The sequence below is a fragment of the Mesoplasma syrphidae genome (genome assembly GCF_002843565.1).
GTDB lineage: Bacteria > Bacillota_I > Bacilli_A > Mycoplasmatales > Mycoplasmataceae > Tullyiplasma > Tullyiplasma syrphidae.
Window position 1 is genome coordinate 692058 of record NZ_CP025257.1, and the last position, 57671, is coordinate 749728.

Sequence of the window (57671 nt, forward strand, 5' to 3'; positions counted from 1 at the left end):
TATACGTTCACTTATTGTTATTTATATAGTCAACTTTAAGATGTAAAAAAGTAAATACTGAGTCTAATTGTTCATTATTATCTTTAGCATATTTTGCCGACTTTTCCTTTGTTGTCGATGAGACTTCTCCAACTGTAAAACAGTCTTCAATCTTACTAAAAACTTCCTGATTCATTAGTTGAAAATATTTTTCAATATTGGGACCATCTGTATAAAATTTACGCCCATCGCCTAATTGGTCATCTTCAAAAATTAATGGCTTATCATACAAGTTACATACATCTAATCTAAATCCCTTGATTCCTTTATCTTTTCAAAAGTTTAAAATCTTAATTAGTTCTTGTCTTAATTCCAAATTTTGTCAATTCAAATCCGGTTGCTCCTTAGCAAATAAATGCAAGTAATATTTATTTAGCTTTGGCACAAATTCTCAAGCTGATCCGCCCATTTTACTTTTTCAGTTAGTAGGTGGTTTCCCATTCACAGGATCTTTAAAGATGTAATAGCTCATATACTTATCATCTCCTTGCAAAGCTTTTTGAAATCACTTGTGTTGATCTGAAGTATGATTAAAAACTATGTCTGTAATAATTGAGATATCAAGCATTTTGGCTTTTTCAATTAATAATTCTAGATCTTTTAAGGAACCAAAATCAGAGTTGACTTGACAATAATTCGCTACATCATATCCGCTATCTTTAAATGGCGATTCATAAAAAGGTGAAAGTCAAATTCTCGTAACACCTAATTCTTTTAAATAAGATAGCTTTTTAATAACTCCTTGAAGATTTCCCCTGCCTGTTTTTAAACCATCATTAAAAGTCGGAATAAAGACTTCATATATTAGTTCGTTTTTCACATTCTCTCCTTATTTTTTAAATTAATTATTTTAGTAATTCCGCTGCTTTCATTTCAATGTTAAATTTTTTAAAATAGCTAACTTTTGAAAACAACATTGTTAATGATATCGATAATGCTGTAGTGATAAGCATTGAAATCATAAATCATGTATACCCTGTTCCAATTCATGTATTAACACCAGCAATTTGTGACTCAGCTTGAACATTTAGAATTCCTAGTCAGGCTCCATTACCTGAGTTATAAGCACTTGTTCCTGAAATAACAGCAATTTCTAATCCAACTCCAGTCGCAATTGAAGCTGCTACAAATGGATACATATGTTTTAAATTTACTCCATACATTGCTGGCTCTGTTACACCTAAGTAAGCAGAAACAATTGAGGGAATTCCTACATCTTTGGTTCTTGGATCTTTACGATTAACTAAAATTCAACCAATAACAGCTCCTCCCTGTGCGATTGCTTGTGCACAAGTTCCAATAAACAAGAAGTTTCCACCATTTTGGGCAGTATCCTGAATAAAAATTGCATTAAATAAATGATGCACTCCAGTCAGAACAATTGGTGCATAAGCAAATCCTACAATGAATCCAGAGAAATATTTAGCAATTGGATTTGTAAATGATCATGAAACAGCATAGCCAATTGCTGAAGCAATTACAAATCCAACAGGCCCAACAATAAACATTGCAATCATAAATGTTGGAATAATTGTTACTAGCGGCACTGAAATCTGACTGATATACCCTGGAGAAATTCGTTTAATTCATTTATTTATATGAGCCCCAACAATTCCAATTGCAAATGCTGGAATAACTTGCGCTGTATATTGAATTTTTCAAGGATATTTCATAAATCCTCAGTCGAATGCTGCATCTTTGCCTTGCTTTTGAAGTTCTTTGATAATGTCCCATATTCAAATTGGGGAATCTTTACCTGTTCCTCCAATAACCTCATAAGTATTAATTAGGGGTGGTACCATCAAGCAAAGTCCCACTACTATTCCCAGAACTTGATCAGCTTCCATTTTTCTAAAAATGCTTCAGCAAATATGAACAGGCAATCATCAGAAACATACTTGAGCGGGAATTCATAAAAAGTCATTTAAACCAACTCAAAATTGCCCCTGCTCAACAATTTTTCAGCCATTAAAATCAGCTTCCAAGACATTTCTAAATCCTAAGATGATTCCTCCAGCAACAAGAACAGGGACAATTGGAATAAATACTTCACCTAGAAAATTTAATCCTCTAACAAAAAGATTTCCTTTTTCATTAGCAGCTATTGCTTTGCTTTCTTCTTTAGAAACACTTTTGATTCCTGTTACTTTTACAAATTCTTTAAAGTATTTTTCAACATCAGTTCCAATAATAATTTGAAATTGGCCTGAGGATTTGAAAGTGCCCTTTACGCTAGGCATTTTTTCAACATCACTTTTTTTAATTAAAGCCTCATCTTTGATCACTAATCGTAGTCTAGTTAAACAATGTGCGGCAGAAATTACATTGTCAGAACCACCTAAAAGCTCCAACATTTCTTGAGATCAAGCTATTAAGTCAACTTTAACTGCTTTACTCTTACTTATTTTGTCTTTTTTTTGCATACATTCCTTTCTATTGGAAACGTTTCCAATATAAATAATTATACAAAAAAAATGAAACCATTAAATAATTTCAAAGTTTTTTTTATAAATAAATTTAATATCCAATATTTTTTTAGCAATCTGGCAACCAATTAAAAAGTAATCAACAAAAATTAAATATTCTGCTTTGACTAGCTCACTAGTTCTGCCAACTTTTCCAATATCAGATAAAATGGAAATATTTCTTACACCCTTTTTTGTTAAATAATCATTAACGGTTAACGCTATAGTATGTGTCGCACAAACGTATATGTCAGCAAAATTATTTTTTAAGTGATCTTCAAATTCTTTTTGAATTACCTCAATAGTATTTTTAGATACCACCAATGAAGAAACACTATTATTTTTTGTATTTTCTAAAAATCCTTTTTTACGCATTTTTCCTGTTGTTGTATCTGCATCAGGCAATCCTATATACAATATATTTTGCTTTGAATATTTTTGATCTATTTTTGAAGCTAAATTTTTAAACATTACGTAATCTTCAATTTCATAAGTATCTACATTTTTTATTTTTTTATTGTATGTAACAAGTTTAGTAGTTTTTATAATTGATATTCTTTCTTCTAGTTCTTTAGTAGTGTCTTTTGGCAATAATAAAATTACCGCATACGGGTTTCTTGAGATTAAATAGTTCAAATCTGTTTCATATTGTTTACTATCATCTGATGATATAAATACAAAGAAACTAATATCTTTTTGCTCAAAATAGCTTTTAACACCATTAACTATTTCCATATTTGCTGTTTCATCATTATTAAAGGGCAACATTAAATACACATCTTTGACTTTCTTCTTAATCGAAGAGGCAGCGAAGTTTGGAACATAATCAATTTTCTTTAAAACATCGCCAATTCTTTTTTTTGAAGATTCCGAAATATTGTAGTTATTAAAATATCTAGATACGGTTCCTACTCCCAAGCCAGAAAGCTTAGCAATTTCATGATATGTAATTTTAGTTTTATTCATATTCAACCTCACTTTATAACTATTTATAATTATAATCAACATTTTAAAAATGTTTGTATTTTATATAAAATGACTTTTTATAGAGACCAGATTTTAAAAATAAACTAATTTAACTAATCTTGAATTATGATAATTGATTATGTTTATATTTCAGGTTTTTTGTAATATATTTTGAGTCACTTAATTAACAAATATTATCAAATTCACTTTCAGATTTTTGCTAAAATATTAGCACTTTTTAAAAATTTCAATAAATTTGTTATTGCATTTTTTATTAGCAATATCCAACTTTCTTTATTATAATAATTAAAAATTTTCAATTTTGAGATAAAAAAACAGATGATGAACATCTGTTTTTAGAATAGTAATTATTTGGTAGCCACAACTTTTTTTGTTTCTTTTATAATATATGCTGCGTCAACTACCAGTTTACCTTTTTTAATATCGTTATTTTTTCAGAAACCTAAAATAGTTGCCATAACTACAATTCCAATTACAACTGACATAATGTAAAATACAATACCCATTGCAATCCCTAAGTTACCTTCAAAAAGAAATGATCTTAATAAAGGAAATACTACAACTCCTCCATGAGGTGCTCCAAGTCCAATATTAAATGCTCCCACTAAAACTCCTGTTATAGTTCCACCAATTAAAGCAGATACTGAAATTCTTTTTGGGTCAGAAACCATAAATGGAATTGCTCCTTCAGTAATGAAAAAAGCTCCCATTAATCAGTTGGCCTTAGCTGCATCACGTTCTTTTGCTGTTCATGTTTTTTTGAATAACACAGTACATAAGGCAATTCCTAATGGTGGAATCATTCCACCTGCCATTGCAGCAGCCATAAATACTGATGCTTGATTATATTCAATTCCATTTTGAACTAGTGGAATATATATTCCGCTAGTAGCTGTTGCTCCAACAGTTAATGTCCCTGTAACATAAGCAATTTTATTGATCGGTCCTCCCATATCAATACACATCATCATTCCTAACAATGCTGCTACTAAAACAATTAAGTTTTTATTAGCTAATCATTTTAATCCTTCTTGTAGTCCAAACATTGTATATCCTAAAGGAATGCTCAAAGCAAACATTGCAACTGCAACTCCAATTAGTGATAAAACTGGAACAAACACAATGTCTCTAACTCCTGCAAATGATTTTGGCATTTTTGCCATTCCTTTTGATAAACCAAAGACAATAAAAGCAGCTACATAAGCTCCAACCATTGCTCCAATAAATCCTGATGTTGTTGGAATATTTCCAGGTAAAACTCTTGACCATAAGGCAGATCAAGCATTTTGTGAATCATATTTTCCTCACAAGAATCCACCAGTCCCATCAGCAATTAATCCAGCAATAATTCCTGGCATTAATCCTTGAGGGCCAACTATTGAATAAGCAATATATCCTCCAAGAATTGGTACCATCATCATCATTGCTGTTTTACCAATACCTGATAACATTCCCGCAAATTCGTTAGTTACACCTAATCCACCTCCAGATGCTCCTGTCAATGAATCAATTAAAAATCCAAGTCCTAAGATAATTCCTCCAGCAACAACGAATGGTAGCATACGAGAAACTCCTCCCAAAAGGTTTCCTTTAATATCTTTAAACTTTTTAAGTGAAAATTCACCAGTATCGTCATCACTTGCTGATCCGCCTTTTGCTTCAACAGCCTTAGCTTCAAAGTTAGTAATTAAATCTTTACCATTATAAATGGCATCCTTTGTCGATGTATCTATAACTTTTTTTCCAGTAAATCTTCCCAATCCTTGTAAAGCTTTGTCATGGGCTAAGATAATAACTTTGGCATTATTAACTTCATCTTGAGTTAATTTATCTTCAGTTCCACGACGTCCTTGAGTTTCAATTTTAACTGTCATTCCCAGTTCTTGAGCATACTCAGTTAACTTTTCAGCTGACATATAAGTATGGGCAATACCTGTTGGACATGCTGTAATTCCGACAACATCATAATAACCATTGTCCGACTTTGCATCAGCTTTCGCTGTTTCTTCAACATTAAAATTTTTAATAAATGTGCTAAATGTTTTAGCGTTTCTAAAGTTTTTTTGCAGTTCGGCCTTCATTAAGAAAGTTGATAGTTGAGATAGAGCTGCTAAATGTTCTCCCCCGCCTTCATCATTTGTTGCAATCATAAATATTAAGTCAACTGGTTTATTATCTAAACTTCCTCACTCAATAGGATTTTTTAATGACATAAATGCAATTGTTGGTTCTTTAACCACCTCAGTAATTGCATGGGGTAATCCAATTCCATCTCCAATTCCTGTTGAGTCTTCTTTTTCGCGTTTCAAAATCAACTTTTTAAATTCTGCTTCATTGCTAATAATTTTCTGTTCAGCTAATTGCTGAGTTAGAAAGTTAATAACTTCTTCTTTAGAATTTAGATCTTGTTTAAAAAACGCTGCTTTAGCTTTAAATAGATTTTTAAGTTCCATTGTTTCCTCTTTCTATAGTTTTTCTACACTAATTTCTTTAACGAGTTTTTCAATATCGCTACGTTCTGCTAGCCATTGAGTAAAAGCAGTTGCCGCTCCGCTTGCTGCTCCATACTGTAATGTTGTTTTTAAATCAAATTGTTTATACAAGCCATATGTAAATCCAGCAATCATACTGTCTCCAGACCCAACTGAATTTACTAGAGTTCCTTTTGCAACTCCAACTTTATAAATATCACCATTTTCATCAAAGAAAATACTTCCTTGAGAACCTTGGCTCACAAGCACGTTTCGAGCTCCTAATTTTTTTAATTTATCGACCATAATTTTAGTTTCTTCAAAAGAATACTCTTTAAAGGGTAAGTCCAATATTTCACAAATTTCTTCAATATTTGGTTTGATTAAATATGGTCGAGACTTTAATCCCTCTAGCATTTGTTCTTTTGAAGTATCTAGGATAAATACCGCTTGCTTTTCGGCAGCTATTTCACCAATTTCTTGATATATAGTTGTTGGTGTGCCTTTTGGAATACTTCCAGCAGCTACAACGATATCTCCAGCATCCAGATTTGATGCTAAATATGTTTTTATTTTTGTTAGTAATTCTAAATCAACTTCAATCCCACGTCCATTGATTTCTGTTTCTTGCTTAAGGTTTAAATTTTTAATCTTAAAATTGGTTCTTGTATCGCCATTGTAAAAGAAAAAATGTGTTTTAACATGCAACTCATTAAACTTATCAATAAAATGATGCTGATTTGCTTTTCCCATCAACCCTGTTGATAAAACATTTGCTTTTAAATTGTTCAAAATAATTGACACGTTTATTCCCTTACCACCAATAACAACATAATCCTTATTATAATAATTAGTTTCACCGATATTAAATCCACTGGTCTCAATTATGTGATCTAAGGCCGGATTTAAAGTTATCGTATATATCATGTGTCTCTCCTAACTAATTAATTCAAGTTCATCTGCGGTTGCAAATTTATAAAACGATTTTGAGTTATACTTACTTGAATCTGCCATACCATAAGCCTTTTGTGAGTGCTTAATAATCTCAACTTTGATTTGGGCATGTTCTGAACTTGTTGTAAAAATATCTTGATTTTTGTCAACTGCATTAACTCCCAAAAAACTTTTATCAAAAAAGTAATTTTTTAAAGCCTCAATTGCTTCGTATCCTAAAATAGCGCCTGTAATACTTGTAAATTTTCCACCAAGCAAATAAACATTTGTATGACCATTTTTGGCGAGTTCCTGAACGTTATAAATTGAATTTGTTACAATTGTTAAATTCAGCTTTGGATCTAATAGTTTAGATATATAAAAAGTACTTGAACCAGTATCTAAAAAAATTGATTCGTTTGCTTTAATCATCTTAACAGCTTTTTGAGCTAAGCGCTTTTTTTCTTCAATATTGTATTCAACTTTATTTTCAAATTTATCTTCAACTACCACGTTATTGCTAATTATTTTAGCTCCTCCACGTAGTTTAAGAATTAAGCCGCGCGCTTCCAAATCCGCTAAGTCTCTTCTTAAAGTTGTCATTGGAATATTTAAATCCAATGACAACTTTTCTAAAGACTGAATTTCTGAATTGGATAACTTTTCTAAAATCATTTCATAGCGTTGTTCTTTAATCATGCTTCCTCCTCATTTTTAATTATATTCCAAAATAAACCATTTTAAACCATTTTAGACCATAATTAGAAAAAATATTATATTTTCAACTTTTTCTGGAAAATATTATTGTAAACGGTTCATTAATTATTTTACCTCTTTTTTATTTAGAGACATTTAAGAATAAACATTATGCCATAAATGTTATAAAATGAGAATATTATAATAATTATATTAAGGAGTATATATGATCAAAAATTTTATAGGGTATCATCATTTAAAGGCAGAAACAAAAGTTAAGGATTATAAAAATACGGATAAATTTACATTTTTAATTTTAGAGCAAACATGTTTTTTTGCTGAATCAGCTGGCCAAATAGGAGATTCCGGTATTTTAATTATTAATGGTTTGGAGTATCCTGTACTAGGATTGGTACTAGATAATGATGAAGTTATACACAAAATAGCTTTGGTTAAAGACATTGAAATAAATGTTCCAGTTGTTGCTAAGATTGATGCAGCAAAAAGAAAATTAGTAAGTGCTAACCATTCAGCTGCACATCTTTTATTTGATACTCTTAGAGAGCAATTCCCCTCAAGCATTGGAAAGGGTTATTTTAATGATGAAAATGGATTGAGAATTGATATGTGAATTGAAGAAGAAATGACATCTAATATAATCGAAGCTATTCAAAATATTGTCGCTAATAAAATAGCCTCGAACTCTTCTAAAGAAGAAATTATTACTGATGCGCAAATTGTTCAAAGTGAATATAATTTGGATATTTCTTTTGGAAATAAGGAGCTTAAAGGTGAACTACGAATTGTTAAGTTTGGCGACGTATCAATTCAGCTTTGCAGTGGAACTCATGTCGATAATACTAGCGATATTCCTGACTTTTATATTTACAATTTCGAAAGCAAAGGAAACAATGTTTATCGTTTTTATGCTAAAACATCGCTTGAGCAAATTGAACAAGCAATTAAACAAACTTTAGAACAAGAACAGGAAGAAATTAAAGCTTTGACGGACAAATACGAAATGACAAAATCAAAAATGTCTAATTTGGAAATTGAAAGTCTAATAAGCGCTATTGCTACAAAAGAATTATCTAAAGCAACTTTTTTTCAATGAAAAACTAATTTAATTTTGCTGAAAAGCAAAATTAAAGAGCACTACATTCAGTTTGAGAAAATTAAAAGAGATAATTACATTCAAAAGTATAGTGAAGCAGCATTTGTAAATATTGATAATATTAATTATTTGGAAATTAAAGATGATACCATGGAAATTAAAGATATGAATTTTGTTGCTGATTGATTAATGAAAAGCAATTCAAATGCTTTAATAGAATTGGTTAATTTAAATTCTAAAATTTACTTATGTAAATCAAATAGCTCCAAAAGTGCAATTGAGACTATGAAAAATCATGCTTCCTTAAGTATTAAAGGCGGAGGCAATGAAAAAACTGCACAAGGAAAAATTACTTAAAAAAATAAGTTAAAGCTGTTTTTTATTTTTGTTAGGCTTCCAAAATATTGACACTAAAGTTTTTGGCTTACAAATATGAATCCATTCTGATATATAAAAGTTGTGTGGTATTTTGCTTTTTCAAACATTTGCCTTGCGATAAGTTTTTTTTACATTACAAGTTTTTAGGTATTACCATTTTATGTGAAATTACAAATGATGATCAATATTTTTCATCAATCTAAATATTTTTTATAACTAAATATTGAGCAAAAAACTTGGCTAAAATATGAGTCAAGTTTTTTTACTTCTTATAATTTTATCAAAATTGACTTATCTGGAATGTCCAAATTTTTTTGACAGTTTTTTATCGCTTGGATAAATTTTTGCTTATGCGATTGTGGGATTACTAGCGCCAAAGCTTTTATTTTTTCTTCAACTTCTGTTTTAGATTCAAAAATCAGTGGAGTGAAATGAGCAATTTTGTTGCGTAACTCACGTATCATTTCTAAATTTTCTTTTGTCTCATATTCAAGATTGGCATGCGTTTTAATAATTATTTGATTAATTTCGTTTAAACTTGTTTTAGTATTTTTTTCTAAAAAGTTCTCCAATGTGTAGTCATCGTCAAGCTTATTATCAATAACTCTTGCTTTAAGCATATCTTCAACCAACCCAATGTAATGATATAGATCATATCGTAAACGAAGATCATAGCGAATTGCTGATGCAACACAACTATAATTAAAATTATTTAATTGTCTAGCAATGTAATGATAATATTCCTTGCCCTTCAAATAAGCATATTTCTCATATTCATACTTTTCTTGATCGTTTTTAAAAATTATTTCGCACATGCTAATCTCCTACTTTTGTTTATAAATAAAACTACAAGCTATTGCTTGTAGTTCCAAAATCAATTTACAGTCATTTTATTTTTTTATTAAACTATTGATGTGTAAATTTAAATTCAAGTTCATTTCCAATATTGGTTCAACTTCTCGCATTAGACAATGACCACTTTGGGTTAATATATGAACCAACATATCATACAAGTCTTATTTTCCCTTCATCATATCAATCTGGGTAATATCCTAACGCTGAGTATTCTCTATAATCTAAAACTGCAAGTCCATCTGCTCATTCGTGAGTAGCAATTCGTTTTAACGAATCTTCAACTCAATCAGATGGTCATAATGGATAAATAAGTGATAGACCTTTATTTTCAGTGTAATCACGCTTTGCAAATGCACTTCAAGGATAGAAAACATCTCCACCTCAAGTTACTTGAGATGATTTTTTGCCTCCTTGGAAATTATTTGAAACTTTTATTGATACATTTTTGTCAATAATAGATGGAACATCGAAATCTGTTTTAATTTCATAATATTTATATGAGAATGATGGGCTTCCAACAGCAGTTGAACTATTATAAAAAAATTCATTAGCTCCTGTTTTATTTAATTTATACTTATAGGTTTCTACTTTGTCACTAGAACTAACAAGTTCTAATTTATTATCATCAAGTTTATCTTCATTTTGAACTTGATCTTTTCCGTCTATTCCATAGCTAATTGCTGTCGGAATTCCAGCAATTCCTAGCGATACAACGCTTATAGATGTTAATAATTTTTTCATAAAATTCCCTCTTTTATAAATCACTAATGATTCTCATTAGCATACCTTCATATTATCATTGTGAAATTAAAATAAATAAAAAAGGCCATTTTTTTTAAAAAAAGACCTCTTAATTTTGCTATATAATTTTTAAATTTAGTTTGTAATGATTTTAATTCTTTTAGGATTTGGAAATTCATAACATGTTTTAAAATTAAATTTTGATTTGTCAACCAGTCCATAAACCACTTGTGATTTTGCGAATAAAGCTTCCTTTATTTTAATAAATTTTAAGTTTAACAAATATATTTTTCCATCACAATATCCGTCAATTCCAATAAAACATTTATCAATCTTATATCCAAGTACTTGCTCAACAGCTTCAGCGCCAACAATCGTTCCCGTGAATGGATCATAAGTTCCTCCCAAAATCGAAATATTTTTGTGACCTGCTTCAGCCAAAACTTGAAGATTCATAGCAGAACTTGTAACAATTTTCAAATTTAATTTTGGATCTAATTGCTTTGCAAAATAGTAAACTGTTGAACCACCATCCATGAAAATTGTCTCATTTGGTTTTACAAGAGTTGCCGCTCGTTTTGCAATTGCTTTTTTTGCAGCAATATTCAATTTAATTTTTTCATCAATGTAGTATTCTTGAGGAATATCAGGATTTGCTGTTGCAATTACTCCACCATGCATTTTGTATATCTTCCCTATTCCATGAAGATGGTTTAAATCTCGACGTAATGTAGTGAATGGAATTTTCAGATCAGTCGCAATTAAATTAGTTGAAATAATGCTTTTTCCCTGCAAATATTTCAGGATCAGTTCATACCTTTGCTCTTTTATCATTTTTATTCTCTTAGTTACTTATTGCTTAGAAGCAATTTCTTTTTTAATTATATCAATAAATTGCTGTTGCGAAATGGTTACTTGATTTTCACTTCCATAACGTCTAAAAGTTACAGTTTGATTTTGAGTTTCAAGATTTCCGATCACTAGTTGAAACGGAACCTTGTGAGTCTGAGCATCACGAATTTTGTAGCTCAAACGTTCATCACGCAGATCAATATGCGATCTGATCATTTCTTTTTTAAATATTTGACGCAGTTGCTCAGCATAGTCAAAGTTTTCAGAATTTCCAATTGGAATAATCTCAACTTGATTTGGAGCTAGCCATAAAGGTAAAACTCCCTTAGTTTGTTCTAGCAAAGTTGCGATGAAACGTTCATAGGTTCCAATAAGACCACGGTGAATCATAATTGGCGTTTGATATTCTTGATTTTGGTCAACATAGGTTACATCAAATTTTCGAGGCAACAAAAAGTCTAATTGTATTGTTGATACTGTGATTTCATGATTCTGAGCTGTCTTAATTTGGATATCTAATTTTGGTCCATAAAAGGCCGCTTCTCCCACACATTTTTTGTACTCTAAATTTAACTCATCCAACACAGCCTCCAAAGCGGCTTCAGCATCATTTCACATCTTATCGTCTTGAAAGTATTTATTTTTATCTTGGGGGTCACGAAGTGAAAAACTTAAGTAATCAATTTCAATATTAAATGTCGTTAAAACTTCACTAATTAATTTATAAATCTGTTTAAATTCAGTTGCCAATTGATCTGGGCGAACAAAGATATGTGAATCAGTTAGCTCCATCCCGCGAACACGTTCCAATCCTGTTAATGAACCTGATGATTCATAGCGGTGCTGAATTGCATGTTCAGCAATACGTATCGGCAACTCGCGATATGAATGTTGCTCTTGCTTGTAAACTGCAATATGATGAGGACAATTCATTGGACGAAGAACAAATTGCTCTTCGCTCCCATTTCCACCACTAAATGGTTGAAACATATCTTCACCATAATGATCTCAATGTCCAGATGTACGATACAAATCCACAGATCCAATGACCGGAGTTGTTACATGAACATAGTCATATTCCCATTCTTTTAATTTCAAATAAGTTTTAATTTCATCTTTTATAATTGTTCCATTGGGCATTCATAAAGGTAGACCCGGGCCAACTAAATTATCAAATCCAAAGATATTCAATTGTTTATTAATTAAACGGTGGTCTCGACTTCGACGCTCTTCAATCATGGCCTTTTTTTCATCTAAGCTAATTTGGTTAATTCCACACATTCCGTGAACTCTTTGTAGCATTACATTTTCAGAATCATTTAATCAGTATGAACCAGTCAATTGTTGAATATCAATTACTTTCATCACCTTAATATCAGTTATGATTCCACCAATAACAACTGCTTTTATATCACATAATGTATAAACTGGGACGTAACCAAAAGTTTCATTTGCTTGTTGAGCCAAATGCAATTGGTATGGGTTATGTGCAAACTCCTTTTCAGCCTGAGCCATTGTCATTTTACTTGACTTAATTGTTTCAAGTTTCAAAATATTATTGACCTCTGCCTGAATTGATTCTAGTTGTTCCAAGCCAATTCTTGGTTCAACTTCAAACGTAATTGCAAACTCCTTTTCATCAGCATTATAATATGTTTCTGCTAAATTAGCTTTGTATAATTTGGCAATTGCAATTCCAGTAATCAATGCTGATGTCATATTCATATAATCATCAAAATACTCACTACGAGTAGTTACTAATTCTAAATTTACATCTTTATCTACAACAAAATCCGCTGAAACAAAAACACCATTAACTTTCGCACCAACTGTAGATTTTCCCAATGAAATTGCAATACTTGAAGCAATTTCCTTAACTGACAATGCTTGATCGAATTCTTTAAATGAACCGTCTAATAATTTGATTTTCATGTTTTCTCCTTTAAATAAATAAAATTCGCTCCACATATAGGAGCGAATTTATCGCGGTACCATCCTAATTTATAACCATTGGCTACATCTTAATTAAGCTTAACGCGCCTTACGTAACATATTTACTTGGTAGTAATCTTAATCATATCCCATTGACTTGCACCAACCGTCAATTCTCTTATAGGCCTTTGATAAAAATCTTGTCCAAATGTTATTTTTTATTTAATTAACTTTATTTTAATATTAACTTTATTTAAAAGCAAGATGTAAAAATACTATAAACCCATTTTTATGAAAATTTGACAGCATATCCTAAATTAATCGTACTCTTGGCAATTGGTTGGGGAGACCCAGTATCACAAAATTGAAGAAAAACTAGCTGAAAATAATAGTTGCCATTTTCAAAATATCAAGTGTACCCATAATTTAATGATGCCATGCATCAATTAGCTACATTATTGTATGACTCTTCATAAATATTCAAAGTAGCAAATCTTTTTGCCTCGCCACTATCAGTAATTTTAAAATTATTGCTAGTATTAAAGTCGGTTACAAAAAATTTGCCAATATCTAAATCATTTCAGGTATAATAGTCGTTTCCTCATTCCAGCTTGATACGATCATTTACAAAATTACTTGGAATCAGCACCATTTGTTTTGCAAGTCTCAAATCATAATCTTGGCAATTTACGGTTACTAAAGTTATTAAAGATTGTACATTATCATTGGATGAACCTTCTGGTCTGGATTTTGTAATTTTAATAAGCTCAGAAGAATCTTGTTTGAAAAGAAAAACTCTGCTAAGGATTTTTTCCTCAGTTACCATGTTTTTTAGCATACATTCATACCCTTATTTCAAAATTAGAATAATAATAACTAACCTACCACTCCAATTTCGAAATTCCTTTTTTAAATCATTTAATACATTCAATGTTTTAAATATTAAGTTGGTTGAAAAAGCAATAATTTAATTGATCCTTATGGTCCTTTCATAATTAATATTAATTCTTAATAAAAAAAATCCAAGAAGTTTCTTGGATTTTTTTATTTAATTACGCAACAGTAATTTCTCTGATGTCAGCATTTCTTACAACTAACACTTTCTCACCGTTAACAGCTCCTCATAATTTAGCAATTGCTGATAAATCATGATCATTTGTTTCTAAAGCTACTAAATCAGGTGTTTTATTCATGAAAATTGAATGTCATGATCCAAATGCAGTTCATAATCTTTCTGATTCAGAAACTCCCAAAATAGCAACATTAGGACGGAATTTTGATATAACTTTTAGTAATTCTCCCGTTCTTGATAAAACGATTGCAAATTTATATTGCCCATCTCTTGTTCTTTCAGCTAAGTCCGCAGCAATATCAGCACGTGGTCCTGAAGATGTTTTGTGAGCATTATCTAATTGAACTTGGTAGTATCCTTTATTATAGAATTCAACTTCAGCACGTTTGTTAATTGTTGCCATTACATTTGTAGTAATGAATGGGTAATCTCCAGCTGCTGATTCTCCTGATAACATAGTTGCATCTGCTCCCAATTCTGTAGCAAAATAAACGTCAGTTACTTCAGCACGAGTTGGTGAAGGGTGTTCTGTCATTGTTTCTAACATTTGAGTTGCAACAATAACTACTTTCCCAGCTTCACGACATTTTCTAATAATTATTTTTTCTCAGTATGGTACATCATAGTAAGGAATCTCTAATCCTAAATCTCCACGAGCAACCATAATTCCATCAGAAGCAGCAATAATTTCATCAATATTATCTAGCCCAACTTGTGACTCGATTTTTGAAATAATTTGAATATCAGTTTGTTTCCCCTCAATAAGAATATCTCTAATTTCTTGAACGTTTGCAGCTGTGTTAACAAATGATGCTGCAATGTAGTCAACTCCCTGTTCACAACCATATAAGATATCTGTACGATCTTTTTCAGCTAAAAAGGCCATTGAAAAATCAATCCCTGGTAAGTTAACACGCTTATTTGTTTTAACTGTATGATTGTTGAAAGCAATCGCTTCAACGATTCCTGGTTTAACTGCTGTTACATTTAATTCTAATTTACCATCGTCAATTAAAATTTGATCTTCAATTTTTAAATCAACTGACATGTCATAAGCAACAGTCATTTCTCCCTGACCACATTCTTTATTTGCAAAAGATTCATTATCAGTAAAAATAGTGATTTTTTGTCCTGCAGCAACTTCTTGTTTACCATCTTTAAACTTTCCGACACGAATTTCAGGACCCTTAGTATCTAATAAAATTGAAATTGGTTTACCAATTTTATTTCTAATTGCTTTGGCTCCTTTTATGCGATAACCTTGTTCTTCATGATCACCATGTGAAAAGTTCAAACGGATTGTTGTCATCCCATTTTCAAACAATTCTTGAATTTGTTCAGGTTCGTGTGTTGCTGGACCAATCGTTGTAATAATTTTAGTACGTTTAATTCTTTTAGCTAATTCTTTTTTATTCATTTTTTTCTCCCGTTGTTACAATATAATAATATTTTAACTTGTATTTATTCTTTTTGAAACTTAATATTAATTATTTTATTTTTTAAACTGTGAGTTTAACAAGCGTATTGTTGAAAGTTCTTGGCTCTTATCTTTTCTTGGCATGTTCAATGTCGAGTTAATATCACGAGCAACAAGTTTATTGCCATCTAATCCAACATAAACCCCACCTTTGCCAGCTGCTAGCTGATCAACTGCATAAATTGCTGATGTAACTGCTAAATAGCGATCCATACCAGTTGGAATTCCTCCACGTTGAGTATGACCTAAAATTGTTGCTCTAGTTACATAGCCAGATTTTTCTTCAACTTTTTTTGCTAAAGCATTTGAATCATATAAATTTTCAGTAACCAAAACAATTACACTTCGCTTACCTTTTTTAGCCAAAACTTTAACTTGCTCACAAATTTCTTCTTCGGTAAGTTTTGATTCAGAAGTTGAAATTACTTCACACCCTGTTGTAGTTCCAGCATACAAGGCCAAGTCTCCACAGTGATTTCCCATAACTTCAACAACTGCTGCACGATTATGTGACTGCATTGTGTCACGAATACGATCAATTGCTTCAATAATTGTGTTCAGAGCAGTGTCAAATCCAATTGTATAGTCTGATGAAACAATATCATTATCGATTGTTCCTGGTAATCCAACACAGTTAATGCCCATTTCAGTTAATCTTTGTGCTCCCATGTAACTTCCGTCACCACCACAAACAACTAGAGCCTCGATACCAGCTTTTTTAAGATTATCAACTCCAATTTGACGAACTGACTCTTCTTTAAATTCTGGTAATCTAGCTGAGCCTAATCTTGTTCCTCCACGAGTTAAGATCTCTTGTGCAAAGTCAATGTCAACTTTTTCAAATCAACCATTAATTAAGCCTTTATAGCCATCTCTAATTCCATAAACTTCAATACCTTTAGCATTAGCAGCTCTAATAACTCCAGCTACAGCAGCATTCATTCCTGGTGCATCTCCACCTGAAGTTAAAACACCAATTTTTTTGATCATGATTATTATCCTCTTCTTTCATTTTATAAAAAGTAATACTAATTTATTATATCTTATTCTATGTTTTTTTTGCAAAAAAGTGCGACCTAAAACATCTATATAAACCATACATGTAGACTTTTTATTTTGAGTCATTTTAGATTTTGAAAAATAAAAAGAACCCGCAGGTTCAAAAAATACTAAAATGATTTGATAATATAAATATATTTAAAAATGACTTTACATTTTAGCATTAGCAAATTGCTATCAACAAAAGCAAATTTAATATTCTACTTTTGCAAAATAAAATTAATCTGTGTTAAATTATTTTAATTATAAATAACTAATTATTCTTTTATTGAATACTTGGGAAATAGTCAAGCAACAATATATTTAAGTTGATTTTCTCAAAATCCAAACGATGCTAAAATTGTTCAAATTGAATATTGGATAATTAATGTTCAGACTCACTCTGAACTTGAAACTGGCGTATATTGAATAACTTTTCATACATTTAAGAACATTCATATTCAAAATTGTTCTGAGACATTCATTAACTGAAATCCATAACCCACTAAGTTTCCACCATTTCCAATTGAGTCAAACAGTAATTGTGTTTTACCAATTTGTTCATCATAATTTAAACCTGTTGTTCCTTCATAAATTTTTGGAATTGCCAATGATCATAAGTATGACATTAAAGCTACTGCAAAAATTGTTACTAAAACAAAAGTTATTTTATAGATCGGTGAGCGTCCGCGAACTGTAAACTGCTTTTTATGCTTATAATTAAACAAATACCATCCCAAACTTGCTCCAAGAATAAAAATAACATTCATAATAAAATCACCAATAAATCCTGCTATTAAAGCGAACATACAATAAAAAAATCCATTAATTAAGCCTCATAAGAATTGTGACATTTTTCCGTAAACAATCATTGATACTGATAAAAGCCCTGTAAAAGCTGCTAATCCACTCATCGAATAAAGAATGGCAGTGGCGATTGCCAATCCCTGTGAGGGTGCTCCAATGACAGAACCAAAGACATAAGCGTTAGAATATTTAATTAACGGCGTAAAATGTGATCCCAAATTATGAATTACATCTTCTAATAACACTTTCTGTTCATCAGTTAAACTATTTGCATCAATTTGTAATCCTTGAAAACTATAGAAATTTAAAAAAGTCAGCGCAAAAGCCCCAAAAATTAAAAAAATTTTCAAAAATTTTGGCAGTTGTTTCAAGTCCTTAATACATGTGCCTAAACCTAAATAGTTAAGGTCTTTAATCAGACGTTTCGATTTTTGTTTTTGAAGGTCTTGTTTGGTCATAGTAGTACCTCTCAGTCGAATTCATTATAGCAAATATGCTTTAACTCTGAAAGCAATAATTCAATTTGTTGTAATTTCTTACATATAAAATAAAAAAGAGACGATGGTCTCTTATCATTTTCAATCAGCTAACTTTGTTGTATCACAAATTGCCACATATGGCAGATTTCGTAAGCGTTCTTGATAATCTAATCCAAATCCTATTACAAATTCATTAGCAATTGTAAAGCAACTTCAATCAGGAGTAATTACAACTTGACGCCCTTCTGGCTTATCTAATAAAGTTAAAACACGAACGCTTTTAGCTCCACGATTAAGAAAGTATTTTTTAACATACTGTAAAGTATATCCTGAATCAATAATATCTTCTACAATTAGGACATCACGGTCTTTTAGTGAAGTATTCACATCTAACATAATTTTGGGATCACCCGAAGTCTTTGTTCCTCCGCGATAAGATGATACAACCATAAAATCTGTATCGCATTCAAAATTAAAGTTTGCCATAAACTCAGCATAAAACGGAATGCATCCCTTTAACAATCCAACTAACAGCAATGTATTGTCTTTTAAATTTTGGGTTTTATAAAATTTTTCTATTTCTTGAGCAATTTCTGATGTTCGATTTTTAATTTGTTCTCTTGAAAATAAAATTTCTTTTACCAATGGGTGTTTTTGCATAGTTTAGTTCCTTTTTAGTTTAGTAAAAATTATATTACACAAAAACTAGATTGACAACACTTAATCAGAAAAACTTTGTTGATTAAGATATTGTTCTAATATTAGTTGTGCTGCCAAAGAATCTTTGGACAATTTTTGCTTGTCTCGACTAATTCCGGCTTCAATCATAATTGATTTTGCCATTTTTGTTGTTCGACGTTCATCGATGCGAATAATTTGTGAATCTAAGTACTTTGGATTGTAAACTTTGACTCCTTCAATGAAATAATCAACCATTTCAGCTCGTTCACCGACTGAACCATTCATATTTTTAGGATAACCAAAAATTAATACTTCAGGTTGAAACTCCTCAATAAACTTAGTTAACTTTTGAATTCCTTCTTCAAACTCTCATTCAGTAAATCTAATTGTTGGTCCTGGTTGAGCAATTAAGCTTGTCGAGGTTGCTAATCCAACTGTTTTGGAACCAATATCCATTCCCAATGCTCTAACCATTTTTTTCCTCTTTAGCGGGCAATTTGAAGCATTTAAATTTGCATTGTTTGTTTCTTAGTGAAGTGACACCAACTAAAGTCACAAAAGCAATGATTGTCGCTGCTACAACGTCTGATAAAAAATGTGCGGTCATTATCATTCGAGAAAATCCAACAAGTAATATACAAATTCATCCTACTAAGTGGGCAATCAGATACTTTCCTTTTGAGTCTTCTTTATCAAACAAAATTGTTAATCCTAGCATTGTTGATGCTGCTGCTACATGCCCTGAAGGAAATGAGCGATTTTTTCCAGTATAGCGAATTTTTCATCAAGGACGATACTCTTCAAGACTATTTTCTGCAAAAATTGTTTGCGGACGTGGACGAGCAAATATTTCTTTAAGAATTAGAACTGATAGATTAACGATAACTATAAAAATAATCATTAGAATTACATGACGAATAAGACGGCGATCTTCAATAATTCATTCTGGATCAGTATCAACATATAAAACTACTCCCAAAAAGATTAAACTTACTAGCGCGCTATTTAAAACAAGAGAAATAATAATTCCATCATCAATAACAGAGTTATTAAGGTATTTATTTAAACCTTCTGCCAAAAAAATTGTCATAACTATTGCTCAAAAGCCAAAATAAATTGAGTACTCAATAAACTTTTTGATTTTTTTATTGAAATGTTCTTTTAAACTTTTAATAGTTAGTACTATTCCAATAAAAAGAGGTAAGGAATATATAATTTTTCCAAACCAGTCAAAAAACACACCAAAAAAACTATTTGGATTGCCAACTTTTCGAGCAATTTGTAAATCCAAAAAAGTTCCAACTAAAAACAATGCCAGCAGTAAAATCGCAATAATCGCAATTGATAATCAGTTTATAAACTTTTGGCGATCTTTGTGTAATTTCATATGAACCTCACTTTTAGATATTTTATCAAATTTTGAATACTTGGTGCTAATACATTTTTGTTCTTTAAATAAAAAAAGAAACTGAAATGTTTCTTTTTAAAAATTTTTTTTAATGAAATTATTTATTTGCTTCTAAGTTGTAGAAAGTTGCAAATCCATCATAAATTGCATTTTTCCCTAATTCAGATTCAATTTGTAATAATCTGTTGTATTTGGCAATTCTATCAGATCTTGACATTGATCCTGTTTTAATTTGACCAGCATTGAATGCTACTACTAAATCAGCAATTGTTGAATCTTCAGTTTCTCCTGAACGGTGTGAAACTACAGCTGTTCAACCAGCTTTTTGTGACATTGTAATTGCTTCAATAGTTTCTGATAAAGTTCCAATTTGATTTAATTTAATTAATGTTGAATTTGCAGCTTTTTTGCTAATTCCTTCTTTAATAAATTTAGGATTTGTTGTGAATAAATCATCTCCAACAATTTGAACGCGATCACCAATTTGTTGAGTTAAAACTTCAAATCCTTCTCAATCAGATTCAGCTAATCCATCCTCAATTGAAATGATTGGGTAGTTATTAACTAATTTTTCTAAGTAAGCTACCATTTCAGCTGATGTCATTGCTCATTTTTGACCAGTAACTTTTTCAATTTTTTTGAAATGATATTTTTTATCTTCTAAGAATAATTCTGATGAAGCACAGTCCATTGCAATCATGATTCCTTCACGACCAGTTTTGTATCCAGCTTTTTCAATTGCTTCAACTAATAAATCTAAAGCAATTTCAGCTGGAGTCTTAGCTTGGAATGAAGCCAAGTCTTGTTTTTCATAAGCTCATGCAAAGTTTGGTGCAAATCCACCTTCATCTCCAACTGCTGTAATATCATTTTTTGAATGTAATAATGATTTCAAAGCTTGGAAAGTTTCTGAAGATCATCTTAGTGCTTCAGAAAATGTTGGTGCTCCAACTGGCATAATCATAAATTCTTGGAAGTCAATTGCTGAGTCAGCATGTTCCCCACCGTTAATAACATTTAACATTGGCACAGGCAAGCGGTGTGCTTGAACTCCCCCAATATATTTATATAAAGGCATTTCCAATTCATCAGCAGCTGCTCTAGCAACAGCTAAAGAAACTCCCAGCATTGCATTTGCTCCTAAGTTTTTTTTAAATTCAGTTCCATCTAAATCTAACATTGCTTGGTCCAAACTTAATTGGTCTTGAACTTCCATTCCAACTAATACTGGTGCAATCTTTTCATTTACGTTAGCAACTGCAGTCAAAACACCTTTTCCATTAAAACGTTTTTTATCTCCGTCTCTTAATTCTAAAGCTTCATTTGCACCTGTTGATGCTCCTGAAGGAACTTTAGCCAATCCGTATCCACCGAAGTCTGTTCAAACTTCAACTTCAACTGTTGGAGTACCACGTGAATCTAAAATTTCACGTCCTAAAATTTTAACAATTTTTGACATATGTATTTCCCTCTTTCAATATATAAGATGATTATAATATTTTTTCAGTCTATTAACAATAAAATTGCTACGAATTAGCAATATAGATTTTTGCTAATATTTTGTCGAAAGTTTAAAATTTGGATCTCAAAAACTTAAAACAACTCAGTAAAAATTTAAAATAAAAAACGAGCCAAAACTCGCTTCAAATTTAACTAATTACTTTTTTCTGATCATTTCGGTGTTGTTTTCTTTCAACCAAAGTTAATCATTTTTTACGTAAACGTAAATCAACTGGAGTAACTTCAACTAGTTCATCTCATTCGATGTATTCTAAAGCCTCTTCTAAAGTCATTTTACGGTACGGAGTTAATTTAACTGAATCATCGGTTCCACTTGAACGTGTATTTGTCAATTTTTTTCCTGTTGTTGGGTTAACGTCCAAATCATTATCACGCGAATGTTGTCCTACAATCATTCCCTCATAAACTTCAGTTTGTGGAGCTACGAATAAAATTCCACGTTCTTCAAGATTTCCTAAAGCATAAGCCAAAGTTTTTCCATTTGCCATTGAAATCATTACTCCATTTTGACGTGATTCAATTTCTCCCTTGTATGGTTCAAATCCATTTGCAGATCTAACCATAATTCCTTCTCCATGAGTATCATTTGTAAATTCACTTCTAAAACCAATTAAGGCTCTTAGAGGAATATTATAAGTTACTTTATCACGAACTCCATCTGAATCCATATCAATCATTAATCCCTTACGTTGATTTAACTTATTGATAATTGTTCCAGCATATTCTGAAGGAACATTTATTGTAACTTTTTCCATTGGTTCTAAAACTTCCCCAGTAACTGGATCTTTATGAAGAATTACTTCTGGTTTTGAAATAGCCAATTCAAATCCTTCACGACGCATTGACTCAATTAAAACAGACAAGTGTAACTCTCCGCGTCCTAAAACTTTAAATCCCTCAACTGAAGAACTTTCTAATGGTTCAACTTTTAGTCCAACATTAACTTCTAATTCTTTTTCCAAACGCTCACGAATGTTACGTGATGTGACAAATTTTCCTACTTTTCCAGCAAACGGTGAAGTATTAACTAAAAAATTCATTGACATTGTTGGTTCTTCAATCGTGATCGCTTCCATTGGACGAACATCATTTAAATCACAAATTGTATCTCCAATTGATATATCTTCGATTCCTGAGATTGTTACAATTTCACCAGCCACAGCTTCTGAAACAGCAATACGATTTAATCCGCGATAAACCATTAATTTAGTAATTTTTCCTTGCTTAACTGAACCATCATTTCTTGAAATTGCAACAGTTTGACCTTCTTTTAATTTTCCTTCAAAAATACGTCCAATTCCCAGACGACCAATAAATGAATCATATGCTAAAGTTGAAACTTGCATTCTTGTTGTATTATCAGCTAATTCAGTTGGATAAGATCCTACTTGAGTTACGATTGTTTCAAATAAAGGAGTTAAGTCTTCTGATGGATTTTCCATTGTAAATTGTGCAATTCCATTTTTAGCAATTCCATAAACTGTTGGGAAGTTCATTTGATCATCATTAGCATCTAGTTCCATAAATAATTCTAAAACTTCATCTAAAACTTCTTCAGCTCTTTGATCTTTTTTATCAATTTTATTGATCATCAAGATTGGCTTTAATTTTAATTCCAATGCTTTTGAAAGTACAAAGCGAGTCTGAGGCATTGGTCCTTCACTTGAATCTACTAATAAGATTACTGTATCAACAGTTTTCATAATACGCTCAACTTCTGATGAGAAATCAGCATGACCAGGAGTATCAACAATATTAATTTTAATTCCTTTATACTCGATTGAGCAATTTTTTGAATAAATTGTGATTCCACGTTCTCTTTCTTGATCATTTGAGTCCATAATTTGGGCTGCTACTTCTTGATTATCTCTAAAAGCTCCACCTTGTTGCAATAACGCATCCACCAAAGTAGATTTACCTGCATCAACGTGAGCAATTACAGCAATGTTAATAATTTTTTGATTTGACATTTCTTACTCCTTTTAATTTATATAACTTATAAATAATACCATTTTTTGTTTAATAAAAAAATTAGGAAAAGAAACCTTTTCCTAATTAATTCTTAATATTGGCCTCGTCATAAAGTTTTTTTATGAAAACTTAGCTCTTAACACGAGAATTGTTCAAAGCCTCAACCATTTGAATACGTTCATCACGCTCCAAAACTAATGGTTTTGAATCAATATCATTGATTCCAATCTTAACTAATTCAGTATATTCCAATGTTTCATTTAATAGCAATAAATAATACAATTGAGTTTCTACAATAGTGATATATTTTAAAATTTCATTAGCTTTAAACATATCTTCTGGAGCAACATCAAAATTCAATTCATCCAAATCATCGATATAGTCTGATAAAAATTCTTGGAATTGATATAACTGATCAAAATACTCATTGGCGCTTTCGACTTTTTGTAGTTTGGAAAACATTAGAGCGATTTTTTTATAAACATCTAAAAAAACTTTAATTGGTTCCAGTCTTTCAAATCTTTCAATAAACATATCCAAATATTGTTTGCTTAACTTAAAGTGAGTGCGTTTGATTAATGGATCAATTCCTAAATCGTTAACACATGTTTCTTTATTTTTTTTAACTCCATTTTGATAAATCATTTTAAAGTTCGTTAAAACTGTTGCCAAAGATTGAAGACGAATAATTATCATTTCACCAATACCTTCAGGTAAAGGTATATCATCTGGACCAATAAAAATTGGTTTAATATTAACAAACATTTGTAACGTTCATTCAAGATAATTTTCAATACCTTGACGTTTACGCCATTCATCTCCAGCCATTTTAGCAATCATTTCGCTTTTAAAATCGGGATAGTACTCGATCAAAAAAACTTCATCATCTAATATGTCTCATAGTTCTTTTTCATATCTAAAAGCATTTTTCATATGCGACCTCCTGTTTCCTCATAAAGTATTAGAGAAAATAATCTAAAATGATGCGTATTTAGTCATCCAGTTTTAAAACTGCGATAAACGCTTCTTGTGGAACTTCCACAGACCCAATTTCTTTCATTCTTTTCTTTCCCTCTTTTTGCTTTTCAAAAAGTTTCTTTTTACGAGAAATATCTGCAGCATGAAGTTTTCAAATAACATCTTTACGATAAGCCTTAATTGTCTCACGCGCCACAATTTTATTTCCAATTGCTGCTTGAATTGGTACCTCAAAATTTTGACGAGGAATTAGTTCTTTTAATTTTTTAGTTAGCTGCGAACCACGATTATAAGCAAATTTTGTATTTACAATCATTGAAAAAGCATCAACCATATCTCCGTTAAGCAAGATATCCATTTTAACTAATTTTGATTCTTTATATCCAATTAGTTCATATTCAAAAGAAGCGTAACCACGAGAAATTGACTTTAGTTTATTGAAAAAATCAAAAATAATTTCTGCTAAAGGCATATCATAGACTAAAACACGACGCTGATTATCAATATATTCTAAATCCTTATAAACTCCCATCTTTGTTTGACATAAATTCATTAAATCTCCAATATATTCTTCTGGTGTCGTTATTTTAACATTAACAAATGGTTCTTCAATTCTCAATATTTTTTGAGGATCTGGTAATTTCGCTGGGTTATCAATAACAATATCTTCACCATTGGTTAAAAAAACCTTATAAATTACTGAAGGCGCAGTTGCTATTAAGTTTAAATTATATTCTCGTTCTAAACGCTCTTGAATAACTTCCATATGAAGTAAACCTAAAAAACCACAACGAAACCCAAATCCTAATGCTTGTGAAGTTTCTGGTTCATAGACAAGGGATGAGTCAGATAATTCAATTTTTTCCAACGCTTCTTTAAAATCTTGATACTTATTAGTATCAACTGGATAGATTCCACAATAAACCATCGGTTTCATTTTTTTATAACCATCTAATGGCTCAAGAGCTGGATTCGCAGCATTAGTAATTGTGTCTCCAACATTAATATCTTTAATTGTTTTAATCGAAGCAGCAATTCAGCCTACTTCTCCTGCTTCTAAACTTCCTGTTTTCACAATTTTAGGAGTTTTAACTCCCACTTCCGTAACCTCATATTCAGCACCCGATGCCATTAAGCGAAGTTTATCTCCCACTTTAATGACTCCTTCTCGAACACGAATTGACATTACCACACCTAAGTATTTATCATAATAGCTATCGAAAATTAATGCTCTCAATGGTGCTTGATCATTGGCATCATCGGGTGCTGGAATTTTACTAACAATGGCTTCTAATACATCTTCAATATTTAATCCTGTTTTAGCAGAAATCAGCGGAGCGTCACTACAATCAAGACCAATGATGTTTTCAATTTGTTCTTTAACTCGCTCAACATCGGCACTTGCCAAATCAATTTTATTAATCACTGGAATAATTTCTAAGTTGTTATCAATTGCTAAATAAACATTAGCCAGTGTTTGAGCCTCAACGCCTTGTGTTGCATCAACTACCAGAATTGCTCCTTCGCAAGCAGCCAAACTTCTTGAAACTTCATAACTAAAATCTACATGACCAGGAGTATCAATTAAGTGAAAAACATACTCTTGTCCATCCTTGGCTTTATATTCCAGTTGCACAGAATTTAATTTAATTGTAATGCCACGTTCGCGTTCAATGTCCATTGAATCTAATAATTGCTCTTGCATTTCTCGCTTTGTAACCGTTTTGGTCAGCTCTAAAATTCGATCAGCCAAAGTCGATTTACCATGATCAATATGGGCAATAATACTAAAATTCCTAATTTTCGATTTATCCATTTTAACTCCTTCTAAAAATGATTTTGCTTATTTTGATTAATAAACTTTAAAATATCTTGCTCTACAAGATTTTTGTCCAACTCAAATAAAATTTCATGACGTAGTTTTGGATAAATAATCAATTCACTATCATATCCCAAACTTGTTAGCTTATTATGTAATTTTTCTGGAGTTTTTCCATATTGTCCAACGACATCATCTTCACCTGAAATAATTATAATTGGCAAGTCATTGCGCATATATTTAATATTTTTATTTTTTGAATTAAACAGCATTCCTTTAAACATATCACGAAATGCTGAAGTACTAAATACTTGGCCACATAGTTTGTCATCTATAAATCATCCCTGAACCAGTGGATCTTGGCACTGTCATTCACATCCATTGCTTGTTTCGCTATCTCATTTTTTATTCAAGTTTTTGTAGCTCATATTTCAAATAAACTTTGCAGGATGTTTAGCTCCTTTGAACAACATTTCAATTGCTGACATATTTTTGGCTAAGTTAATTAAAAGTCTTGGCATTTCGGCAGTTCCTGATAAAATAAGTCCCGAAATTGTTTCTGAATATTTACACGCATAAGTTCTTGCCATAAAACTTCCCATTGAATGACCCAACATAAAAATTGGCAGACCTTGTCAATTACGCTTAATATAAGCATTAATAACTTTTAAGTCTTCAACAATAATATTTCAGCCATCTTTCTTAGCAAAAAAGCCTAACTCTTGATTTTCTAAAATTGCTGTCTTGCCATGACCACGGTGGTCTTCAGCTACAACAACAATACCTTGCTCATTCATACGTCTAGCAAACTCATCATAGCGAGCTGCACGTTCTGCTGAGCCATGCACCAATTGAATTACTGCTACAGGATTTTTGACATCTGTTCATTCATATGTTGTTAGTTCTTTTCCATCAATCATTTGTAATTGAAATTCACGCATCTTAAAGTTCTCCTTTATACAGTTTTTCGGTTGCATTTGCAGCTAATTTATCAGCCAGTTCGTTTCCATAATCACCACTATGACCTTTAACTCATTTAAAAGTTACATTTACTGATTTGGAAATTTCTTGATAAAACTTTTGATAATTTTTCGTTCCTTCAAGATTTGCCTTTCATGTACCTAGTGCTCAAGCAGCAATTCCTTGATAATCATGAAATAAAGTTAAATATTGAATTTTATGATCTCGAGCAAATTCCATGGCTTTCTTAGCTCCTTCTAACTCCCCAGCTACATTTCGCATTGCTGCCAAAGCTTTGTTATTAAATCTCTGAGAGAAAGTATAAGTTTTACCTTGCCACATAATTGCTGCTCCATAAGAATAAGTTTGTGCCTCGGAATTATAACTTCCGTCAGTATAAGCGATTGCCGATACTAAATCCTCTAAGCCAGTAATTTGCAATTGCGGACTTATTGTTTTTGAAGAGGAAACTTTTGCAGGAGACTTTGGATTTCTCAAAAAGTCTCAGGCATCCTTTGGATTAGCAAATGATTTGTAAATTGCTCCAGAATAACCATTGACACTTTTAAAGCATTCATCTCATGATTCAAAAACTCCAGTTTTATGTCCTCGTTTTACTGCGTAAAATTTTTTAGCCACTTAAACCACCTGCTTTCATATATTTTCAAGATTTTTAGTAAGCTCTAGCAAAATAAACTTTTAATGTTGATTTCATTCCGCAATTAAAACATTTAGCACATTCCTGTTCAACATCAAACGGAATACAGCGAGAGTTTGTTGAAGTTTTTTGTTTGACCTCAGTTTCACACTCCACTCGACCACAAAACGGTACCAAAACAAACCCTTGATTGTCTTGCAATTTTTGAACGTATTCTTCAATAGTTGAAGCTGTTGAAGTTCTTAATTTACGATTTGCTAACGCATTAGAGTATAACGCTCTATCATAATCAGCAATCATTATTTTGACAGTAGACTGAACATCTTTTAATGCTACTGTATTTTTTTCTTTTGTATCGCGACGAGAAATTGTTACTTGGCCCATTTCTAAATCTCGTGGTCCTATCTCAATACGAACTGGAATCCCTTTGATTTCTGCTTCAGATATTTTAAATCCAAATGACTTATCACTTTTATCAACATCAACTCGTAAACCTGCCAATTGTTTTTGAATTTGGGTTGTTGCTTCAAGAACTTCATCGGTATCCTTAATTTGAATTAGCCGAACTTGAATTGGAGATATTGCGCTTGGCAATACTAAACCATTATCATCAGAATGAGTCATAATGATTGCTCCAATTAAGCGAGTTGAGACTCCTCATGAAGTGGAGTAGGCATTTTCCAATTTTCCTTCTTTATTTTGAAATTTAATGTCATAGACTTTTGAAAAGTTATCTCCAAAATAATGTGAAGTTCCACATTGCAAAGCTTGGCCATCATGCATTAGAGATTCAATTGTATATGTTTCTTGAGCCCCAGCAAATTTTTCCTTTTCAGTTTTGCGCCCAGTAACAACAGGTAACAACAATACTTCTCGAGCAAATTTTGCATAAATTTCTAAAATTTTTAAAGTTAATTTTTTGGCTTCAGCTGGATTATTATGAACAGTATGGCCTTCTTGTCATAAAAATTCTGATGTTCTTAAAAAGGGACGAGTAGTCTTTTCCCAGCGCATTACATTAACTCATTGATTGTAAACTAATGGTAAGTCACGATATGAACGAACCTCATTTTGGAAAAAGTTAGCCATTAAAACTTCACTTGTTGGTCTAATATACAATGGTTCATCCAATTCCTTATCACCAACACGAGTTACTGTTGCAATTTCAGGTGAAAATCCATCAATATGTTCTTTTTCTTTATTAAATAACGACTGCGGAATTAGTAGCGGAAAGTAGACATTTTGCACTCCAATTTTTTTGAACTCGGCGTCCAAATATTTTTGCATTAACTCTCAAATTGCATATCCATACGGACGAAAAATTGTTGTTCCCTTAACTGGTCCATATTCTACAAGTTTTGCATTTAAAACAGTATCAGTGTATCACTGAGAAAAGTCTGTTGCTCTTGGGGTAATTTTATCTAATTGTTTTGCCATTATTATGGTCTCCTATTCCTTTTCTTACTAAACCTTCATCACCTAAATAGATATCAATTTTAAGGTCTTCTTCTTTAATAAGAATTTTTAATTTATTATATGTAGTTTCATCTCTTACCATGACTCAGCTGATTGCTTCTGGTTGGATATTTTCTGTAATATTAACTAGGTTCGCCGATTGATCGAAGATTCAGTCTCGCTCTGTTAAGCGATTTAAAATATCCGGGTCAATTCCAATAACCGCCATTTTCTTAGGATTAAAGTTAATATCACTTGTTCATTTTCAAAAGTTTCCACGAGTTGATAAATCAAATTCAAGATCGATTGAATCATCATGCTGTAAGTAACTTCACACATAATATGCTTCTTCTTCTTGAAGATTGATATCTTTTAGCATTCGAATTCCTTGATTTAAAATATTGGGAACATTGCGTAAATCAGTATAAAATAACAAATTTTGAACATTGTGTTTTTCAATAATTGTCAAAACCTTTTTCTTTTCTGATTTATTTAAAACTAACAAAGAATTCAAAATACTGTCAAAATACCCTGATTGTAGAGAATCATCAATTGGCTTTCAAAACATTAAGCGATAAAAAAACTTTTTGAACTTTACTTTAAAATTTCGCTCTTTTCCCATTGTGATTCACCTTATTTCTTGTCTTTTATAATTATATATAGATTTACCCACCAATAATATAAAAAAGTGCTTAAATAAGCACCTTGTTATTTTTAAACTGGCGGGTCAAAAGAGACTCGAACTCTTGCGCCGGAAACCGACCTATCACCTTAGCAGGGTGACCTCTTCACCAACTTGAGTATTGACCCATCAATACTTTAATATTATACATAATTTTAAATTTAATAAAAACTGCTTTTTAGGCAATCTTTATTTTTTAATGATATGTGTGAATATATAAAGTATTGAAGCACAAACAACATTTGACAATTCTCTCTTAAGTTTTGCTTTGATGCTTGTTATTTTAAGATTCTATTGCTTTTTACCAAAAATTATTTGCCCTTATCAATATTGCTTCTAACTTTTTTATCTTTTAACTGCTTACGTTTTAAGATTTTTGCCTCTTTTTTTGAAAACTGTGCCTTTGTGATTAACTTTGTATCTTCTTCAAACATATTTTCATTTTTAGCAACTAAGGTGGAAGCAAAAACTCCACCGGTTACATTAGTAGCTGTTCTTCCCATATCAAAAAGTCCATCAATCGCTCCAAAGATGGCATAAACTGGAGCAAAATAAATTCCAAATCCCATTCCGTTTAATACCGCTGAAGTAACAACCGTTGCTGTTCCTGGAATTCCCGCAATTCCAATACTGGCAACAACTGTTGTAAATAACGCCAAAATAAAGAATGCAAATAAATTCATTCCACTGGCCACAGAGTCTGATCCTGTGTACAATACCGAAGTAATCAATCCTGCCTGAACTCCAGCACAAGCTACCAGCCCCATTGACGTTGAAATCGATGCTATAACACTAGCAACTTCAGGTTTTATTTTCATATCATTTGTTAAAGTATCTATTGTGATTGGCAAAGTTGCATTTGAAGATTGTGTTGAAAATCCTTGTACAAGTGGTCTTCAAGCATGTTTCCATCAAACTTTAATATTAACTTTGTTAATAAATAACACAAGAGTCATTATTCCAAGCATTATGGCTAATCCCAAATATCCTATTAACAAAATCATTCCAATTGATTGCAACGCCCCAATTGGTCTTGTTGTAATGGCTGTTGCGAACATTGACATTACAGCCAGTGGCATAATTTTTAAAAATGTCATTAGCACTGACATAATAATATCTCAACTACGATCCATAAAATTATTTAGATTATCCATTGATTTAGGATGTTTTTTGCGAACATATTTAGTTGCTTGTCCAAACAACGCTGCTAAAACAATTATTGGAATAATTGCCGTTCCCGAAAAAGTTGCAATTATATTTGATGGCAAGTATCCTCAAATAATTTCTGGTAATGGTTTAGAATCAGTTCTTCCAGAACTTCCTCCAATTTGATTATCAAAATTTAGCTTTCCTCCGATATTTAAGAAATACCCTATTCAAAAAGTAATTGTAAATGCAATCGCTACAAATAGTAATAAAACCGCAATTCCTTTTGCTGAAATTTTTCCCAAACGGTTTACTCCCGGTTTAGCGACAACTCTAAAGATTGCTATAAACACGACTGGAATTGTAATTAACAAAATTCCATTAATAAAAATTTGTTTTAACATGCTGGCTCAAGTATTAAATTCTCCAACCCATTTAATTCCGCTTTTAATTTCAGCCATTCATGAATCTATATTTTCAAAAACATTATCGCGATTCGAATTTAAAACTAATTTTCAACCATCACCAAAGCCTATTTTGTCTATAATTTCTGGTGTAATTTTAATTAATTGGTCTTGATCACCAAGTATATAATAACCTGACAAATTGACTCAATTTCCATCAACCTTGGCTCAAACTGCTTGACCACCATTAGCAAATCACTCACCAGCTGGAAATCCGATTATTCCTTGAATTATGAGACCCACAGATAAACCTAATATCATTCCAATTAAAACCCGATAAATAAACTTGATTTTAATTTTTTTTAGCCCGTAATAGAATCCTCCCATTACTCCAAAAAAAAGGAAAATCGCTAAAAATGACTGTCACATACTGATACTTAAGAAACCTTCAAGAAAAGTTTCTCTAAAACCACTCATTATCATATTTATTCCTTTTCTAGTTTTTTAAACCAGCTTACTTATTGCAATTTGAATTATATCTGTTGTTCTTGAAAACGGGGGCGAATATGGCAAATCAATTTGTTCCAAGTGTTCGTCAACTGATGTTCTTGATCACATTAATCCAATTAACCCATAAATTCTCATAACTGCTTTATCTTTACCCAATATTTGAGCATTAACAATTTGTTTAGTAGCTTGATCAATTGTAAGTTTCAGAACTAAATCATTTTGATTTTCAAGATAATTGGTGTGATCCTTGTCCTTTACTAAAACACTTTTTGTTAAAACTCTTTGATTTTCCAAAACAAAATTATTTTCTCCTGTTCTCGCCAATTCTAAATCAAAAAAGCGCACAATTGCAGTTCCCAATGTTCCTTTAAACTCAAAAAATTGTGCTTTAAAAATATTATTAGCAATAATTTTTGCATGCTTATTAGCAATTGTTGCCAAATACAAAACTTTTGGGTCATTATATAAAAAACCAAAAGTTTCAGCACAATCTCCACCAGCATAAACATTATTGAAATTTGTTTGACAGTATTTGTCAATAATAATCGATCCTCTTGAATTTAAATTTAAACCTGAGTTTTGCAAAAATTCTGTATTCGGAGCAAACCCAATTGCCAAGATAACCATATCGCATAGAATTTTTTCTCCAGTTTTTAAAATTGCTCCCTTAACATCACCATGATTATTTAAAACAAATTTATCAACTTCATTATTTTTAATTAAATTAATATTTTTCTCAGCCATTTTTTCTTCAATAACTGATGTAAATTCTTCATCAAATAATGATTGCAAAGGACGTTGTGATTTCTCAATTATAGTAATATCAATTTTCGAATTAAAAGTTTTAATATTTTCAATCATCTCTAATCCAATCAAACCTGAACCAACAACCAAAACATTTTTAGTAGATGCTAATTTGGCTCTAATATTCTCACCGTCTTGCTTTGTGCTAACTGTAAAAATATTATTTCCGCTAATATTTTCAATTGATGGAATAATTGGTTTGGCTCCTGTTGCGATAACTAAATTATCGTAATATTCAACATTATTATTGTAATAAACCTCGTGATTTTTAAAATCAATTTTGGTAACATTCGAATTAATAATAACTTCAATTTTTTGCTCTCGAAATTTTTCGACTGTCCTGGCAATTAAAGTTTGCGAATTATCAAAATGATTACCAATATAATATGGAATTCCGCAAGCTCCCAATGATACATAATTCTCTTTTTGAATTACTTTAATCTCCATTTCAGGATTTAATCGTTTTAACTTTGCAGCAACGCCCATTCCGGTAGCTGCCCCACCAATAATAACTGTTTTCATAGATACCTCTATAGTTTAAAAATTGCTTAATATATAAGCAATTTTATTTTATCACAAGCTGCACTAATAATGCTTGGAATGTCCTTATTCTATATAAAAGTAATCTCCTTGAACTCACTAATTCATGCTTTATACTCATGATTTTCGAAAGTCTCATTAAAATAGACAAATTCAACTTTATCATATGAGAGCTGGTATTTAGTTTCAGCATACTTAATGATTTTTTTCATAATCACCCTTGGTGCCCCCCGACGACTATTCAAACGTGGTCTAAACTGCTTAACTAAATGTTTTTTACCATACTTGACTATATAAACTTGGGCCTTTGCATTTTTAAATTTGACCAAAATTGAAGAAAGAAAAATTTCATTTTTATTATCATATTGAACAATTGGCTTACGAATTGACTTACCAACAGTTTTATTAGTTATCACTATTACAATAATACCCAACATTACTGAAAAAGTTGTATCTGTAACTCAATGAAAGCGATAAACAACTAGCATCAAATTCATTGCTACTAAATTTAAAATTCAAAAACTTATAAAAAAATATTTAGCTAAACTTATTTGCGGCTTATTTTTACCAATAAAATAAATCATTAATGAAATTAGTGAAAACATCGAAACAGTATGCCCTGAAGGAAAGTCACGATCACCTCAATGATTTGGTCCCCCCAGATGATTACCCCACGGTTGTCAAAATTTAAAATTTGTAAAGAAATTCCCATTAATCTTATATCATGGCAAATAATTAGCTTGTGATCATCGATCATAATTTTTTTCTAATATATCATGAGCATTATCAATTCCGTTTTTTTGCATTAATTCTAGCAATTCATTTTTGACTCCATCGTCAAAAATTGTATTGTAATAAAATGGTCTGCCTGTAGTTTGTTTAATAAAAAAAACAATTACAAAAAGGGCAACTACAAATACCATAATTTTAATACTATCAACTCAATACTCTCCTGATAAAACATCATTACGTTTGCTAAAACTAATTCGCAAATATATCATTACTCCAACCATTACAATCGAAATAGTTCCTAGAGCAATTGCTCGACCAACAAAACGATAAATTCAAGTTCCCATAATTTTAGGATCAATACCGGGACCAGCTCCCATATCCATATTTTTGCCATAGATTAATCACAAAGCAATTATAGAAATGCTGAATCATCCTACAAAGAAAATAGTATATCAAATTCCAATTAAAGAACGATAGCGCTGCTGAATTTTTTTATTAGAAATTTTTTTGTAATAAACACGAGTTTCTAAAATTACAAAAATAGGAATAAACATTAAAACAATCGGTTGAAATAGGCCAAATTCATCAAAAATTCCGATTCATCATTTAACTGCTTCATATTCAATTCCTTTAGCAAAAAATGCACTAAGCCTTTGATCATAAAAAGTTGCTATTATAAAAACTATTAACGAAATTATAAACAAGATAGCTAATGATATGTAAATTTTTGATTTTTGTTGCTTATGTTTTCTTAATAACATTACTACCTCCGTCCGAATCTCTAAATGAAATTTTTGATATACACTGGATTTAAATCAGCAATATTCTTAACTTCCTCAAATTTATTTTTTAATTTCAAATAATTTTTGACAAATGATATATTTTCATAGTCCCTAATAACTTTCATTTCTGGATACTGTTTAAAGATTGCTGGTAATTCATTATTTGTAACAACAGTTTCATTAATTAAAGGCTGAGAATTTTTATAAATTCCCAAATAGCTTTTATTACCACGAGCATCTAATAAAGAAATTGTTGGCTCATCTCCTGCTTGAAACATTAGCGAGTTTGCTACAAAAACATTATAATCATTATTCAAAGTTTTCAAAGTTTTGGCAACTGCTAAACCAATTCTTACTCCAGTATAACTTCCAGGTCCTGTTGTCACATAAATATTTTCAATATTGCGAACCGTTAAACCCTCTTTTGCTAAAAAAAGTTTCAACTCTTCTACTGCAATATCAGAAATTTTTTTAATATCACGTTTTTCATAACTAGCAATAATTTGATCATCTTTTTCTAATAAATAAATTAAACTTCAATTTGTTGTATCTATAAACAAATTCATAATCTAATTCCTTTCTAAAATAACTTTACGGCTATTTTCATTAATCATTTGAATACTAATTTTAATATATTTTATATTTTTCAAATCTAAATTTAAATTTTCATATCATTCAATAATATTTAAGGCATCTTCAAATTCTTCCAAATACATTTCTAACTCAGCGTCATTGCTCAAGCGATAAGCATCAACATGGTTTATTTTTAAATTATTGCTACCGTGATATTGATTCATAATAACAAAAGTAGGTGAAGTAACTCTTTGCGTAACGCCTAATTCTGCTAACAAATATTTAGAAAAAGTTGTTTTTCCAGCTCCCAAATCTCCACTTAACAAAAGATAATTTGGTTGGTTGAAACGCTTAAGATCTTGAGCCATTTTCGTTGCAAATGCTTTTGTTGCTGATAAATCATTAAGAATAATTGTTTCCATATGTTTTCCTACTCTTTGGGTTTTGGTTTTTGACCAACTTCAAGGATTTCTGGACTTATATCTCAATTAGAATTCTTTGCACGCTCTGCTAAAAACTCTGGGGAATATGCTCATGGTTCTTTTCGAACTTTCATTGATATATTTGCCGCCTTGTCAATAATTTCATATACTCCGATGATTTCATCAAAATCTTTAGCCGCTGCAATTAATCCATGATGTTTTAAAACAACTAAATCTTTATTCAAAAACTTTTGAGCTACATCATCTCAACTTTGCTTTAAAAAATATTTGTCAACTAATCCAACACCATGAGGAATAAATTCCATAATATGAGGCATGGCATCTCATAAATCATAAGAAAAAACATTCTCGTCATTCATGTGATCAGTCATTGTTTTCATCATTAAATTTGTTGGGTGCGCGTGAGTTATAATACGATGCATTTCATTTTTAGAAATTGCATGATTATGGGCTTTTAAGTGCAATTCTAAATAACGAGTTGGCTCAACTTCTTGATCCTTAAAACCTCATAAAATTTTATAACCATCTCCCCTAAAATTGATACGAATGATTCCAATCATTTTGTGAACTTTAAATTTAAACTTTTGTAAATTTCTTAGGGGAATGTTATTTCCCGTAACTAAAATATAACAATCACTCAAATTCGGTACTTCATAACCTAACTTATATTCCTTGTTATTATAATGATCTTCAAAGTAAGGGTAGATATCTTCATAATCCAAAATTGCAGTAACACTTCCAGTATTACCTTCTAGTCAAAGTTTTTTTGCTAAATAATCTACACAATCAAAAAAGTAATACAACGGAGATGATTTAGTGACGATATTGTTCAATCTCATTTTGCTTCCTCCATAATTAGTTTATATTATAAAGCAAAAAAGCAAGGTATGAAACCTGCTTATTTATTTTATAATCAGCTTTTATAAATTTTAATATACCCAACTTTAACAGCTTGAGCTAATCCTACGTATGACAATAAAATACCTAAAACAATTGGTGCGTATCATAGTGGTGGAGATTGCATTTTCAATAATGTTGCTGCTGGTGTAAATGCAAACACAAAGGCACATCCAGTCACAATTCCAGTAGACAGCATCACTGGTCATGGAGCACGTGATTGAATAAATGGAATTTTTTCAGTTCTCATAATTTGTACTACTCATGCTTGTGTTAACAATCCAACAACAAATCATGAAGCATTAAATTGCGCTTTTGCTTGAGCCATCGCTTCTAGGTTACCATTAGCATTATTGTAATCTCCAATGTATCCTAATCCAAATCCAGCAATAGCAAATGTTACTAAATCAAACACAGAACTTACTGGTCCATTAATCAATGTAAATGGAACTAAGGATTTCGCATTTCATCGTTGAGGTTTTGCCACAAAGGTGTCATCAACTCTATCTAATGCAATTGCAAATTGTGATAGATCATATAATAAGTTTTGGAACAATAGTTGAATTGGTTCCATTGGTGAAAAGGCTAGCAATGGAGCCACTATTAACATTGATAAAACATTTCCAAAATTTGAAGCAGTTGTAATCTTCATATACTTAAGAATATTTCCAAAAATTGTGCGTCCTTGAACAATTCCCTTTTCCAGAACTAATAATGATTTTTCCAATAAAATAATATCTGACGCATCTTTAGCAATATCAGTTGCATTGTTAACTGAAATTGCCACATCTGATTGACGAAGAACTGGAGCATCATTAATTCCATCTCCCATAAATCCAACAATATGATCATTTTGTTTCAAAACTTTAATAATCTTAACTTTTTGCAACGGATTCAATTTGACAAAAATATTATTTTCCTCAACCATACGTCGCAATTGAATTTCATTGGCTTCATCAATCTCTTTTCCTGTTACCAATCCAGAGATTTTTAAATCCACCATTTTACAAATTGAGCGTGTTATATGTTCATTGTCACCTGTTAAAATCTTTAGTTGAACACCATATTTATCAAGCAGCTTAATCATTTTTTTTGCTGATGGTTTTGGTGTGTCTAAAAATGATGCAAATCCAAAGAAAACTAACTCTGATTCATCACCAACTTTAAATGTAGTTTTACCATCAGTAATATCTTTATAAGCAATTCCCAATAGACGCTTTCCTTCTTCATTGATTGAATCATTGTACGCTAGCATTTGACGTTTTAAATCTTCATCTAAATCAACAACTTTTCCTTGGTAGTAAACTTTTGTACATGATTCAATTACTTCTTCAACTGACCCTTTAGTAACCATTGTTGTTCCAACCTCATCAGTTTTAAAAACAATTGTTAGTTTGCGTCGATTAAAATCAAAAGGAATTTCATCAATTTTAGTAACTGAGTCTAAAAAGTTTGAATTTATTTGACTATTATTAGCAATATAATCAATCACAGCTTTATCCATTGGGTTTTTTAAACCTGTTTGAAAATAACTGTTAATATACAATAATTTTAATAGTCTCTCGTCACGTTTTTTATCAGTTGTTACAAAATCAATTAATTCAATTTTGTCATTTGTTAAAGTTCCAGTTTTATCAGTACACAGAATATCAATTGAACCCAATGACTGAATTGATTCTAATTTTTTAACAACAACTTTATTTTTGGCCATACGTGCAGCTCCACTCGCCAAGTTTGTAGTTACAATCATTGGTAACATTTCTGGAGTTAGTCCAACTGCTACTGATGCAGCAAACAATGTTGCAGTAATTCAAGCTTCACTTGCATCTTTACCATTTAAAGTTCAAGTAATTCCATTAATTGTTAATACAATTGGAATCATAACTAACATAAAAATAATTAGCATTCTAGTAACGTTTCTTACTCCTTTTTCAAAAGAAGAAACTGGGCGTTTTTCCATAATTGATTTGCTAATTGTTGAGAAATAAGTATTTCTTCCTGTCCCAACTGCAATTGCAATTGCAGAACCTGAAATTACGCTTGTTCCTGTAAAACAAATATTTTCTAAATCTAAAATATTTTCAGTATCAACTGAATTTTCAGCATGTTTTTCAACAGGCATTGATTCTCCTGTTAATGAAGATTGGTTAATAAATAAATCTGTTGAACGAATAATTCTTACATCTGCTGGTATCATATCACCACTTGATAAATAAATTAAATCACCAGGTACTAATTCACGAACATCAATTTCTTCTCCCAATTTAATTAAACCCAGTTGATTTGTTTGACTAACAGTTGTATACACATTTAATTGATCATCATTTTGATGACGAATAATTGTTGCTTTATTATTTACAATATTTCCTAGTTTTTTAGTAATAAAAAAACTTTTTGCTGATTGGACTAATGACATAGTCCCACTACTAATAATCATTGTAGCAATGATAACTACTCCGATATAATCAAAAATTTCTGGTCCACCCTCTTCTGTTCCAAAATTTCCAGTCGAAAAGCTAATAACATTAAATGCCAAAATTAACATTAAAATAATATTAAATGGTCCAAAAAATGCTTTAATAAATTCTGAAAATCAGCTAAAACGTGATTTGTCCAATTCGTTTTTACCATATTTTTCAAGGCGTTCTTTATATTCTTCATTTGTTAATCCAAAGTTAACTAAATTAAACTCCTTCAAGATTTGAGTTTGATCTAATGTTGAAAAATTGTGCAAAACTTTTTCATTTGGAAAGACATTTTTGATTTTATCAGGAGCTCTTTTTGATTTGTTTTTAATCATTTTTCTCCTTATTTTTAAGAATTGAATAAAATTAAAAACTATTTATAGATTTTGAAATCGATAGATAATTTATAGTATTATTCAATAATTTACTTATGCTGGTACGGGACTCCGGACTGTCGGAAGCCGGTAAAGGACTTGATGCCATAAACTATCACCTCTTTCTTACTTAACTTATTATAACTTGTAAATTGAATAAAAAACCACTGAAAGTTTTTAAAATAAAAAAATAGTCAACTTAAATTGACTATTTTTTGCTATTTACAACTATTATATTGTTTCTAAAAACTCAATAATTTCGCGAACATGTTTGGTTGGCTCAACATCTCTAAATTCTTTAATAATTTCAAGTTTGTTATTTAATACAAATGATGAACGCTCAAATTTTTCAAACTGTTCACCACCTAAATCAATAATTTCGCTTGATAAATTAAAAGCTTTAATCAATTCTTGGTTTTGATCGGAAATTAATGGATATTCTAATGCAAACTCTCCACAAAATTCATTGTTATAATCTGCTTTATCTTGACTAACACCAATAACATTAAATCCCATACTTTCAAAAACAGCCAAAAATTTTTGATATTGTTGAACTTCTAACGAGCATAATCCCGTTTTTGCTTTTGGATAAAAGAAAATTATAATCCCTTTGTCCCCCAAAAGTTCTTTTAGCATTACAACTTTTTGCTGATTAGTTAATAATTGAAAATTTTTCATTGTGCTCACCTTCCTTGGTTATTAATATAATATGCTTTTTAAATCCAAAATAATGATTTTTTTACTAAAAAGCGCATTTTGAAAAACTATTTGGTGTTTGAAATTCAAAACTCTCTGAGTTTATCAAATGAGTTATTAAATGAAAGTAAAATTTTGATATACAAAGGAGATATTATGAAAATATTATGTTATGGAGTAATTAAATCTGAAATTCCAGTTTTTAAAAAAGCTAATGAACCTTACAATAATGAGTTAATTTTTAAATCTGAGTTATTAAATGATGAAAATGTTAATGACCTTCCAGAAGGTCTTGATGCAATTGTTTTATTTGTCAACTGTGACGCCAATGCCAAAAATTTACAGTTTTTTAAAAATAAAGGTGTTAAATATATCGTTACTCGAACAGCAGGATTTGATCATATTGATTTGCCAGTTGCAAAAAAACTTGGTTACAAAATTGGTAGAGTTCCTGCCTACTCTCCAACTGCAGTTGCCTCGCTTGGTTTTGCAGCAGGAGTTTCAATGCTGAGAAAAACAGCTTATATCTGTAATCAAACTGCCAATCGCAATTTTAAAATTGATAATTCAATGCTTGCAAAGGAATTTAGAAATTCTGTAATTGGAATTATTGGTACTGGCAAGATTGGTTATGAAACAGCAAAATATTGAGCTAGTGTCGGAGCAACTGTTTTAGGTTATGACATTTATGAAAATGAGAAATCCAAAGAATATTTGGTTTATACCGATTTAGATACTTTACTGACAAAATCTGACTTAGTTTCGCTTCATATTCCATATATAAAGGGCCAAAATGAGAAGTTTGTTAATGCAAAGTTAATAAGCAAAATGAAGAATGGAGCTACTCTAATTAACGTTGCTCGCAAAAACTTAGTAGATCTTGAAGCTGTTTGTAAGGCTGTCAAAGATAATAAACTTTGAGGATATGCAGCTGATGTTTTTGATTACGAAGAGCGCTTGATTCATAAAAGTTTCGACAGCGATCAATTAAGAGAAATTGTTCCAGTTTTAGAAGAAGCTATTGAGCTTTATCCACGTATTTTAATAACTCCTCATATTGCTTACTTAACAGATGAAGCTGTCAAAAATATGGCAGAGGTTTCCTTTGCCAACTTACAACAGTTAGTTGAAACTGAAACTTGCGATAATCTAATTCCCGAATAAAAAAAATAAAAAGGACTCATGAAACTTGATGAGTCCTTTTAAACTGTTAACTATTTTTTAATCATTGAAGGTTGAGTCATTTCACTTGGAATTTCCAGTCCCATGATTTCTAATATCGTTGGTGCCACTTTTGCAATCGCAGCATCTTGTTGAACTAATTCAATTGAAGAATCAGTAACAATAATTGGTACATAAGATGTAGTGTGTTTTTTATTTGGTCCGCCTTGAGCATCCAACATAATTTCAGCATTCCCGTGATCTGCTGTAATAACCATTACCCCATTGTGTTTTAATACAAATTCATCATGAATTCGTTTTAACTGTAAGTCTAGTATTTTAACTGCCTCAACAGTTGCTTGATTATTTCCAGTATGTCCCACCATGTCACAATTTGCAAAGTTTAAAACTATTAAATCAAATTCATTTTTGTCAACCTCTTCTAACAGCTTATCAGTAATTTCGACAGCGGCCATTTCTGGTTTCAAATCATAAGTTGCCACTTTTGGAGAAGCAATCAAATCAATGCTTGCTCCCGGTAATGTTACTTCTTCAGGAGCTGCAATTCCATTTTTGAAGTAATCATTTCCTCCATCAAAAAAGAAAGTTACGTGAGCAATTTTCTCAGTCTCGCCAATTCGTAATTGCTTTAATCCTAATTTAGATATATATTGCCCTAAAGTATTATCCAAAGGATGTGGTGGATAAGCAATAAATGGTGAAATTACTGAATCAGCATATTTCATTGTTGAAACAAAATGAATTGAGTTACCAATAAAAGGTAAAGCTGTAAATGCCTCATCATTTCAAGCATCATATCCAGGATTAGTCATTATTGATGCTATTTGAATCGCGCGATCAGGACGAAAATTAGTAAAGATCATTGCATCTCCGGCTTTTAATTGTCCATTAACATCATTGATATTAAAAGCAGGATCAATCATTTCATCATCTTTTCCTAATGCATACTGAGATTCAATGTAGGCAATTGGATCGGTAAACGATTTTATATTATCACGAGTAACAATTGCTTTGTAGGCTTCTGCACTACGTTCAAAGCGCTTGTCACGATCCATTGCATAATAACGACCATTAATTGATGAAATTACTCCAATTTCATTATTTGCTTTAATCTCATTTAGCAGCTTGGCAACATATTCTTTAACCACTGTGGGAGCTGTATCTCTTCCATCAGTAATCAAATCAAACTTGATATTTGTCAAGCCAAATGCTACTGCAGCTTTATAAATTGCAATCATGTGATTCATATGAGCGTGAACTCCTCCATCTGAGAATAGTCCCATTAGATGCAAAGCTCCATTATTAGATTGTGCATATTTAAATGCCTCAACATATTCTAGATTTGTAGCAATTTTATTAGTCTTAACTTCATTGTTTAACTTTGCTAAAGACTCAAAATTAATTCTACCTGCTCCCAAATGAATGTGGCCAACTTCAGAATTTCCCATTTGACCTTCTGGTAAACCAACTCATTCTCCTGAAGCATGAGCTTCAACATGCGGATATTTTGTTAACATTTCTTTTACAAATTTCATATCAGCATTGGCAATGGCATTTCCAGGAGTTTGAACCTCAATCCCTCAACCATCTAAAATTGCTAATATTACGGGTTTTTTAACTTGCATTGTATTTCTCTCTTCTTCTATTTTAAAATATATTTTTCAATTAAATGCTTAACTGCTGCATCATGTCCATGAATATCAATATAAAGATCAGCAATATCTTTAATATTTTGAACTGAGTTTGACATTGCCACGCCAATTCCGGCGTGTTTAATCATTGAATAATCATTCATTCCATCTCCAACAGCCATCATATTAGCAATTGGAATATTTAGGTATTCACTAAACCAATCAAGCGCAAAACGTTTATTAATTCCGGTAGCGTTAATTTCTGCTACAACATCATCTCCTGAAGCAATTTCAAGATTAGTTTGTTCTCTTAATTTTTGAACAAATCCTGGTTTTGCTCCTAGTGCTAATAATTTAAAAAACTTAAAATCAAAATTTTTAGAAACTTCATCATATTGCTGAATTTTTCCATCAAAAAATTCTGCTTCTCCAAAATACATTTTGTCGTTACGATATTGAACGACAACATTTTTCAAATCATCAACATATCCTCAAATTTGTGTTCCAGCAAATTCAGGTTGCTTTGCTAATTCAAAAACATATTGCGCATCCTTTGCATCAATTGGATTAGATGCCAAAACTTTTTGTTGTTGCAAATCATAAATACAAGCACCATTACAGCCTGCAATGATTGCGTGGTTACGAACCAACCCGTGGCCTTCTAAATTATTTTGCTTTGCTAATACTGGGCGTCCTGTTACAAACATTACACCAACTCCTTGGTCTTGGGCCTTTTTAATTGGCTCAATATTGTCTGGCACGATTTCTCCCATTTTATAGTAACTTGTTCCATCCATATCTAATACTAATAATTTAATATTGTTCATCGAAATTTTCCTAACTAGATTATTTATTATAGTTAACTAATGCTAAATAATCGTTTGCTAATAGTGATGCTCCACCAACTAAAGCTCCGTCAATATTTGGCATTGACATTAATTCTTTAATGTTATCTGGTTTTACTGATCCACCATATTGAATTGTAATTTGATCAGCTGTTTGTTGATTATAAATTGTTGCCAAGTTTTGACGAATCGCTTTACATACTTCTTCAGCATCTTGACTAGTTGCTGTTTTACCTGTCCCAATTGCTCAAATTGGCTCATAAGCAATAATTGTTTTAATGGCATCAGTTGCTGTTATTCCTTCATAGGCAGCTTTAATTTGTCCATTTACTCATTCAATCGTTTTTCCAGCTTCTTTTGTTGCCAATGTTTCTCCACAGCATACTAGTGGAATCATATTTGCTTGTAAAATAGCTTTTGCTTTAGCATTAACTGTTGCATCAGTTTCATTAAACATTTCACGTCTTTCTGAATGTCCAATAATTACGTATTCAACTCCAATTTCTTGCAACATTTCAATTGAGATTTCACCAGTAAATGCTCCGTTTTTTTCAAAGTGGACATTTTGAGCAGCAATTTTAACGTTTTTTGCATTTGTAATTCCTGTTGATAATGCTGTAAAAGGTAATCCTAATCCTGCAATAACTTCGCTATTATTAGCACTTTGATCAACTGCTTTTAAAAACTCCTTAACAGCAGCATTTGTTCCATTCATTTTTCAATTCCCAAAAATAACTTTATTTCTCATAATAATATTCCCTCTATATTTTGACTTTCTTATAGATTATATAACTTATAGATTTCTTTTGGAAATTAATTGTTTAAAAGCCTGTAAATATAAATCATTTTATTTCTTAATTAGTAGAAAATATTTATTTTTCAAGAATTATATTTTTTATTGCTACTAATTATTAAAAGAAATTTTACAAAATGAGTTATCTCATTTATTAATTTCGTTACGCAACAATTCTTAGTTATTTAAATATTTACCATCAATACATGAATAAAGGGTATTCTTTAATATATTTATCGATCAGCATTTTTGCATGTATACTTGAATTAAACAAAATAATCTCTTTAAAATTTTATGAGGAACTAATCAATCAATTAAAACCTACAAATCTTATTTTTGATCTCTAAAAGTCTTAGGAGTAAGTTAAATATTTTTGGAAAAGTATGATCAGTATTGATGTAAAATATTTTGTCCTTTTTAATATTTACTTTTAAATTAAATTTTTCAGACTTTTACTTGATACTACCTAAAGAGTAAATTTTCATATACTTCTTTAGTTAAATATTTTACAAATCAACATATTAGCAATATTTTGATACATTTTACCAAACTTAATCTCAAATTATTTTACAGCTTTTTTAAATAATATATTTTCATCTGTAAGTATACAAGTAGCGGTTATTTTTTGTCCTGCAAAACCATATATTTAAATTTTTATACCAGCGAATTTGTAGCTATTTTCTCTACGTTTATTAACAATGACAAATTCTTTCCTATTTAGACTATCTTTCTAATTTTGATTAAATTATTTTATTTAGGAAATTATTTTTCGATAATAACTTTTTATTACCTATTAATTATATTTAAATTCTTCAACGACCTCGTTACTCTTAAAATATTTTATAATAAAAAAAGTTGGAACATTTTAATCCAAAATATGAAGCATTTTAGTTATATTAAATGCAAATTCTAAAGGCTCAATTACTGCTTGACCATTTTCACTTTTATTTGTAAAAGTTCAAATGACTTTACATGCAAAAATAGATGTCTAATGAAATTTAACGCCTTGGATCTTCATTAGATTTTTCTCTTGCTGCCATATAACGGATTGATTTAATATTTATTTATCAAATAGGTATTTAAAAAAGCTACAATCAGTTTTGAGTTCATTAATAAAATTATAGTTTAGAATTTTAGAGAGATAATTTAATTGAGAACAGACACATCAATTAATTGGGCGGGCGGGCGGTGATTTGGAGAGACTTTATGCCAAAAACATTATTAATGTTTTCTTCTGCAATAGGATTAAGTATTTCGCCATTATTATATTTTAACAATTCTATTAACAATATTGAAAGAAAAAATGTGACACTAAAAAATGCCAAAGACATTGATATTATTGACTTTAATAGAAAACTTTATTTAGAGCAAAACGGTGAACTGTCTAACACTCTTAAAGTTGAAAAACTTTTAAAATACTTGTCAGAAAATGAATCTACATACAAAATTTTAAGTCAATATTCATCTCCAAGAAATGATGTTGAATATTACTGATGAGGTTATAAAATTTTCTTCGACTGAGAAACCTTGAAGCTAAATGGCAATCCTGGATTAAATCCTACAAAAGGAGTTTCAGTAGGTACAGTTGTAAAGTTACTTAAAATATTTCTACCAAAGGTACTAAAGGGTGGAATTATTTTAGGAGGGGCAATATTGCTTGAAATAGCAACATGCTTGGTTGCTAAAAAGTTTTGAGAAAATAGTAGTGGAGTTGTTGTTAGAATGTTGTGAATTGGAATAATGACAGGATGCTATGACCAATAAATTAAAAGTCAATTCCCTACTGAATTTAAGTATTTTAACATCTCTAAATTTTTTAGAATATTTAATTTTTGCATTAGTTTTTGATGCTTCAGTTTATTTCAAGATATTATCGCCCTTTGTAATAACAGGTCTATCATTTTTGCTTAATTACATGTGATACTGGTTTCTTATTAAAAAAATAAAACTTGATTCAAATTTAACTAACTCCAAAGTTATGTATTATGACATTATGCTCAATATTTTAAGTTTAGTAATAGTTAGCCTTGTAGCTATTAAAATTATTTTGAGTATAAATTATTCATTACTAAAATATGTTAAATTCATAATACTTAATATTACATTGACTATTCTAATAGACTTTATTCTTTTGTATTTACACGCAAGGATTTTAAGCAAAAACTTTTTTAGTTCTGCAAAGTATACTTTCAGCGATTTTATTAGTTTTTTATTAATGATTTTTTCAACATCAATTGTTTGTTCTATTATTTTACTATTGTTAAAATACCAGTTAAAAGATTATGTTGTTGACGAAAAGTTTTCAATCTTTGATGGCTATGTTTATTCAAATATTTTTATAATGATAACAATGATAACAGTCTCTATTTTTGAAATAATATGTTTTGTAATTTCTAAATACTTAAACAAACCTAAAAAAATATTTTGATTAAGTTTTTTTAGTCTCAATCCATTTATTTTTTTGATAGCATTAAAAAAATATAGATCAGCAAAAAATAACTAGTATACTAACTGTCAAATATATCATATAAAAACAAATAAACTATTTTTCTGAAAAAATAAAGTTGAGTATTAAAAAGCACACTAATTATTATGATGTGCTTTTTAAATTTTCATTCTTTTTTTGCAACATCATGTTTACGATAACTCAAAATATTTCTTTAATCTTGAAGAATATCTTCTTTGCTTTTTTCGTAATCTAATAATCAACGCTTTCGCTCAATTCCACCATTATATCCGCCAAGTTGCCCATTACTACGAATCACCCGATGACAAGGAACAATAATTGTAAAATGGTTTGCTCCAACACAATTTCCAATTGCTCTTTGTGCATTTGGTTTTTTAATTTTTAGTCCTAATTCTTGATAACTTAAAGTCATACCCGACTTAATTAGCAGCAGTTGATTCCAAACTTGTATTTGAAATTCACTTCCCTGGTAAAAGATTGGAATAGTAAATATTTTTTTAGGATTTATAAAATACTCTTTAATTTCTTTTTCAACCAAAAGCGAAATTTTTGTGGTTGCTTGTTTTAATGTTGTTTGAAAACCTTGCTCAAATTTCTTAAACTTTGGAATCTCGTTTATTTGATTACGAAATTTTAAAAAAAACAAATAATTATTATCAGTGATACTTATCATTTCTCCCAAAGGAGTTTCAAAATTATTTATATATAATATCTTTTTTTTATTAGTTCTAAGCATTATTATACCCTCTTAAAATAATATTAAAAATATTATTTTTCTAGCAAACTTGCTGCTTTTTTATCAATAATAATTGTGGTATTGGAATGTTTTTGTAAAATTGAGCATGGTCATTGTTCAGTAACTTTGCCTTTTACTAAATGATAAACAGCCTCTGCTTTATTTGATCCTGTAGCAATTAAAAGTATCTCTTTTGCATTCATAATTGATGCTAAACCCATAGATACAGCTTGAGTCGGAACTTCTTCTTTAGTAGAAAAGAAACGAGAATTTGAACTAATAGTTGATTGTGCCAAATCAACAACCGCTGTTTTTGAGTCAAAACTTGTCCCCGGTTCATTAAAACCGACATGACCATTAACTCCTAATCCTAGCAACTGTAAATCAATTCCCCCTGCAGATTCAATACTATTATCATATTGTTCTGGATCTTGTAGGTCAATTCCCGAAGGTATAAAAGTTTGAGCTTTATTAATATTAATGTGGTCAAATAAATTTTGATTCATAAAATAACGATAAGACTGTTCGTGGGTTGGCAGTAAACCTTTGTATTCATCCAAATTAAAAGTTGTTATTCTGCTAAAATCCAAATTATCTTCTTGACACTTTTTCACTAAAGTTTGGTAGGTTGTGATTGGAGTGGACCCTGTTGCTAATCCCAAAACAATTTTCGGATTTTGTTTAATTCTTTCTGCAATAATATTTGCAGCTACAGTTCCTGCTTCCTGATTGTCCTTAACAATAATAACTTCCATAAAGTTCCTCATGATTTTCTATATTTCTATATAATCATATCAATTTTAGAGTTTTTTTCCATTATAATCAGTGAAGATAAAATACAAAACAAAAAGTCAAATAAGTTTTACTTTTAAGGTTTCTGTTATTTATTTTTGATTTTGTTTAGGCTTGCCATTTTTTGAGCAATTTTGGTTTTTTTAAAAAAGTAACGTTTTGATTTTTTAAGAGGCTTAGAACCACAAATTCTGGGCTCTTGGTTACCATTAACTATGCAAAAAAAGTACTTGTCAAAAAATAAAATATAGCCAATAAATAACAGTTCAAGGCTAAAAGCTATCAAAGATCATACAATTTGTTTTTTGACAGTATACTCATTCGTAATATCATATCCAAAAAAAGTGGGAGAGTATGTTCATATACTTCCTTTAATAATTGCTACAATAATGAAAATGCCAAAACCAATCGTAAGACATAAAAATGGCCATGAAAATTCTTTATCATCTTTTGCTAATCAAAATTTAATAAAATTTACGCCAAGATAAAAAGAACTAATTACAAATAATACTAGTGCTAATAAAAGAAATAGCTCTGTAATTAGTGAATAAAAATTAGTCATATCTATCCTTTCTTGTTAAATGTATCTACGTAATTGCGAATTACTTTGTAAGCGGTAGTTTCATCATTTTTAGCCTTTGGTGAAAACATTTTTAAAATGCTTGAATTCAGTTTGAAATTTTTGTTAATTTCGTTAAGCAAACTAGTGTCTCTATAGTTTAAATTAAACTTCTGGTTACTCATGATTTTGGAATTCTTATTTCGAATATCTATATTCTCATATATTTTGTAGTATTCCTTTTCTGACATATAATTATTGCTTCTTAAAAAGTTAAGCTTTTTGACCAAGTTTGAACCTTGAATTAATGCTTCTAATCGAACGCTTGGAATAAATTCAATGTTGCCCTGTTTAGGAGCATTTTCTGGTGAATATGCGGGATAAGCTAATAATGTATCTCCTGATAAATATTGAATTTCTTTTGGACCTCCATACTCATCACGTTCCTCATAGTCTGAAGATCAAGTAGCAAATTTTGGATTTCATGCATTTAAAGAATATTTCATATAATGTCCAGCATTTTCTTTTGATAATGCTAATAATAAGTAAGAGTTTATTCCCGGTTCAGCTCTTGTCAAATTAAACGAGTTGTCAGCATCTAAGAAGTACTGCCCAGTTTGTTTGCCAAGTTTTTTTCGTTCTTTTACAAAGGCTGAAAAATTGGCGTTATTTTCGTTATAGACATCTAAAAAGTAAATTCAAATCATATCCGCATTATATAATTTAGTAATGTTACTATAGTCAATATCGCGTTCTCATGCACTCATTGCAAATTTGTAATTTGAACGTGTTTTGTCATATTCGTCTAGTCATGCAATAATATCAGCATTAACAACAGTTGATTTTTCATCAGTATAAATAATGTATTCCATATCAGGGGTATCAATAAATTTGCTTTGACGTTTTTCAGTAATTTGATCAAGAATCATTTTCATATTTTGATTACCCTCAATTCCTGATCCAAATGGAATTTTGATATGTTTTTTTAAAACTTCATCATAAACGTAAAATGAATCTGAGTTTAGAGCTCAGCTTGATTGAAACCCTTGCATATAAAATTTTCGCATCCCTATTTCATACATTTTTTCTAAATAAAATTTTAATGCCTCTCAGCTTCTTTCAGTCGCGTAAATTTTGCCATCCGCTGATCGTCTTCATTCCATTAATGACATATTAATTGACTCTGATGTTCAATAATATTTATCTAAATTTGATGGATCAATAACTGGAACAATATTTGAAATAAACGATGTATGTTTTTGAACTTGAGCCATATACTTATATTCTTCTTCTAGATAACGTCATGTATGATTTATGAATTCCAAAGGATTAGTAGGATCTTTTATTTCTTTGGGGATTTGACCTTGCTGTCAATAGTTAGCTGCTCGTGAAAAATTTGAAAAGGCAAAAACTGATGTTTCAAAGTCTTCAGTTGGTAAACAATATTCACTGATGTTTAAATAAATTGTGTTAGTTGTAAGAACTGTGCCATTTTTTTCAATATTCACTTTTATCTTTACTGACTGTGCTTCTGTTTGAGGAGTTGTCAGAATTCTAAAATAAGCAACATTTACTTTATTTGCCACAACATTGTTAAGTACTTTTTTTTCTGTCATTTTTTCAGGCACTAATAAAGTTTCATGAACTCCAGACGGGTTTAAAATTCTTAGTTTATTATTGTAATTTTTTGAAGCATAGACAAAATCATTGAATCCATACTTTATATAAACTTTTTTGTTGCTTAGTTCTTCTTCATTTTGAATTTTTATTTCAACACCTTCATTGTCTATGTCTACTTTGTTAGTAAAAACAATTTGTGTATTTACATTATCATTTTTTCAAGCATTAAGATTTATATCAGGCTTATATGCATACTTATAAGAGTCAAAGTTTCCATAAAACTTTGCATTATTTATATCTTTTGATAGTTCTGTAGGCTTGTAAAGTGCCATATTATCGGCTTCATCAGCAAAGAAAGCATGATAGTCATTGTTATTCACATGACCCTGATTTTTAAATCCAGATAAATATACATTACGCCCACTAATATGACTAATATTGAAATATGCAAAAACTCCCAAAAATGATGCCAAAAAAACCGTTAATGTTGTAGCTCATATAAATATCTTTTTCACTACCATTGGCCTTTCAGTATAATATATATATTTTTTCAAAAAAAAAAAAAAAAAGCAAGTAGTTTTAGCTAAAAAAGCCAAAACTACTTGCATACCAACTAATATCTATTGTCTAAAGTAATTATTTACCCTATTTCTTTAAAAATACAACATAATGGTTTGTTTTTAAAATTCAAATTGTTAAATAAAAAGTGACCTCAGTCACTAATTTTATATTTCAATGGTGGTCGTGGACGGAGTTGAACCGCCGACACGCAGAGCTTCAATCTGCTGCTCTACCAACTGAGCTACACGACCATTAATGGCGACCCCAACGAGACTCGAACTCGTGATCTCCTCCGTGACAGGGAGGCGCGATAACCAACTTCGCTATGGGGCCAAATGGTTGCGGGGACAGGACTTGAACCTGCGACCTTCGGGTTATGAGCCCGACGAGCTACCAACTGCTCCACCCCGCGTTACCTTGTTTGTTTTTAAAATGGCGGAAGATGAGGGATTCGAACCCCCGCTCGGGTTTCCCCGACTCTCGGTTTTCAAGACCGATCCCTTCAGCCGGACTTGGGTAATCTTCCGTGATTATTTTGTCCGGTATCCACATCACCAACATTTTTAATTTCAATGATGGTGGACCTTATTGGACTTGAACCAATGACCGTCCGGTTATGAGCCGGATGCTCTAACCAACTGAGCTAAAGGTCCTTATAAATAATGGTAGCGGGACCGAGACTTGAACTCGGGACCTTTCGGGTATGAACCGAACGCTCTAACCAACTGAGCTATCCCGCCAAAAATAATAATAAAAATGGTGGACCCTAACGGGATCGAACCGTCGACCCCCTGCGTGCAAGGCAGGTGCTCTCCCAGCTGAGCTAAGGGCCCATTTAAATGGTCGGGAAGACAGGATTCGAACCTGCGACCCTTCGGTCCCAAACCGAATGCTCTACCAAGCTGAGCCACTTCCCGATAACAATGGTGTTATCATAAATATTTAAATCTTCAATAACAACATCAATTGGCGTTTCTAATAAAAAGTGGTGCGCCCGAAGGGACTCGAACCCCTAACCTTTTGATCCGTAGTCAAACGATCTATCCAATTGATCTACGGGCGCGTGTATAATAAATGCCTTCATTGTTATTGGTCACCAAAGCCATTATTAGCGACTTTTATATTATAGCAAAACATTTGAATTAAATACAATAGTTTTTTACAAATTAATTAAAAAATATTAATGATTTTAAAAACAAAAATAGCACCGTAATGCTATCTATATTTTAACAAATTGGAGGCACCAATCGGATTCGAACCGACGATCAGGGTGTTGCAGACCCACGCCTTAGCCACTTGGCCATGGTGCCATATAATGTACTTTATAAGTATAAATAAATATTACTCATATTCCAAGTGTCTTAACCAAAAAACTTATATCCACGCTATTTTTACAAATTATTACGCTTGAATATTTTATAATTAATTAAGAAGTGCAGTAATTTTTAATTTATTATCTATTGAAGCAAAACAAGGTTTTCTTATTTTTAAAGTACTTAAGAAAATTGACAAAAATTTTTAAAAAGTGTTTCGCCCATCTTCAATTAATATTCGTACATGAATTACAGCAGATTTTCGGCTTTTTAGCATAATAATATTTGCAAATTTGTGAGGTATTTTAGTATTTTATTGATTCCCATATTACATATTAAAATTTACTAAAAATTTAAGTATTTTTTAAAAATTAATGTAACTGTAATTTAACACAAGTTTTGAAAAATTGACAAAATAAAAACTAAATTAACACCCAACAAAATTTGCTAAACTATTTAACTTTAGTCTTTTTAATTCAAAGTATATTATTTAATCGCTCATTATATTATATATAAGTTATCTTGAATTGTATTATGAATATAAAAAAATTATGATTAGATAATCATAATTTTTTTATATTCATAGAGCTATATTTTTAACGTTATATTAGAATCTCTAATTCCAATATAATTGTCGCCAATGAAATATAACTCACCCATTACATTTTCAAATGAATTAAAGTTTTTGTTAACTGCAAAAGTTGCGCTTTGAACTTTTGAGAGTGCATCACCTTTTATCTGATAAATATTAGCAGAGTTTTCTGTGCTAAAAAATAGATTATTACCCAATTGAACAAATTTTGTAGCAGGTACATTAATTTTATTTATAATTGGTGAGTTGCTTACTTCTTTCGCTGAACTAGCACCATTAACAATTGATCTAACACCATCATTTCCTATACCAGTTGAGTAAAAAGTGACATCTTTAAATGTTTCGCTTACTGCAAACTGTTTTCTAATAGAACCAAAATTTTGACTAGTTATATTTCTAATAGTTCCTGTGTTTGGTGAGTTATTTTTGTCCTCATAAAACATTGGATATGTGTCGGTATTTATTGTATTAAATCAAATAGCATCTTCGGTAGCTAACATATTGTAGATAGTTCTTGTATAACTACCCCCTCAACTTTTTTCTTGAACCTTATTTGTTGAATCAATTGTATAAGCTTTTCTATTTAAACTTAAAAAGTATAACTTGTTATTGAATATCTGCATACTTACAATCTTGTTATTACTTGTCCCTTGATCAAGAGCTTTTATCTCATTGTCCTTATCCATTGAGTACACTTTTCCATTTGCTGCTCCAATGTAAATTTTATTGTTATATACTTTTGCAATGTTTGTTGTTTCGCTCAATGTGCCGATTTCTTTATATTCTCGGTTTGAATTATAAGTATGAATGACCGTTTTTCCATCCTCATTTGAAAAGATATAAAGCTGATTATTGTATGATACGGAAAAATCATTTTTTACATCTGTTGTCTGAATGTCTTTATATTCATAATTTATATTTGTAGCAATTTGGAAAGAATTTTTTTGGTTACTTAAAAGTTCAAAACCTGGCTTAGTTTCAAATACAATTTCAAAATTTGTTTCACTTTCCTCATTAATTTTAATGTCAGTTATTTTGTACATTGGATCATCAATTTTCATTAAGAAATCAAAGAATATGCTTCGGCCTTTAAAACTTTGTTCGCCTATTTTTGATTTTACAGAGTTAGAAACAGTGTCAGTTCCAATACGTTTTACATAACTCTTATCAACAGTGAAACTATTTAAGTTTCCCTTTAAAAGAGCATATCCATTTGCTGTATCGAATGTCACTGCAAATGTTTTTGTAACAGCTGCTTTTGAGTAAGTCGCTTTGAGATTTTCGATTCCCTTATACTTAAATTCTGTTTCAATTGCTGCGACAATTTGTTCAGCTGTTTCGTAGCTTTTGTTGGCCAAATAATCTTTTAAACTTGTTTCAATTTTTGAAGTTTCCAACAAAATCGCATATTCTTTTTCAATAACAAATTTGTTCTCGCTGCCCTTTTCAGTTGTATAGCCAGTTTCAGTTTCAATTGTGACTAAAAATTGCTTGTTTATTGATGACGTTGATTCAATTACAGTAAACTTTTTAATTCCCGTATATTTAAATTCTGTTTCAATTTTATTAACTATTGCATTTGAAGTTTCAAATTGAAAACCACTTAAGTAGTTATCCAGATCTGCCTTAATTTTTGCAATTTCTAATATAACAGCATATTCTTTTTCAACTGTAATTTCTTTCAAATTATTTTTATTCATTTGGTATCCGGCTGTTGTATCAAAAGTTACTGTTAAACTTTTTGCAACCGCACTACGAGAATTTGTAACTTTAAAATTTTCAAGTCCTTGATATACAAATCTTGTCTCAATTTCATTTATAATGTCGACTTCTCTTTCAAAGTTAAGTTGATTCAAATGATCTTGTAATTTTGCTTGTACATCTGCTGTATTAATTATTTTTGCATAATTTTGATTTACTTCAATTTCAGCTATATTTTTCATATCACTAAACAAATACCCTTCATCAGCTGTTAGTTGTACTTTGAATGTAGCATTAATAACTGATTTACTATTTGAAACTTCTTTTACTTCAATTTGCTTGACACCTGTTATACTTGTAAGCTGAATTTGCTCAATAACTTCTTCAGGCGTTTCATAAAATTCTTTTAGTTTAAGATTTGAAATAAGTTCTGCTTCAGCATTTTTTAAATCAATTAATTGAGCATAACTAAAGGTACTGTAAAATGTTGGTTCTTCATTATCATTTAACTTATAGTCAAAATCAAGATCAAAAGTGATTTTAAAAGTATTTGCTGTCAATTCTCTTTGATGTATTTTAGAAACTTCTGCTCTAATATTTTTAATTCCACTATATTCGAATTTTTTGATCACACTAATCACTTCTTCTGAACTGCTCAAATGTCCTTTAGATTTTACAAATATATTTAAGCTGCTTTCAATATTTGCTAGGCTAATTACAGTTCTTTCATCAATCGAAGCTGTAATTTTATATGTCTTATCCTCAGTTTTACCGTCTTTTCACTTATAGTCATCCTCAATTGAAACTGTGACTGCAAAAATAACATCGCCATATATTGTTTTTGATTCGCCTTCGTAAACGGATTTAATATTCTTAACTCCAAGTGCTTTTGCGGAATTTTCAATTGCTTGTTGAGCATTAGCAACAGAATTAAAAGTTTCCGCTACACTTTTTTGAAGGTTATTATAAACTTCTTCAGAATCTACATAATCTCTACTATCAATTTGAACTACAACGCTTATTTTAATCATGCTCGTGTCTGATGCTCATTTATATCCATCCATGGCTATAATTGTTAGCTCATATTTTTGCTTATAAACTTTATCAGATTCCACAGAAATTTTTTCTTCAGGAACAATATTCGTAATCAAAGTGTCACTAGTTCTACTTTTATTGTATTTTAAAATATGTTTTTTGGCTTCAAGAGGACTTTTGAAAAAGTCTTGTTCTTTGGTTATATATTCGTTTAAATTTTTTTCATAATCTTTTTCATTAATCAGATGGCGATTATCAACGTAAGTAGTTAGTGTAAAAGTTTGTTCATAACCAGGAACATCTCAAGTTGTTGTTATTTTATCAACCAAACTTAGTTTTACATCAAATGCTACATAGTTGTTAATAATAGATGAATTGCTAAAAATTGGATTAACAGATTCAACAATAACCGTATTGATCATTGCCAGTTTTGGAAAGTCAGTGATTGCTTTAATTGCCTGATCTATATTCGCATAACTTTTAGTGTCATTGAAATTTTCAATAAACTGATTTCGAATATCTGTAAAACTGACTTTTTGAAGTTGTTTCTCAGTAGATGTACCTTCATTTTGCTGTTCCATCTGTGTGCTAAACAAACTTAGTGATGCCGGGGCGATAATAATACTCGAATATAAAATTTTTAATATATATTTCACTTTATTTTTTCCTTTTTACTTTGATAAAAGCTTTGTAATATCAATTTGATTTCCAGTTTGCGTACCCTCAGTTCATTTAAATTCATCTCGCAATTTAAATGAAACTGAAAGAATAACTTCCAACTCTTTTTCAAAGTCGCCTTCTATATTAATACTATTTTCTACTAAATCTAATTGCTCTTTAAATTTAGAATTTTCTAAATATGTTTTAACTTTTGCTTCAATGTCATTATTATTTTCAATGTTACTCATCTCGTTCATATATGTTGAAAACTCTTCCAATAAAGCTGTCGGATTCACACTCTTATTAATAAAAGTTATATTGTTGATTTCAAAAGAGGCAGTATTTGATG

At 30.6% G+C, this 57671-nt stretch carries 46 protein-coding genes and 11 tRNA genes (2 of these 57 cut by a window edge); 4 read left to right on the forward strand and 53 right to left on the reverse strand.

Annotated elements, in window-relative coordinates; genetic code table 4:
- The 6 genes from CXP39_RS02935 to CXP39_RS02960 all read right to left on the reverse strand — a co-directional run.
- Positions 1 to 859, reverse strand: the 5' portion of a protein-coding gene (locus CXP39_RS02935; RefSeq protein ID WP_027048557.1) for an alpha-amylase family glycosyl hydrolase. The gene continues 773 nt to the left of window position 1, outside the view; the window shows 859 of its 1632 coding nt (coding positions 1-859); the start codon lies at positions 857 to 859; the stop codon falls past the left edge of the window.
- Positions 860 to 884: 25 nt separating this feature from the next.
- Positions 885 to 2462: a PTS transporter subunit EIIC gene (locus tag CXP39_RS02940; protein WP_036256559.1), complete on the reverse strand. Its 1578-nt coding sequence runs from the start codon at positions 2460 to 2462 to the stop codon at positions 885 to 887.
- A gap of 60 nt (positions 2463 to 2522) precedes the next feature.
- A complete protein-coding gene (locus tag CXP39_RS02945) occupies positions 2523 to 3470 on the reverse strand; it encodes a LacI family DNA-binding transcriptional regulator (protein WP_027048559.1) in 948 nt (315 codons plus the stop codon).
- A gap of 368 nt (positions 3471 to 3838) precedes the next feature.
- Positions 3839 to 5944 (reverse strand): PTS fructose transporter subunit IIABC, encoded by a 2106-nt coding sequence (locus CXP39_RS02950; protein WP_051591902.1) that lies wholly within the window; start codon positions 5942 to 5944, stop codon positions 3839 to 3841.
- Between the two features lie 12 nt (positions 5945 to 5956).
- A complete protein-coding gene (gene pfkB, locus CXP39_RS02955; RefSeq protein WP_027048560.1) occupies positions 5957 to 6889 on the reverse strand; it encodes a 1-phosphofructokinase in 933 nt (310 codons plus the stop codon).
- A gap of 9 nt (positions 6890 to 6898) precedes the next feature.
- On the reverse strand, positions 6899 to 7594 hold the full coding sequence (locus CXP39_RS02960) for a DeoR/GlpR family DNA-binding transcription regulator (RefSeq protein ID WP_027048561.1): 696 nt from the start codon (positions 7592 to 7594) through the stop codon (positions 6899 to 6901).
- 223 nt (positions 7595 to 7817) lie between these two features.
- Here CXP39_RS02960 and CXP39_RS02965 point away from each other — a divergent pair, with 223 nt between their 5' ends.
- Complete coding sequence (locus tag CXP39_RS02965) at positions 7818 to 9062, forward strand: alanine--tRNA ligase-related protein (RefSeq protein ID WP_027048562.1); 1245 nt, start codon at positions 7818 to 7820, stop codon at positions 9060 to 9062.
- Between the two features lie 290 nt (positions 9063 to 9352).
- On the opposite strand, the gene CXP39_RS02970 is transcribed toward CXP39_RS02965, so the two are convergent.
- The 28 genes from CXP39_RS02970 to CXP39_RS03105 all read right to left on the reverse strand — a co-directional run bounded on the left by CXP39_RS02970 (position 9353) and on the right by CXP39_RS03105 (position 40817).
- The gene (locus CXP39_RS02970; protein WP_027048563.1) at positions 9353 to 9898 is read right to left on the reverse strand and encodes a hypothetical protein; all 546 of its coding nucleotides are present in this window, start codon (positions 9896 to 9898) and stop codon (positions 9353 to 9355) included.
- A gap of 91 nt (positions 9899 to 9989) precedes the next feature.
- The gene (locus CXP39_RS02975; RefSeq protein WP_027048564.1) at positions 9990 to 10679 is read right to left on the reverse strand and encodes a hypothetical protein; all 690 of its coding nucleotides are present in this window, start codon (positions 10677 to 10679) and stop codon (positions 9990 to 9992) included.
- A 135-nt stretch (positions 10680 to 10814) separates the two neighbouring features.
- Positions 10815 to 11513, reverse strand: coding sequence for a DeoR/GlpR family DNA-binding transcription regulator (locus CXP39_RS02980; RefSeq protein ID WP_027048565.1), 699 nt, complete (start codon positions 11511 to 11513; stop codon positions 10815 to 10817).
- Positions 11514 to 11531: 18 nt separating this feature from the next.
- Positions 11532 to 13463, reverse strand: a complete 1932-nt coding sequence (thrS, locus tag CXP39_RS02985) for a threonine--tRNA ligase (RefSeq protein WP_027048566.1) — start codon at positions 13461 to 13463, stop codon at positions 11532 to 11534.
- 289 nt (positions 13464 to 13752) lie between these two features.
- A complete protein-coding gene (locus tag CXP39_RS02990) occupies positions 13753 to 14301 on the reverse strand; it encodes a hypothetical protein (RefSeq protein ID WP_027048567.1) in 549 nt (182 codons plus the stop codon).
- A 214-nt stretch (positions 14302 to 14515) separates the two neighbouring features.
- Positions 14516 to 15952 (reverse strand): pyruvate kinase, encoded by a 1437-nt coding sequence (pyk, locus tag CXP39_RS02995; protein ID WP_027048568.1) that lies wholly within the window; start codon positions 15950 to 15952, stop codon positions 14516 to 14518.
- Positions 15953 to 16027: 75 nt separating this feature from the next.
- Positions 16028 to 17002: a 6-phosphofructokinase gene (gene pfkA / locus CXP39_RS03000; RefSeq protein ID WP_027048569.1), complete on the reverse strand. Its 975-nt coding sequence runs from the start codon at positions 17000 to 17002 to the stop codon at positions 16028 to 16030.
- Positions 17003 to 17328: 326 nt separating this feature from the next.
- A complete protein-coding gene (locus CXP39_RS03005; protein ID WP_027048570.1) occupies positions 17329 to 18315 on the reverse strand; it encodes a nicotinamide mononucleotide transporter in 987 nt (328 codons plus the stop codon).
- A 111-nt stretch (positions 18316 to 18426) separates the two neighbouring features.
- The gene (gene hpt / locus CXP39_RS03010; protein ID WP_027048571.1) at positions 18427 to 18996 is read right to left on the reverse strand and encodes a hypoxanthine phosphoribosyltransferase; all 570 of its coding nucleotides are present in this window, start codon (positions 18994 to 18996) and stop codon (positions 18427 to 18429) included.
- A 60-nt stretch (positions 18997 to 19056) separates the two neighbouring features.
- Positions 19057 to 19491: a Holliday junction resolvase RuvX gene (gene ruvX / locus CXP39_RS03015; protein WP_027048572.1), complete on the reverse strand. Its 435-nt coding sequence runs from the start codon at positions 19489 to 19491 to the stop codon at positions 19057 to 19059.
- Positions 19484 to 20404, reverse strand: coding sequence for a phosphatase PAP2 family protein (locus CXP39_RS03020; protein ID WP_027048573.1), 921 nt, complete (start codon positions 20402 to 20404; stop codon positions 19484 to 19486). Before CXP39_RS03020 ends, ruvX begins: the two co-directional genes overlap by 8 nt.
- Before the next feature lie 118 nt (positions 20405 to 20522).
- Positions 20523 to 21884, reverse strand: coding sequence for a phosphopyruvate hydratase (gene eno, locus CXP39_RS03025; RefSeq protein WP_027048574.1), 1362 nt, complete (start codon positions 21882 to 21884; stop codon positions 20523 to 20525).
- Positions 21885 to 22074: 190 nt separating this feature from the next.
- Complete coding sequence (gene typA, locus CXP39_RS03030; RefSeq protein WP_027048575.1) at positions 22075 to 23916, reverse strand: translational GTPase TypA; 1842 nt, start codon at positions 23914 to 23916, stop codon at positions 22075 to 22077.
- A 130-nt stretch (positions 23917 to 24046) separates the two neighbouring features.
- On the reverse strand, positions 24047 to 24850 hold the full coding sequence (locus CXP39_RS03035; protein WP_027048576.1) for a hypothetical protein: 804 nt from the start codon (positions 24848 to 24850) through the stop codon (positions 24047 to 24049).
- A 58-nt stretch (positions 24851 to 24908) separates the two neighbouring features.
- Positions 24909 to 26711: a translation elongation factor 4 gene (lepA, locus tag CXP39_RS03040; RefSeq protein WP_027048577.1), complete on the reverse strand. Its 1803-nt coding sequence runs from the start codon at positions 26709 to 26711 to the stop codon at positions 24909 to 24911.
- Positions 26712 to 26722: 11 nt separating this feature from the next.
- Complete coding sequence (locus CXP39_RS03045; protein WP_027048578.1) at positions 26723 to 27655, reverse strand: alpha/beta fold hydrolase; 933 nt, start codon at positions 27653 to 27655, stop codon at positions 26723 to 26725.
- Between the two features lies 1 nt (position 27656).
- Entirely contained in the window at positions 27657 to 28313 is a 657-nt protein-coding gene (locus CXP39_RS03050) for a ribonuclease H1 domain-containing protein (protein WP_027048579.1), read from the reverse strand.
- 34 nt (positions 28314 to 28347) lie between these two features.
- Positions 28348 to 29769 (reverse strand): proline--tRNA ligase, encoded by a 1422-nt coding sequence (gene proS / locus CXP39_RS03055; protein WP_027048580.1) that lies wholly within the window; start codon positions 29767 to 29769, stop codon positions 28348 to 28350.
- The gene (locus CXP39_RS03060; RefSeq protein WP_027048581.1) at positions 29750 to 30409 is read right to left on the reverse strand and encodes a hypothetical protein; all 660 of its coding nucleotides are present in this window, start codon (positions 30407 to 30409) and stop codon (positions 29750 to 29752) included. Before CXP39_RS03060 ends, proS begins: the two co-directional genes overlap by 20 nt.
- Before the next feature lie 98 nt (positions 30410 to 30507).
- Positions 30508 to 30597, reverse strand: a tRNA-Ser gene (locus tag CXP39_RS03065).
- 183 nt (positions 30598 to 30780) lie between these two features.
- Positions 30781 to 32496 carry a dicarboxylate/amino acid:cation symporter gene (locus CXP39_RS03070; protein WP_027048582.1) on the reverse strand — a complete coding sequence of 572 codons (1716 nt, stop codon included), beginning with the start codon at positions 32494 to 32496 and terminating at the stop codon, positions 30781 to 30783.
- Between the two features lie 27 nt (positions 32497 to 32523).
- On the reverse strand, positions 32524 to 33855 hold the full coding sequence (locus tag CXP39_RS03075) for an FAD-dependent oxidoreductase (protein WP_027048583.1): 1332 nt from the start codon (positions 33853 to 33855) through the stop codon (positions 32524 to 32526).
- Positions 33856 to 33944: 89 nt separating this feature from the next.
- Positions 33945 to 35366, reverse strand: a complete 1422-nt coding sequence (locus tag CXP39_RS03080; protein ID WP_027048584.1) for a phosphatase PAP2 family protein — start codon at positions 35364 to 35366, stop codon at positions 33945 to 33947.
- Between the two features lie 20 nt (positions 35367 to 35386).
- Positions 35387 to 35953, reverse strand: coding sequence for a tRNA (adenosine(37)-N6)-threonylcarbamoyltransferase complex dimerization subunit type 1 TsaB (gene tsaB / locus CXP39_RS03085; protein ID WP_027048585.1), 567 nt, complete (start codon positions 35951 to 35953; stop codon positions 35387 to 35389).
- 3 nt (positions 35954 to 35956) lie between these two features.
- Positions 35957 to 36382, reverse strand: coding sequence for a tRNA (adenosine(37)-N6)-threonylcarbamoyltransferase complex ATPase subunit type 1 TsaE (gene tsaE, locus CXP39_RS03090; RefSeq protein WP_027048586.1), 426 nt, complete (start codon positions 36380 to 36382; stop codon positions 35957 to 35959).
- An 8-nt stretch (positions 36383 to 36390) separates the two neighbouring features.
- Positions 36391 to 37242, reverse strand: a complete 852-nt coding sequence (locus CXP39_RS03095; RefSeq protein WP_027048587.1) for a class II aldolase/adducin family protein — start codon at positions 37240 to 37242, stop codon at positions 36391 to 36393.
- 68 nt (positions 37243 to 37310) lie between these two features.
- On the reverse strand, positions 37311 to 40100 hold the full coding sequence (gene mgtA, locus CXP39_RS03100) for a magnesium-translocating P-type ATPase (protein ID WP_027048588.1): 2790 nt from the start codon (positions 40098 to 40100) through the stop codon (positions 37311 to 37313).
- 270 nt (positions 40101 to 40370) lie between these two features.
- Positions 40371 to 40817 carry a peroxiredoxin gene (locus CXP39_RS03105; RefSeq protein ID WP_027048589.1) on the reverse strand — a complete coding sequence of 149 codons (447 nt, stop codon included), beginning with the start codon at positions 40815 to 40817 and terminating at the stop codon, positions 40371 to 40373.
- Between the two features lie 174 nt (positions 40818 to 40991).
- Between CXP39_RS03105 and CXP39_RS03110 the strand changes: the two genes are divergently transcribed.
- On the forward strand, positions 40992 to 41999 hold the full coding sequence (locus CXP39_RS03110; protein WP_036256568.1) for an NAD(P)-dependent oxidoreductase: 1008 nt from the start codon (positions 40992 to 40994) through the stop codon (positions 41997 to 41999).
- Between the two features lie 50 nt (positions 42000 to 42049).
- On the opposite strand, the gene gpmI is transcribed toward CXP39_RS03110, so the two are convergent.
- From gpmI to tpiA, 3 genes are read right to left on the reverse strand one after another with little or no spacing between them, the layout of a single operon-like run.
- Entirely contained in the window at positions 42050 to 43642 is a 1593-nt protein-coding gene (gpmI, locus tag CXP39_RS03115; protein ID WP_027048591.1) for a 2,3-bisphosphoglycerate-independent phosphoglycerate mutase, read from the reverse strand.
- A 17-nt stretch (positions 43643 to 43659) separates the two neighbouring features.
- Complete coding sequence (locus CXP39_RS03120; protein ID WP_051591903.1) at positions 43660 to 44475, reverse strand: Cof-type HAD-IIB family hydrolase; 816 nt, start codon at positions 44473 to 44475, stop codon at positions 43660 to 43662.
- A gap of 19 nt (positions 44476 to 44494) precedes the next feature.
- On the reverse strand, positions 44495 to 45241 hold the full coding sequence (gene tpiA, locus CXP39_RS03125; RefSeq protein WP_036256569.1) for a triose-phosphate isomerase: 747 nt from the start codon (positions 45239 to 45241) through the stop codon (positions 44495 to 44497).
- 1251 nt (positions 45242 to 46492) lie between these two features.
- Between tpiA and CXP39_RS03130 the strand changes: the two genes are divergently transcribed.
- A complete protein-coding gene (locus tag CXP39_RS03130) occupies positions 46493 to 47050 on the forward strand; it encodes a hypothetical protein (RefSeq protein WP_027048594.1) in 558 nt (185 codons plus the stop codon).
- Complete coding sequence (locus CXP39_RS03135) at positions 47040 to 47789, forward strand: hypothetical protein (protein WP_027048595.1); 750 nt, start codon at positions 47040 to 47042, stop codon at positions 47787 to 47789. Before CXP39_RS03130 ends, CXP39_RS03135 begins: the two co-directional genes overlap by 11 nt.
- Before the next feature lie 157 nt (positions 47790 to 47946).
- On the opposite strand, the gene CXP39_RS03140 is transcribed toward CXP39_RS03135, so the two are convergent.
- The 16 genes from CXP39_RS03140 to CXP39_RS03215 all read right to left on the reverse strand — a co-directional run.
- Positions 47947 to 48489: a methylated-DNA--[protein]-cysteine S-methyltransferase gene (locus tag CXP39_RS03140; protein ID WP_051591904.1), complete on the reverse strand. Its 543-nt coding sequence runs from the start codon at positions 48487 to 48489 to the stop codon at positions 47947 to 47949.
- A gap of 32 nt (positions 48490 to 48521) precedes the next feature.
- On the reverse strand, positions 48522 to 49244 hold the full coding sequence (nagB, locus tag CXP39_RS03145) for a glucosamine-6-phosphate deaminase (RefSeq protein ID WP_027048596.1): 723 nt from the start codon (positions 49242 to 49244) through the stop codon (positions 48522 to 48524).
- A 125-nt stretch (positions 49245 to 49369) separates the two neighbouring features.
- Entirely contained in the window at positions 49370 to 49843 is a 474-nt protein-coding gene (locus tag CXP39_RS03150; protein WP_027048597.1) for a hypothetical protein, read from the reverse strand.
- A 2-nt stretch (positions 49844 to 49845) separates the two neighbouring features.
- Positions 49846 to 51975, reverse strand: a complete 2130-nt coding sequence (locus CXP39_RS03155; RefSeq protein ID WP_157823750.1) for a glycoside hydrolase domain-containing protein — start codon at positions 51973 to 51975, stop codon at positions 49846 to 49848.
- A 221-nt stretch (positions 51976 to 52196) separates the two neighbouring features.
- Positions 52197 to 52272, reverse strand: a tRNA-Phe gene (locus CXP39_RS03160).
- Positions 52273 to 52277: 5 nt separating this feature from the next.
- Positions 52278 to 52354: transfer RNA gene (locus CXP39_RS03165), tRNA-Asp, on the reverse strand.
- Between the two features lie 3 nt (positions 52355 to 52357).
- Positions 52358 to 52433: transfer RNA gene (locus tag CXP39_RS03170), tRNA-Met, on the reverse strand.
- A 21-nt stretch (positions 52434 to 52454) separates the two neighbouring features.
- A tRNA-Ser gene (locus CXP39_RS03175) sits at positions 52455 to 52547 on the reverse strand.
- Between the two features lie 50 nt (positions 52548 to 52597).
- Positions 52598 to 52674, reverse strand: a tRNA-Ile gene (locus CXP39_RS03180).
- Positions 52675 to 52684: 10 nt separating this feature from the next.
- Positions 52685 to 52761 (reverse strand) — tRNA-Met (locus CXP39_RS03185).
- Positions 52762 to 52778: 17 nt separating this feature from the next.
- Positions 52779 to 52854 (reverse strand) — tRNA-Ala (locus CXP39_RS03190).
- Positions 52855 to 52861: 7 nt separating this feature from the next.
- Positions 52862 to 52938, reverse strand: a tRNA-Pro gene (locus CXP39_RS03195).
- Positions 52939 to 53007: 69 nt separating this feature from the next.
- Positions 53008 to 53084, reverse strand: a tRNA-Arg gene (locus CXP39_RS03200).
- Between the two features lie 172 nt (positions 53085 to 53256).
- Positions 53257 to 53331 (reverse strand) — tRNA-Cys (locus CXP39_RS03205).
- A gap of 591 nt (positions 53332 to 53922) precedes the next feature.
- Entirely contained in the window at positions 53923 to 57243 is a 3321-nt protein-coding gene (locus CXP39_RS03210) for a PQQ-binding-like beta-propeller repeat protein (protein ID WP_157055062.1), read from the reverse strand.
- 90 nt (positions 57244 to 57333) lie between these two features.
- Positions 57334 to 57671 carry the 3' end of a hypothetical protein gene (locus tag CXP39_RS03215; protein WP_027048600.1) on the reverse strand. 1273 nt of this gene lie beyond the right edge of the window, so 338 of the gene's 1611 nt are visible here — the last part of the coding sequence; its start codon lies off the right edge, out of view — the gene reads right to left on this strand; its stop codon occupies positions 57334 to 57336.